Origin of the sequence: Pseudomonas sp. FW305-25, from assembly GCF_017351415.1 — a bacterium.
Taxonomy (GTDB): Bacteria; Pseudomonadota; Gammaproteobacteria; order Pseudomonadales; family Pseudomonadaceae; genus Aquipseudomonas; species Aquipseudomonas chlororaphis.
This window is the reverse complement of the sequence record NZ_JACNDE010000046.1, coordinates 1-46,715: the sequence shown is the minus strand read 5'-3', so window position 1 is coordinate 46,715 and position 46,715 is coordinate 1. Positions and strand designations below refer to the sequence as shown.

Sequence of the window (46,715 nt, the reverse complement as noted above, 5' to 3'; positions counted from 1 at the left end):
CACGCTATTGGCCGCAATCCTCCTGAGCGCCATCGCCCTGCCAAGCGTCGCCAGCCCGTGCCCCGACTGGGCACCTGCCCAGGCGCAAACCGAAACGGCCACCCTGCAACAGCAAATCAATCGCTGGGACGACAGCTACCACCGTGAAGGCCTGTCGCCGGTGACTGACGAGCTCTATGACCAGTCCCGCGCCCGGCTCGAACATTGGCAAAGCTGTTTCCCCACCGTCAGTGCAGACCGCGCCAACCCGCTACGCACCGCACGCGGTACTGTCCCGCACCCCATTCCCCATACCGGCGTGGAGAAACTGGCCGATGAAAGTGCCGTACGCCAGTGGCTCGCCGGGCGCGAGGAGGTCTGGGTACAGCCCAAGATCGACGGCGTGGCCGTGACCCTGATCTATCGCCAGGGACGCTTTCAGCAAGCCATCAGCCGCGGGGATGGCCTTCAGGGCCAGGACTGGACCGGGCCCGCGCAACTGATAAGCGCCATCCCCAAACGCCTGCCCGAACCGCGGGACCTGCTGCTACAGGGCGAGCTCTATTGGCGCCAGAACGATCACATACAGGCCAAGGCCGGCAGCCTGAATGCCCGCGGCCAGGTCGCCGGCCTATTGGCGCGCAACCAACTGGACCCTCAGCAAGCCAGCCGGATCGGCCTGTTCGTCTGGGACTGGCCCCAAGGCCCGAGCACCCTGGCGCAGCGCCTGGCCGGCCTCAAGGCCCTGGGGTTTACCCACAGCAGCGAATACAGCCAGCGCGTCAGTACGTTCGCCGAGGTCCGGCACTGGCGAGAGCACTGGTATCGCTCGGCCCTGCCCTTCGCCAGCGATGGCATCGTCCTGCGCCAGAGCCGACGTCCAGAGGCGCAACGCTGGCAGGCCAAGGCGCCCTACTGGATCGCCGCGTGGAAGTACCCGTTCGCCCAGGCCCTGGCCAGGGTGCGCAAGGTCGACTTCAAGATCGGCCGCACTGGCCGGATCACCCCGATGCTCGAACTGGAGCCGGTCCTGCTCGACGACCGGCAGATCAGGCGGGTCAGCGTCGGCTCGCTGCCGCGCTGGCAGAAACTGGATATCCGCCCTGGCGACCAGGTGTCGATCAGCCTCGCCGGCCTGACCATCCCGCGCCTGAACGCGGTGATACTGCGCACGCCCCAGCGTGTTCCGCTGCAGGTTCCGGATGCCTCGGCCTTCCATGCGCTCAGTTGCTGGCACCCCCTGCCCGGCTGTGAGAGCCAGTTCCTCGCACGCTTGACCTGGCTGAGCGGAAAATCCGGGCTGGACCTGCCCCATGTCGGCGCCGGCACCTGGGAGAAGCTGGTGGACGCCGGACTGATCAACGGCTTGGTCGATTGGTTGACCCTTGAACCTGCAGAGCTTGCTAACATTACCGGCCTTGGCGAACGCAGCATCGCGCGTTTGCTGAACAGCCTGCACAGCGCCCGCCGGCAGCCGTTTCATCGCTGGCTCAAAGCCCTTGGGCTGCCACCGACCGGCGACGCCAGGCTCGAAGATGGCTGGGCGGCGCTGGCGGCCAGAACCACCGAACAATGGCAGGCCCAAAGCGCTATCGGCCCGGGACGCGCCGCTCAGTTGAGCGCCTTTTTCCGCGATCCGCAGGTCCTGGCCTTGAGTGAAGAATTACGTGCCGCCGGAATCGAAGGCTTCTGAGGCTTTTACAGCCGGCGGCGTTGAACCCCGGGGACGCAGATGGCTCAAACAGCCCGTCGCCCCACTCCTGCTATTCATCTTTTCACATGGAGCCTTTATGAAATTTCTTGCACCGCTCACCCTCTTCGCCGCATTCGCCCTGACAACCCCAGCCCTGATGGCCGCCGAGCAGGCCCCGGAACTCACCGGCTGCGCCGCCAAGCGCCAGGCCATCAGCACCCAGCTCGAACAGGCCAAGGCCCACGGCAACAGCGAACAACAGGCCGGCCTGGAAAAGGCCCTGAGCGAAGCCACCGCGAACTGCACCGACGCCTCGCTGAAAAAGGAACGCGAAAACAAGGTGCTGGACGCCAAGCACGAAGTCAGCCGGCGCCAGACCGACCTGGACAAGGCCATGAAAAAAGGCGACGCCGAGAAGATCAACAAGCGCAAGGACAAGCTGGCCGAGTCCCGCAAGGAATTGCAGGAAGCCCTCGACGAACTGGACAAGTAAGTTCGAGCCGCTGCGGCAGATGTGCCCGCCGCAGACACCTCAGGCGACAGGATCAGTGATCGCGAAACTCTTTATGGCAGGCGCTGCAGGCATCTTCGACTTTCTGTACCGCCGGCCCCAGGTTGCTGGCCTTGTACGGCTGGACCTTGCTGGCGATGACCAGTTCACCGGTGGCCGCCTCGAGGGTACGGGCCAGTTCCTGGAAACGTGCCTGTTTCTGCCAGACATCGTCAGTCGCGCTGCTGTGCTCCTGTTCCTTGACCTGCGGGAAGTGCTTCCAGGGTTCGTGGGACAGGTTGTCCAGCTTGATCGCGCCTTCGGTAAAGCGCGGGCCGTCGAACGGGATACGCCCACGGAGCATGCCGCCCAGGTCTTCACCGGTCTTGAGCATCTGTTTGAAGATCGCCTTGCGCTGACCCAGCGGGGAGTTCGGATCGACACCGCCGCAGGCGGACAACGTCAGGCAGGCCAGCAATACAACAGAGAGTCTTTTAAGCGTCATGGTGGCTTCGGGTCACGGGAAACGGCCGCCAGTATCCTCGCCTGTCCGGCAAAGACCAATAGCCCTATTAACAATATGGATTGCCTGACGTTGCCATGCGCCCAGGCAAGCCACAAAGGAAGTACCCAATGAACACCCGTTTCAAGCTGTGGCGTCGACACCTGGCCTGGGCCTTGCCGACCGCGATCCTGCTGGCCGGATGCAATGGCGGCGAAGTCGGCAAGCCACCCCAGCCTCACGCTATCGCCACCTATACCAGCGCCAGTTGGGAAACCCTGCCCACTGTGTCCGACGACGACCTGCTGGCCGGCTTCGGTTCCTGGCGCAGCGCCTGCACCCGGCTGAAAGCCGACCCGGTGTGGGGCCCGACCTGCGCGACGGCGGCCAATGTGCCACTCACCGCCCTCGATGTCCGCAGCTTTCTCAAGCAGCACCTGGACGTCTACGGCCTGCGCTCGGCCAGTGGCAGCAGCAACGGCCTGATCACCGGATACTACGAGCCGGTCTATCCGGGCAGCCTGACCCAGACCCAGGCCGCGTCAGTACCGGTCTATGGCGTGCCGGAAGACATGATCATCGTCGCCCTCGACAGCATTTATCCCGAACTCAAGGGCAAGCGCCTGCGCGGCCGCCTCGAAGGCCGGGTGCTGAAACCCTACGACGATGCCGCGACCATCGAGACCAAGGGGGTCAAGGCGCCGGTGATCGCCTGGTTGACCGACCCGATGAACCTGCAATTCCTGCAGATCCAGGGCTCGGGCCGCATCCAGCTGGAAGACGGACGCCAGTTGCGCATCGGTTATGCCGACCAGAACGGCCACCCGTACCGCCCCATCGGCCGCTGGCTGGTGGATCAGGGCGAGCTGAAGAAAGAAGACGTGACCATGGGCACCATCGCGGCCTGGGCCAAGGCCAACCCCAATCGCATCCCGGAACTGCTGGGCAGCAACCCCAGCTACGTGTTCTTCAACCGCAACCCGGACAGCAACGAAGGCCCGCGCGGCTCGCTGAACGTACCGCTGACGTCCGGCTACAGCGTGGCGGTGGACCGCAAGGTGATCCCCCTGGGCAGCCTGTTGTGGCTTTCCACCACCCGGCCCGATGGCAGCAGCCTGATCCGCCCGGTAGCAGCACAGGACACCGGTGGCGCGATCGCCGGCGAAGTTCGCGCCGACCTGTTCTGGGGCACCGGCGACGCGGCCGGGCAACTGGCGGGAGACATGAAACAACAGGGCCAGATCTGGATGCTCTGGCCCAAGGGCGCCACGCTGCCGAAAGTGCCTGAAGTCACCGACAGCAAATAGCCCTGGCACCACTGCCGCCTCGTCGAGAGGCGGCGGCAGTGACGAAGGTCAGATCGAGACGAAAAAGAAGCTGGCAATCAGCGCGACACCAACGAACCACACCAGCGACCGCAGGATCGCCCAGTCCGCCAGGTAGCAGATGATGTACAGCAGGCGGCTGGTGATGAACAACACCGCCAGCACATCGATGGTCACCAGTTCGGCGACGTTGGCGATGTGGGCAATGATCACCCCCGCGGCAAAGGCCGGGGTCACTTCAAAACTGTTGAGCTGCGCCGCTTGCGCCCGCCGGGCGAAACCCTCGAGGGTCTCGAGGTAGGCCCGCGGGTCATGGTTCTGCCGCAGGCCAAAGTTGCCCCCGCTGAACTTGGCGATGCTGTTGCACAGGTACGGCAGGAAGATGGCGATCAATACACACCAGAAAGCGACGGTCATGGCAGAGTCCTTTTTAAAGTCATGAGGGGAGCGGGGTCAGAACTTCATCACCAGCATGCCGATCAGCACCAGCCCACAAGCTAAGAGCCGAGGTCGGCCGAAAGGTTCTTTCAGGTAACGCATACCGAACAACACCACCAGGATCACGCTGATTTCCCGCAGCGCCGCCGCCTCGGCGATCGATCCCAGCTGCATGGCCCACAGCACCAGAGCGTAGCTGAACAATACGCAGAACCCGACGCTCAACCCCAGCCTCCATTGTTCGCGCCAGAACAGGCTGAAGGCCGCACGCTTGCGCAACAGCGCCAGCAACGGAAAGGGCCAGGCGCTGAGCAGCGTCACCCACACCAGGTAATCCAGCGGATGGGACCAGCGGCGCAATGCCTGGCCGTCGATAAAGGTGTAGCAACCGATGCACAGGCCGATCAGCGCCACCACCGGCAACATCGACCATGGCAGGCGGTCGCCGCCACCGCCCTGCCATAGCAGGCACAGCATGCCGAAAGGGATCAACAGGATGCCGAGGATCTGCTGGGGGCTGAGCACCTCGCCCGCGAAGACCAGGGTCAGGGCCAGCACCACCAGGGGCGAAAGGCCACGCATCAATGGGTAGACCAGACCCAGGTCGCCGACCCGATAGGCCTGGATCAGCAGGTAGCGGTAGAGCAACTCGAAAACCGCCGACGCCAGGATCCACGGCCAGACCTGCAACGGCGGCCACTCGACGAACCCCAGCATCAATGCCACGAACAACAAGGCGACGCTGTCCATGCAGGCCACCACCAATAACCGTTCGCCACTGAATTTGATCAGGGTATTCCACGCCGCATGCAGCAGCGCCGCCACCAGAACCAGAGTTGTCGCCAGCACCTCACACTCCCTGTTTGCGATAAGAGAATCGATTCACCTAAGGGCCTCGGCTGTCTATACTGACGCCGACCACGCCGCACTCAGTTGCGCATATCCATTCCAATAATTCCTGCCGCCGCCCAATCCGCCGGACCTGATCCGATGGAGGAGCAAAGCTGGCATGCGTATGCCTGATCAGGGCGTCAAGACTACAGACAGAGAATCCTCGCATGCCACTCGCCTTGCTCGCACTGGCTGTTGCCGCCTTCGGCATCGGCACCACTGAATTCGTCATCATGGGCCTGCTGCCCGATGTCGCCCGCGACCTGTCCGTCAGCATTCCCCATGCCGGCCTGCTGATTACCGGTTACGCCCTGGGCGTGGTGTTCGGCGCGCCGATCCTCGCCGTCGGCACCGCCAACATGCCGCGTAAGGCCACGTTGCTGGGCATGACCCTGATGTTCATCCTCGGCAACGTGCTCTGCGCGCTGGCGCCGAACTACGCCACGCTGATGGCCGCGCGGGTGATCACCGCGCTGTGCCACGGTGCGTTTTTCGGCATCGGTTCGGTGGTCGCCGCCAGCCTGGTGGCGCCGAACAAACGCGCCCAGGCGATCGCCATGATGTTCACCGGCCTGACCCTGGCCAATGTGCTCGGCGTGCCGCTGGGCACGGCACTGGGGCAATACGCCGGCTGGCGCTCGACCTTCTGGGCGGTGTCGGTGATCGGGGTGCTCGCCGCCATTGCCCAGTGGTTCTGGCTGCCCCGGCACATCGCCATGGACAAGGCCAACCTGGCCAGCGAGTTCAAGGTCCTGGGCAAGACCAACGTGCTGCTGGCCCTGGGCATGAGCGTGCTGGCCTCCACCAGCCTGTTCAGCGTCTTCACCTATATCGCGCCGATCCTGCAGGACGTCACCGGCGTCAGCCCCCATGGCGTAACCATCATGTTGCTGCTGTTCGGCGTCGGCTTGACGGCCGGCAGCATGCTCGGCGGCCGCCTGGCCGACAGCCGCCTGCTGCCGTCGCTGGTGGCCATGGCGCTGGCCGTGGTGTTGGTGCTGGCCGCGTTCAGCCAGACCAGCCACCTGCTGATCCCGGCGGCGATCACGTTACTGCTGTGGGGGATTTTCGCCTTCGCCCTGTGCCCGATCCTGCAATTGCTGATCATCGACCAGGCCCACGAGGCTCCCAACCTGGGCTCGACCCTGAACCAGAGCGCCTTCAACCTGGGTAACGCCGCCGGCGCCTGGATCGGCGGGCTGGTCGTCGCCAGCGGCGCCGACCTGGCCGACCTGCCGTGGACCGGCGCACTCGTCGGCGGACTGACGGTGCTGACCGCACTGCTGTTCATTCACCTGCAACGTCGCCAGGCGGCCGCGATCAATGTATCCGGCTGAGCCCCGACGAGCGCGCGACTGACCCACGGTCGCCTGCAGAACCGTGCACTGTCCGACCGGCTCACCGACAGAAGAATCTGAACTTTCCTTGTCGGTGTGCCCCGGGCCGCCAGTGGCCCATCAAACCCTTGCCCGATGGCTTTCGGGCTTTCTTTTCACGTTTCTATCCAAGGGACTCCGGATGCTTGAACTCGTTGCCGCCTTCATCTGCCTGACCACCCTGCTCACCTACGTCAACTTCCGCTTCATCGGCCTGCCGCCGACCATCGGGGTAATGGTCACCGCCCTGCTGTTTTCCCTGCTGCTGCAAGGCTTGAGCTTCCTCGGCTATCCCGGCCTGGAAGAGCATGTGCAACAGCTGATCGGCCAGATCGACTTCGGCGACCTGCTGATGAACTGGATGCTGTCGTTCCTGCTGTTCGCCGGCGCCTTGCACGTCAACCTCAACGACCTGCGCAGCTATCGCTGGCCCATCGGCCTGTTGGCCACGGTCGGCGTGCTGATCGCCACGTTCGTCATCGGCAGCCTGGCCTACTGGATCTTCGGCCTGTTCGGCTGGCACGTGAGCTTCCTCTATTGCCTGCTGTTCGGCGCCCTGATCTCGCCGACCGACCCGATCGCGGTGCTCGGCGTGCTGCGTACAGCCAATGCCTCCAAGCCGCTGAAAACCACCATCGTCGGCGAGTCGCTGTTCAACGACGGCACCGCGGTGGTGGTGTTCACCGTGCTGTTGGGAATCGCCCAGCTCGGCGAAACCCCGACCGTCGGCGCCACTGCCCTGCTGTTTGCCCATGAAGCCATCGGCGGCGTGGTGTTCGGCGGGCTGATCGGCTACCTGGTGTACCTGATGATCAAGAGCATCGAGCAACACCAGATCGAGGTGATGTTGACCCTGGCCCTGGTGATCGGCGGCTCGGCGATGGCCAGCGAACTGCACGTCTCGGCACCGATCGCGATGGTGGTGGCGGGCCTGATCATCGGCAACCTGGGGCGCAACCTGGCGATGAACGACATGACCCGGCGTTACCTGGACGGTTTCTGGGAACTGCTCGACGACATGCTCAACGCCCTGCTGTTCGCCCTGATCGGCATGGAGCTGTTGCTGCTGCCGTTCAACTGGCTGCACCTGCTGGCCGCGAGCCTGCTGGCGGTGGCGATCGTGTTGTCGCGCCTGCTCACCGTGGCCCCGGCCATCGTCCTCCTACGCCGCTGGCGCAGCGTGCCGCGCGGCACTATCCGGGTACTGACCTGGGGCGGCCTGCGCGGCGGGGTTTCGGTGGCGCTGGCCCTGGCCCTGCCATTGGGCCCGGAGCGCGACCTGGTGCTGAGCATCACCTACATCGTGGTGCTGTCGTCGATCCTCCTGCAGGGCCTGACCATCGGCAAACTGGTGCGCCATGTCACCCAAGATGCACCGGCGCTCACCCAGGACGCTCACTGATCGTTTTTTGATCGATCGCGGACCCGCCCAGGGTCCGCAGTCGTTTTTGGCAGGCCACTTTCACTGCGCACCTGGGCATGGCTGATCAGGGCGAAGATGAAGCTGCCGCCGATGATGTTCCCCGCCAGCGTCGGCCCGGCGAACACCCACCAGAAATCCCGCCACGGCAACTCACCGGCGAACACCAGGTACGAGACCTCCACCGAACCGACCACGATATGAGTGAAGTCCCCCAGGGCCATCAGGTAAGTGATCAGGATGATGATCCACATCTTGGCGCTCTCCATGGACGGGATCATCCAGACCATGGTGGCGATCATCCAGCCGGAGACGATGCCCTTGGCGAACATCTGTCCGGCATCGTTCTCCATGACCTTGCGCCCGATATCGAGGAAGGCCAGGTCGGTCCTGGCGTCGAAAATCGGCAGGTGCAGCATCACGTAGGCCACCAGCAGCGTGCCGCACAGGTTGCCCACCAGGACCACGCCCCACAAGCGGCACAGGCGCGCGAAATTGCCCAGGGTGGGTTTGCTCATGATCGGCAGCACGGCCGTCAGGGTGTTTTCGGTGAACAGTTGCTGGCGCGCCAGGATCACCGCCAGGAACCCCGCGCAGTAACCGAAACTGGCAATCACCTTGAACCCTTCGCCGTCGGGCAGGCGCGAGTCGAGCAGGCCCATGCCCATCAGCGACAGGCCCATGGTCAGGCCGGCGGCCAGGGCTGACCACCAGAGCGCCGCGACGCTACGCTCCAGCTCCTTGTCGCCCTGGGTGCGGATGATCTCGTGCAAGACCGCCGCGCGGGGCGGCTGGTTCTTGTCTACGTCGTGCTGCTCTTCGGGAGAAAGGCCCGGGGTCTTGCCGTCTGTCTGCACGTTAATGGCTCCTGAACCTGTGAGTACCTTGTCAGGTACGACATCCGGGGTTCAGGGCTCGTTCAGTGCCCTCATGCAGGAGCCGGCAGACTCACACCCACAGCAGTCAGGCGATGGGCTCGTCGTCCTTGAACTGGTCTTTCACGTACCGGATCTCGGTACGACCGTGAGGAGCCGGCAAGCCGTCCTCGCCCAGGTTGACGAAGACCATCTTCTCGACAGTGAGGATGCTCTTGCGGGTGATCTTGTTGCGCACTTCACAGGTCAGGGTGATCGAGGTCCGGCCGAATTCGGTGGCGGTGATACCCAGCTCGATGATGTCGCCCTGGCGCGAGGCGCTGACGAAGTTGATTTCGGAAATGTACTTGGTGACCACGCGCTGGTTGCCCAGCTGGACGATGGCGTAGATCGCCGCTTCTTCGTCGATCCAGCGCAACAGGCTGCCGCCGAACAGCGTGCCGTTGGGGTTGAGGTCTTCGGGTTTTACCCATTTGCGGGTGTGGAAATTCATACTCACTCCTGACCGTCTTGCCGATTGATGCCGGCATCATGGCAGACCCCGGCGCAGAGCTCTATTGAGCTTCTACTATGGTCGCGATAACCGTTCGATCATCGTCCGACAGAAATCCTTGGGAAGTCGCTGGCAGACGGCTATAATCGCCTCCGTTTCAAAACGGTAACGATCACCTGATACCGTTTTCCCGCCACCTGTCCGAGGGGCGCTGCAGCAGGTTCGACCTGTCAGGCTCGGATGGGGCGTTGTCTGGCCGTGATGGTTCGGTCAGTCACTAAACGCACAACGGCGCCCATTCGCATACTTACGAATGGAGGCTCTTCATGAGCGCTGTCATCACGCCTGCAGATTTTACCGACTACAAAGTCGCCGACATGTCCCTGGCCGCCTGGGGCCGTCGCGAAACCATCATCGCCGAATCGGAGATGCCGGCCCTGATGGGTCTGCGTCGCAAGTACGCCGCTGAACAACCGCTCAAGGGCGCGAAGATTCTCGGCTGCATCCACATGACCATCCAGACTGCCGTGCTGATCGAAACCCTGGTTGCCCTGGGTGCCGAAGTACGCTGGTCGTCCTGCAACATTTTCTCGACCCAGGACCAGGCCGCTGCCTCCATCGCCGCCGCCGGTATCCCGGTATTCGCCTGGAAAGGCGAGACCGAGCAAGAGTACGAGTGGTGCCTGGAGCAGACCATCCTCAAGGATGGCAAGCCTTGGGACGCCAACATGATCCTCGACGACGGCGGCGACCTGACCGAGCTGCTGCACAAAAAGTACCCGCAGGTGCTGGATCGCGTCCACGGCGTGACCGAAGAAACCACCACCGGCGTGCACCGCCTGCTGGACATGCTGGCCAAGGGCGAGCTGAAGATCCCGGCCATCAACGTCAACGACTCGGTGACCAAGAGCAAGAACGACAACAAGTACGGCTGCCGTCACAGCCTGAACGATGCGATCAAGCGCGGTACCGACCACCTGCTGTCCGGCAAGCAAGCGCTGGTCATCGGCTACGGTGACGTGGGCAAGGGCTCGGCCCAGTCCCTGCGCCAGGAAGGCATGATCGTCAAGGTTTCCGAAGTCGACCCGATCTGCGCCATGCAGGCCTGCATGGACGGTTTCGAACTGGTTTCGCCGTTCATCGACGGCATCAACACCGGCACCGAAGCGAGCATCGACAAGGCCCTGCTGGGCAAGATCGACCTGATCGTGACCACCACCGGTAACGTCAATGTTTGCGACGCAAACATGCTCAAGGCCCTGAAGAAGCGCGCCGTTGTCTGCAACATCGGTCACTTCGACAACGAAATCGACACCGCTTTCATGCGCAAGAACTGGGCATGGGAAGAAGTGAAGCCGCAGGTGCACAAGGTTCACCGCACCGGCCCAGGCGCTTTCGACGCCCAGAACGACGACTACCTGATCCTGCTGGCCGAAGGCCGCCTGGTGAACCTGGGCAACGCCACCGGTCACCCAAGTCGCATCATGGACGGTTCGTTCGCCAACCAGGTTCTGGCGCAGATCTTCCTGTTCGGCCAGAAGTACGCCGACCTGTCGCCAGCCCAGAAAGCCGAGCGCCTGACCGTTGAAGTACTGCCCAAGAAACTCGACGAAGAAGTGGCCCTGGAAATGGTCCGCGGCTTCGGTGGCGTGGTCACCCAACTGACCAAGCAGCAGGCTGACTACATCGGCGTCACCGTCGAAGGCCCGTTCAAGCCGCACGCTTATCGGTACTAAGAGCAGTTGCAAGCCTTGAGCTTCAAGCGGCAAGCAAAGGCCACAAGCCGTGCTTACCGCTCGAAGCTTTCGGCTTCGTCCCTATTTGCTTAAACAGTTTCAAGCAGCCCGTTCCAGGCACAAGAGCTGAGCGCACCTCCGCTACTCTTGCAGCTTGTGGCTTGCAGCTTGTAGCTGGAGGTTCCCTCCATGTCCCAAGACCGTCGCTACAGCTTCGAGTTCTTCCCGACCAAGACCGATGCTGGGCATGAAAAACTGCTCGCCACTGCCCGCCAGCTGGCCAGTTACAACCCCGACTTCTTCTCCTGCACCTACGGTGCCGGTGGCTCGACCCGCGACCGCACGATGAACACCGTGCTGCAGCTCGAAAGCGAAGTGAAGATCCCCGCCGCACCGCACCTGTCTTGCGTGGGTGACAGCAAGGCCGACCTGCGTGGCCTGTTGACCCAGTACAAGGCCGCCGGCATCAACCGTATCGTCGCCCTGCGCGGCGACCTGCCTTCGGGCATGGGCATGGCCAGCGGCGAGTTGCGTCACGCCAACGACCTGGTGAGCTTCATTCGTGAAGAGACTGGCGACCACTTCCACATCGAAGTGGCGGCGTACCCGGAAATGCACCCACAGGCGCGCAATTTCGAAGACGACCTCAACAACTTCGTGCGCAAGGCCAACGCCGGCGCCAACAGTGCGATCACCCAGTATTTCTTCAACGCCGACAGTTATTTCTACTTCGTCGAACGCGTGCAACAAATGGGTGTGAACATCCCGATCGTGCCCGGCATCATGCCGATCACCAACTACAGCAAGCTGGCGCGTTTCTCCGACGCCTGCGGCGCGGAAATCCCGCGCTGGATCCGCAAGCAACTGGAAGCCTACGGCGACGACAGCCAAAGCATTCAGGCGTTCGGCGAACAGGTCATCACCGAAATGTGTGAGCGTTTGTTGCAAGGCGGTGCGCCAGGATTGCACTTCTATACTCTGAACCAAGCCGAGCCAAGCCTGGCCGTCTGGAACAACCTGAAGCTGCCGCGTTAACCGCCCGACAGCATCGGAAAAAGGCCTTGGCGAAATCCAGGGCCTTTTTTTTAACCCCCATACATCCGAAGGATCGCCGTAGATGTCCACAGGCAGCACCGCAGCACGCCCACAATTGATCTATCTGGTTTACGGCGCCGCGACCTATCACCAGGAAGCCGCGTTCAGTATTGCCAGCGCCCTGGCCGGGCTGCGCGAAACACCGGGCGAAGCCCTCGATATCCAGGTCTTCACCGACAATCCCGCGCCTTACCGCGACCTGCCTGTGCGCGTGCGCCCCTTGGACGAAAACACCCGCCAGGCCTGGATCGCCCCACACGGCTACCACTTTCGCGCCAAGCACGTGGTGATGCAGCAGGTGCTGCAAGAGTCCGAACTGGCGCTGCTGATCGACACCGATACCTTTTTCCACTGCTCGCCGCTGGAGCTGTTTCGTCGCATCCAGCCCGGCACCCTGCTGTGTAACGCATTCGGCATGTGCTACGGCGCCAACAAGGAGTCCGGCCTCTACCAGTGCCTGGCCGGCTTGCTGCGGGAACGCAAACTCGCCGACGACCAGATGCCATTGCTGAACTCCGGCGTGATCGGCCTGCACCACGCGGACGCCGACGTACTGGACCGCTCCATCGCCCTGATGGACGAGCTGTACCCGCTGGCCAACGGCGCCTACACCCTCGAAGAGTTCTGCCTGTCGGTGGCGGCTTATCGCACCAAGAAGGTCCGCGAATGCCCCGACCTGATCCACCACTACTGGAGCCGCAAGCAGCTGTTTCGCGCCAAGATCAAGGCCTGGCTGGACAAGCACGGCGCAGCGCCCACCCACACCGTCGCCCTGGACGAAACCCGCCTGGTCACCGCGACCCTGCCACGCCCGCCAGCGTTGCAACGCCTGGCCTACAAGATCGTGACCCTGGCCCTGCCCGGGCACCAGCGGCAGTTCATGCGCGAAATCCTCTACGGCTGCTACCGCCACACCAACGAATTCGACCAGGCCTGCGCCCCGGTCTGGTGGGAGAAAGCCCGGGAAAACGCCGAAGGCCGCCTGAAAAAACCGCTCAATAGCCATCAGCTCGAGCGCTGGTTCAACCACCCGGTGATTCGCCTGGTACTGGGCCAGCGGCGCAAGGCCATCTACCTGCATCTGATCGAGACAAAGGCTGACTGAGGCTTGAGCTAGACGGCCTCTAGCATTGGACGACCTCCCGTCGTAATCTCCAGTGATGCCCGTCATTGCCCAGCTGCTGACAGCCTTTATCTGCGCTTGCCTGAGCCTCGCCGCCCATGGCGAGAAGCTGCGCATTGTCACCGAGCCCTGGGCCCCTTATGTCTATGAGGAACAGGGCAAGGCCCAGGGCCTGGATTACGAAACCACGGCGATCGTCTTCCAGCGCCTGGGGATCGAAGTCGAATGGCAGTTCCTGCCCTGGAAACGTTGCCTGGCCATGCTCGAACAAGGCCAGGCCGACGGTGCCCTGGACATCTTTCACAGCAACGAACGCGAAAGCAGCCTGCTCTACCCCAGCGAGCCGCTGTCGGACGTCGAGTTCGTGATGTTCTATGCCAACGCCCGGCCCTTTCCGTTCCGTACCCTGGAAGACTTGCGCGGGCTGACCGTGGGTACCTCCCCCGGCTACCTGTACAGCCAGGACTTCAGGGAATCCACCCTGTTCAAGCACGAACCGGCGCCGACCCACGAAGCCAACTTCGGCAAGCTGCTGCGCGGCCGTATCGACCTGCTGATCACCGATCGGCGGGTCGGCCAGCATCTGCTCGACCAACTGAACATTCGCCAGCAGATCACCGAGAATCCGGTGGTCATCAGCCGCCAGAGCCAGTTTCTCGCGGTGCGGCGCAATGCCGGCATGGACTTGCTGGTGCAGCGTTTCGGCGCCGAACTCAAGCGCTTCAAGCGCGAGCCGGCCTACGCCGAACTGAGCGCCCGCTATGGCGCGGCGCCGGCCATCGCCGACTCAAGCGCAATGCCGCCCGGCACACCGCGCAAAACCGTTGAGCAGCAGGAAAGCAGCGCACGCTGATTGCTCTGTTATACTCCGGCCTTCCCGCCAGGCTCACGCCCGGACGCTCGATCCTGTTCAAGGCATCTCGATACCGCTACAGCGCAGCCACAAGGCCCGCGCGAGCCCTCGCCGATGAGCCTTCAGGAGCCAGCAGGACCGGACGGGATTGCGTCCTCTTAAACGCCATTCGCGCCAGGCAAGACTATCCCTCTGGGCCAAGCCCTCACTAAAACAGGATTACTCATGTCCTTTGCTTCCCTCGGTCTCTCCGAGGCTTTAGTCGGCGCCATCGAAGCCGCCGGCTACACCCAGCCTACTCCGGTGCAACAGCGGGCCATTCCCGCCGTGTTGCAAGGTCGCGACCTGATGGTCGCGGCACAGACAGGTACTGGTAAAACCGGCGGTTTCGCCCTTCCGATCCTGGAACGGTTGTTTCCCAACGGTCACCCGGACAAATCCCAGCGTCACGGCCCGCGCCAACCGCGCGTACTGGTCCTGACCCCGACCCGCGAACTGGCCGCGCAAGTGCACGAGAGCTTCAAGGTCTATGCCCGCGACCTGAAGTTCGTCAGTGCCTGCATCTTCGGCGGCGTCGGCATGAACCCACAGGTTCAGGCCATGGCCCGTGGCGTCGATGTACTGGTGGCCTGCCCCGGCCGCCTGCTCGACCTGGCCGGCCAAGGCAGCGTCGACCTGTCCCACGTGGAAATCCTCGTGCTCGACGAAGCCGACCGCATGCTCGACATGGGCTTTGTCCATGACGTGAAGAAAGTCCTCGCGCGCCTGCCCGCCAAGCGCCAGAACCTGCTGTTTTCCGCGACCTTCTCCAAGGACATCACGGACCTGGCCGGCAAACTGCTGCACAACCCGGAGCGCATCGAAGTCACGCCGCCGAACACCACGGTCGAGCGTATCGAGCAACGGGTGTTCCGCCTGGCCGCCAGCCACAAGCGTGCCTTGCTGGCCCACCTGATCACCGCCGGCGCCTGGGAACAGGTGCTGGTCTTCACCCGCACCAAGCACGGCGCCAACCGCCTGGCCGAGTACCTGGACAAGCACGGCCTGACCGCCGTCGCCATCCACGGCAACAAGAGCCAGAACGCCCGCACCAAGGCCCTGGCCGACTTCAAGGCCGGTGAAGTGCGGATCCTGGTCGCCACCGATATCGCCGCCCGTGGCCTGGACATCGACCAGCTGCCACACGTGGTCAACTTCGAGCTGCCGAACGTCGACGAAGACTACGTGCACCGTATCGGCCGTACCGGCCGTGCCGGTCGTTCGGGCGAAGCGATCTCGCTGGTCGCGCCGGACGAAGAGAAGCTGCTCAAGAGCATCGAGCGCATGACCAAGCAGAAGATCCCCGACGGCGATCTGATGGGCTTCGATGCCAGCGCCGTGGAAGCCGAGAAACCGGAAGTGCGCGAGCGTCCGGACGTGCGTAACCCACGCAATTCCCGTGGCCCGCGTGGCGACGGTCCGAATGGCGGCGGTGGCGGCGGCGGCCGTAAAGACAAAGGCAAGGACAAGGGCAAGGACAAACCGGCCGCTCGCGGCGACCGCCCGGCCCGTGAGCAGAAGCCTCGCGAAGGCACCCCGGCCCGCGAACAGCGCCAGCCGACGCCACGCGCCGACCGCGCCCCGGATGAGTTCCTGGACGACGACGTGGACAACTTCGGCAATCGCGCCGACTACGTCAGCCCGTACCAGAACAAGAACAACCAGGGCCGCGGCCGTCGTCCGGGCGCGCCAGCCCAGGGTGCAACCAGCAGCAACGCGCCACGCAGTGGCGGCCAGGGTCGCTCCGGCGGTCCGCGCACCAGCAACGGTGCCAGCACCGGCACCCCGCCTGCCAAGCGCAACGGCCCACGCAGCGGCGCTCCACGTGACGGCCAGGCCCGTCGCGAAGAGTCGCGCAATCGTCGTCCGGCCCGTGACGACCAGGCGCGTCAGGAGCCGGCGGTGCAGAACCCGCGCGGCAACCAGCCGAAGATCATGCACAAGGAGTCGAAAGCCGACCGCTTCCCGACACCCGAGCAGCTCGATCAACTGCCAAGCCGTCCACGTGGCGAGAAACCAGCCTTGCTGACCCGCAATCGCTGAAGTTTTCGCGACAATAAAAAACGCCCCTGATCTCGCGATCAGGGGCGTTTTTTTATGATCTCTGTAGCCGCTGCCGAGCCTGCGAGGCTGCGGCTACAGGCGAAGCATTACTTCGCTTTCACACCTTCGAAGGTGATGTACAACTGAACGGTGTCGGACTGCGGGCCAACATCCATCCCGTCCTTGTTGAACTCTTTACGGCTGATGCTGGTGGTGCCTTCAAAACCGGCACGGTAGCCGCCCCATGGATCCTTGCCTTCACCCAGGAAGGTGGCCTTGACCACGATAGGCTTGGTCACACCGTGGAAAGTCAGGTCGCCAGCCACATCGGCGGTCTGCTTGCCATCAGCATTCTTGCCGGTTGGCTTGACGCTGGTGGAAACGAACTTCGCGTCAGGGAATTTGCCCGACTCCAGGAAGTCCTTGCTGTTGACGTGCTTGTCACGCTCGGCGTGGTTGGTGAACACGCTGGCGGTGCGCACGTTGACTTCGATCTTGGCGTCTTCAGGCTTGGCCGCGTCGAAGCTGAACTTGCCGTCCAGATCCTTGAAGGTACCGGTGATGAAGCTGTAGCCCAGGTGGCTGATCTTGAAGTCGACGAAGGCGTGCTGGCCTTCCTTGTCGATCACATAGTCCGCGGCCATCGCCTGACCGGCAGACAACAGAGCAGAACCGATTGCCAGAGCGGCGAGAGTCTTTTTCAACATGCTTTCTATTCCTTTTGAGTCGAGGTTGAGCATCAGGCTTTTTTGCGCCCCAGCATACGAGCCAGGGTCGCGTCACGATCGATAAAGTGGTGTTTCAAGGCAGCCAGAGCATGCACTCCGGCGAAGATCACCAGGGCCCAGGCCAGGTACAGATGCACCTCGCCGGCCACATCTGCCTGGTCCGGCAGTCCGGAAACCAGGGCAGGAATTTCAAACAGGCCAAACACCGGAATCCCGACACCGTCTGCGGTGGAAATCAGGTAACCGGCAATCATCACAGCGAACAGACTGAGATAAAGGAAGGCATGGCCGAAGGTGGCGCCCAGGCGCGTCAGGCGACCGTGGTTGGCCGGTGCCGGCGGCGGCGGGCTGACAAAGCGCCACAGCACCCGCAGCAACATGATCGCGAACAACGTCAAACCAATGCTCTTGTGCAGGTCCGGCGCATCTTTGCGCCAGGCACTGTAGTAATCCAGGCCGACCATCCACAGGCCCAGGGCGAACAATCCAAAGACTGCCAGCGCCACGCTCCAGTGCAGAAAAATGCTTACCCAGCCGTAGCGGGAAGAAGAGTTACCTAGCTGCATCACTTGAATCCTGTAAGAACTGCTGCCCAAGACTATCGATTTAACTATCGAATTAAAGCGGAAATTTTCGCTTTGAAATATCGAGAAATACGATGTTGATCCTACGAACACTAAATTAACCAGGCATTAAGGTCTACGGGGGAAAAACGTGACAGACCGTCCTGCGACCGCGACCAATTCGCTCTTCCGGGCATGCAATGGGTTGTGACACGGCCTGGCATTGCATAGGCTTGCGCGATTGTTTGCTCGCGTACTTCGAGCCGCCTCCAGGAGACTGAACATGGGCCTCAACAACCAGTGGATGCAACGCGATCTCGCGGTGTTATGGCATCCCTGCACCCAGATGAAAGACCACGAGCAGCTGCCGCTGATCCCGATCAAGCGCGGCGAAGGCGTGTGGCTGGAGGACTTCGAAGGCAAGCGCTACCTCGACGCGGTCAGTTCCTGGTGGGTCAACGTGTTCGGCCACGCCAACCCGCGCATCAACCAGCGCATCAAGGATCAGGTCGATCAACTGGAGCACGTGATTCTCGCCGGCTTCAGCCATCAGCCGGTGATCGAGCTGTCCGAGCGCCTGGTGCAGATCACCCCGGAAGGCCTGACCCGCTGCTTCTATGCCGACAACGGTTCGTCGTGCATCGAAGTGGCGATGAAGATGAGCTTCCACTACTGGTTCAACCGCGGCCAGAAAGACAAGAAGCGCTTCGTCACCCTGACCAACAGCTACCACGGCGAAACCATCGCCGCGATGTCGGTGGGCGACGTGCCGCTGTTCACCGAGACCTATAAGGCCCTGCTGCTGGACACCCTCAAGGTGCCGAGCCCGGACTGCTACCTGCGCCCCGAAGGCATGAGCTGGGAAGAACACTCGCGCAACATGTTCGCGGCCATGGAGCAGACCCTGGCGGAACACCACGACAGCGTTGCCGCGGTGATAGTCGAGCCGCTGATCCAGGGCGCCGGTGGCATGCGCATGTACCACCCGGTGTACCTCAAGCTGCTGCGCGAGGCCTGCGACCGCTACGGCGTGCACCTGATCCATGATGAGATCGCCGTCGGCTTCGGCCGCACCGGCACGATGTTCGCCTGCGAACAGGCCGGCATCCGCCCGGACTTCCTCTGCCTGTCCAAGGCCCTGACCGGCGGCTACCTGCCGCTGGCCGCGTGCCTGACCACCGACGAAGTCTACAGCGCCTTCTACGACGACTACCCGACCCTGCGCGCCTTCCTCCACTCCCACAGCTACACCGGCAACCCGCTGGCCTGTGCGGCGGCGCTGGCGACCCTGGATATCTTCGAGCAGGACAACGTCATCGAGAACAACCAGGCGCTGGCCCAGCGCATGGCCAGCTCGACCGCGCACCTGGCGGACCACCCGCACGTTGCCGAAGTACGCCAGACCGGCATGGTGCTGGCCATCGAGATGGTCCAGGACAAGGCCAGCAAGACCGCCTACCCGTGGCAGGAACGCCGTGGCCTGAAAGTCTTCCAGCACGCCCTGGAGCGTGGCGCCCTGCTGCGTCCGCTGGGCAGCGTGGTGTATTTCCTGCCGCCCTACGTGATCACCCCGGAGCAGATCGACTTCCTCGCCATCGTTGCCAGCGAAGGCATCGACATTGCTACCAACGACAAGGTCAGCGTGGCGGTACCCAAGGACTTCCACCCAGGCTTCCGCGATCCGGGTTGAGCCCCTCGCCGGCAAGCCCGCCGTTTTGCAGAGACGGGCTTGACGCAAAGATCCATTGACCCACCTCGAACCGAATTTTCCCCAGAGAACCACCATGAGACTGTCCCGCTTCTTTATCGACGCCCCCCTGAGCCTCGGCGAGCACGAGCTGCCGGAAGCCCAGGCCCACTACATCGGGCGCGTACTGCGCATGGCCGAGGGCGACGCGCTGCAGCTGTTCGACGGTTCGGGCAACGAATTTCGCGGCACGCTGCTGGAAGTCGGCAAGAAACGCGTGGTGGTCCGGCTCGATGAAAGCTTCGCCGGGCAGGTCGAGTCGCCGCTGCAGATCCACCTCGGCCAGGGCCTGTCCCGGGGCGAGCGCATGGACTGGGCGATTCAGAAGGCCACCGAGCTGGGGGTGAATGAAATCACCCCGATCTTCAGCGAGCGCTGCGAGGTGCGGCTCAAGGACGAGCGCGCCGACAAGCGCCTGGCCCACTGGCGCCAGGTGGCCGTCAGCGCCTGCGAACAATGCGGGCGCTCGCGGGTGCCGGTGATTCATCCGCCGGTGCTGCTGGCCGACTGGATCAAGCAGACCCAGGCCGACCTCAAGCTGGTGCTGCACCCGGTGGCCGAGCCGCTGGTGAGCCACGCCAAGCCTGCGACCCTGGCGTTCCTGATCGGCCCGGAAGGCGGTTTGTCCGATGCCGAAGTGGACCAGGCCCAGGGGGCGGGCTTCCTGCCGGCGCGCCTCGGGCCGCGGGTGCTGCGCACCGAAACCGCGCCAGTAGTGGCGCTGGCCGTGGCGCAGCAACTGTGGGGTGACTTCTAACCCGCCCCCGCCTCTGGCCTCGGCCTCTGTAGGAGCGGCCGGTCGACGCTCGATTGCCCGCGAAGCGTTTCACCTGACACACCCTTCGCCGGCAAGCCTGGCTCCTACAGAAGCAAAAGCGGACCGGTGTTTACTCCACCGGATCGCTTACCGGTTTGGCGATGATCGCCTTCAGCTCGCTGGTCATCGGGAACTCCAGGTTCAGGCCCTTGGGCGGAATCGGCTGTTCGAACCAGCGCTGGTAGATGCCGTTGATTTCCCCTGAGCGGTACAGGTCCGCCAGGGTGGCGTTCACCAGTTCCAGGAACTGCGGGTCGTCCTTGCGCACCATGCAGCTGTAGATTTCCCGCGACTGCTCCTCGCCGACCACCACCCAGTTGTGTGGATCGCGGGCCTTGGCCCGTTCGCCGTAGAGCAGCGCGTCATCCATGTAGAACGCCGCGGCGCGACCCGATTGCAGCATCTGGAAGGCTTCGCCGTGGTCCTTGGCGCTGATCACGAACATGTCGATCTTGTGCTCGACGTTGTAGCTCTTGAGGAAGCGCTCGTTGGTGGTGCCGGCGGTGGTCACCACGTTCTTGCCGCGCAGGTCGGCAAAACTCTTGATCCCACTGTCCCTGGCCGTCAGCAACTGGCCTTTGACGTAGATGAAGCCGTAGGAAAACGCCACCTGCTTCTGCCGTTCGGCGGTCACCCCGGTGGAACCGCATTCCAGGTCCACGGTGCCGTTCTGCACCAGCGGAATGCGCGTCTGCGACGTCACCAGGTTGTACTTCACCGCCAGTTGCGGCAGCGCCAGCTTGTCGCGGATGCGTTCGACGACCTTGCTCGCCAGGTCCACCGAATAGCCCATGGGTTTGCCACTGTTGTCACCCACGTAGGAAAACGGCACCGAGGCATCGCGATAACCCAGGGTAATACTGCCGGCAGTGGCGATCTTGCCCAGGGTGCCGGTCAGCGGCGCCTCGCTGGCGTGCAGCGGGGAGCCGAGCAACAGGCCCAGGGTGCAGCCGAGCAACGTGATTTTTTGCATTGTTATTCTCCGTTGTGGGTGAAGGCGTTAGCGGCGAACCGCGATGACAGTGATTTCCACCAGGATGTCCGGGCGCGCCAGGGCGGCCTGCACGGTGGTGCGGCTTGGCGCCTGGCCCGGGGACAGCCAGGCCGACCAGACCTCGTTCATCGCGGCAAAGTCCTGCTGGATGTTTTTCAGGTAGAGGGTCGCACTGAGCAGATGATCCTTGTCGCTGCCGGCCTCGGCCAGCAAGGCGTCGATCTTTGCCAGCACTTCGCGGGTCTGGCCGGCGGCATCGGTGGCCTGGCCCGGCACCTGGCCGGACAGGAACAGCAGATCGGCAAAACCCACGACAGCGCTAAGGCGGTCATTGCTGTGGAGACGCTGGATGGTCATGGGACAGCTCCTTGTACGCGAAAGAAATCAGGCGGCATGGGGCGCGAGCCCCTGCATGTCGATGGAAGTGCGGCGCTGGCCGATCAGCTCGGCCAGCAGGCGCCCGCTGCCACAGGCCAGGGTGAAACCCAGGGCGCCGTGGCCGAGGTTGAGCCACAGGTTGCGGTAGCCGGTGGCGCCGATCAGCGGTACGCCGCTGGGGGTCGCCGGGCGCATGCCGGCCCACTCGATGGCGGCATCGTAGTCACCGGCATTGGCGAAGGTTTCCCGGGCCTGGCGCTGTATCAGGGCCAGGCGCTTGGGGTCCAGGGCCGGGTCGAAACCGACGATATCGACCATGGCCGCTACCCGCAGCTGCTGGCCGATCCGCGCGTAGACGATCTTGCGGTTGTAGTCGGTGATACTGATTTCCGGCGCCCGGTGCCCCGCGCCGATCGGCACGCTGAGGCTATAGCCCTTGAGCGGGTACAGCGGCAGCTTCAGCCCGGGCAACGCCAGTTCGCCACTGCGATGCCCGGCGGCGAGTATCAGTTGGTCCACCGCCAGCACCTCGTCGCCCAACTCGATGGCCTGCACCTGGCCGCCCGCCTGACGAATGCCGGTGACCGGGCGCCCGGTCAGCAGCTGGCAGCGGCCGGAAGCCTGTAGCCGCACCACCAGTTGCTGGCAGAAGGCGTGGCAGTCGGCCACTTCTTCGTCCGGGGTGAAGATGCCGCCGACAAAGGGTGCGCCACCAAGGGTCGGCTCCAGTTGCGTGCATTCACCAGCGGACAGCACCTGCTGCTGGCGCGGATCGGCCAGGCCGTGGCGGGCGTGCTCGAAGCTCGTGGTTTCACGAAAGGTCACCAGCTTGCCGTTGCGCCGCCAGTGAAAACCGTCGAGCCGGTCCTCCTCGCGCCAGCTCTGCAAGGTGGCCTGGCTCAGCAGCGCCAGGCGCAGCAGATGGGCACCGTTACGGCGGTTGACCGAGCCACGGCAGGCCGCCAGGAACCCGGCCATCCAGCGCCACTGCGCCGGGTCCAGGCGCAGGCGCAGCTTCAGCGGCGAGTCGCCACGCAGCATCCAGCCCAGGGCCTGCCAGGGCACGCCGGCATCGGCCAGCGGCGCCACGTAGCGGTACGACAGCTGGCCGCCGTTGGCGAAGCTGGTCTGGCTGGCGAAGGCGTCGCGCGCCTCCACCAGGCTGACGTCGAACCCCTCGCGAACCAGGGCGTAGGCGCTGGCCAGGCCAATGACCCCGCCGCCGATGATGCAAACCCGCTGTGCCATGTCAGTCCTTAAAGCCTTGTTGAGCGGGCTTCAGGTTAGGACCAGGTGACAGGCCCTGGACAATGAATAAAGATGGACCACCCATAAACAAAGGTTATGGACTCATCATGCGACTGCGCCATATCGAGATTTTCCAGGCCATCCGCCAGACCGGCTCGATCAGCGGCGCGGCGCAACTGCTGCACGTCTCCCAGCCGGCGGTGACCAAGGTCTTGCAGCACGCCGAGCAGCAGCTGGGCTTCCCGCTGTTCCTGCGGGTCAAGGGCAAGTTGCAGGCCACCCCGGAAGCCCTGGAACTGGAGCGCGAGGTCGACAAGGTCAGCGAAAGCCTGCAAGGGGTGCGGCGCCTGGCCCAGAGCCTGCGTCGCGAGCCGGGCCACAGCCTGCGGATCGGCGCCACGCCGGCGCTGGCCTTGTCCTTGCTGCCGCCGGCCATCAACCAGTGGACCCGGCGCTACCCGGACATCGTCTGCGAGCTGTCCAGCGCCCACAGCCGCGAGCTGGTGCAGAACCTGCTGATGCGCGAGATCGATGTGGCCCTGACCCTGCAACGCCCGGATCATCCGGGGCTGACCGCCCAGGCCCTGGCCAGCGGGGTGCTGGTGGCGCTGGCGCCGCTGGATTACTGGCCCCAGGCGGCCAGGGGCACGCCACTGCCGTTGATGGAGCTGGCGGGGGCACCCTTGATCGGCCTGTCCAGCGCCGACCCGCTGGCGGCGAAACTCGACGGTTACCTGAAAGCCGTGGAACCGGCGCCACGGGTCAGCATCGCTGTGCAGACCTACTCCCTGGCCCGGGCCATGGTCGAATCCGGGGCCGGGCTGGCAGTGATCGACCCCTTCACCGCCCTCGGCGCCTCGCCCGCCAGCACCGCGATTCGCCCGCTGACCCCGGCGCTGCCGATCACCCTGTATGCCGTGACCCGCGCGGCGGAGGCCCTGCCGCACACCTTGAGCAGCCTGCTGGAGATCTTCGGCGGCCGGGCGCAGGAGCAGTTGGATCGGTTGATGACCGGGGATTGAAGCGGCCCTGCCGGGCCTTAATCGCGAGCAAGCTTCGCTCCTACAGATACGGCGCAGATCCTGAAACTTCGCGTTCTTCTGTAGGAGCGAAGCTTGCTCGCGATGAACGATAACGCGCTCGCCGATCAGAGCACGTAGAACAAGATCGCCACGAAGTGCAGCAGGCTGCCGGCGATCACGAACAGGTGCCAGATCCCGTGGGCATGGCGCAAACGGCTGTCGAGGGCGAAGAAGATGATGCCCACGGTGTAGAGCACCCCGCCCGAGGCCAGCCAGGCGAAGCCGGCGGGGCCCAGGGCCGCCAGCAGCGGCTTGACCGCCACCAGCACGATCCAGCCCATCACCGCGTAGATCACAATGGACAGGATGCGCGCCTCGGAGCGCGGCTTGATCTCCTGCAGGATGCCGATCAGCGCCAGCCCCCAGACGATCCCGAACAGCGTCCAGCCCCAGGGCCCGCGCAGGGTCACCAGGCAGAACGGCGTATAGCTGCCGGCGATCAGCAGGTAGATGGAGAAGTGATCGACCTTCTGCATGATGCTTTTCGCCCGCCCGCGCACGCTGTGGTACAGGGTCGAGGCGCTGTACAGCACCAGCAAGGTGAAGCCGTAGATCGCCACGCTGACGATTTTCCAAGGGCTGCCGTCGAGGCTGGCCAACACCAGCAGCCAGATCCCCCCGACCAGTGCCGCAATCGCGCCCACCAGATGCGTCCAGGCGTTGAGTCTTTCCCCGTGATACATGTGCCACTCACCTCCCAAGGCGAAAATCTGCGCAAGGCTCAGGCCTGTAGCCTGAAAGCGCAATGTTTCCAAATAAAGCCATGGACGAAAAAACCTCCAGCCAAGTCATGACCCGGCAGGCACAATCGAAGCATTCGAATAAGAGCGCCCATCATGCTGATCGATGAAGAGTTGACCCTGAAAAAGCTCGAAGTGTTTCTGGCGTTCATGCGCACCGGCAATCTGGCACGCGCCGCCGCCGAGTTGCAGACCAGCAATGTCAGCGTGCACCGGGCCATTCACTCCCTGGAAAGCGCCCTGCGCTGCCCGCTGTTCAAGCATGAAGGACGTAACCTGACACCGCTGGAAAGCGCCTTCGTCCTCGAAGAACGGGCGCAGAAGCTGATCCAGGACGTGGTCGAAAGCGTGCGCCTGACCCGCGAAGCCGCCGGGTTCTCGGCGGAGCGCTTCAAGCTCGGCTCGTTGTATTCATTGACGGTGAAAACCGTGCCGCAGCTGATCATGGGCCTGAAGCTGCGCCGTAGCGAGCTGAATATCGACCTGATCCTGGGCTCCAACATCGACCTGTTGTACAAGCTGAAGAACATGGAGGTCGACGCGATCCTGGTGTCCCTGGACGACAGCGTCAGCGACCCGGACTGCGAGCAGATCCCGCTGTTTTCCGACGATATCTTCCTCGCCACGCCGGCCGACTCGCCGTTCGCCCGTCAGGCGGAAGTCGACCTCAGCGACGTGCGCGACGCGACCTTCATCACCCTGACCCAGGGCTTCGCCACCCATCAGGACGGGGTGCGGGTGTTCAAGCAGGCGGGGTTCGAGCCGAAGGTGGCGATGCAGGTCAACGACATCTTCACCCTGCTGAGCATGGTCAGTTCGGGGGTGGGCTATGCCCTGCTGCCGGGAAGGATTGCCGCGGTGTACGAAAACCGCGTGAAGTTGATTCCGCTGCAGGCGCGCTACCGGCTGCAACAGCATATCGGCGTGGTGTTCCTCAAGGCCAAGGAGCGCGACCCGAACCTGCTGGCGCTCTTGGCGGAGTGCCGGATGTATTCGCGGGGGTCATAAAGACGCTATCGCGGGCAAGCCTCGCTCCTACAGAGGTATGCAATCACCTGTAGGAGCGAGGCTTGCCCGCGATGAGGCCAGGAGGCCCTACCCCACCAACCCGCGCACGATGAAATACAGCAACGAAGGCCCGAGCAGGCAACCCAGCCCGGTATGGAAGGTCGCGGTCAGCGCACCGTAGGGCACCAGGCGCCGATCGGTCGCCGCCAGGCCCGCGGTCACCCCGCTGACGGTGCCGGCCAGGCCACCGAAGACCATCGCCGAACGCGGGTTGTCCAGGCCCATCCAGCGCGCCGCCATGGGCGTGCCGACCATCACCAGGATCGCCTTGATCAACCCCGTGGCGATGGACAGCGCCACCACATCGGAGCTGGCGCCGATCGCCGCCCCGGTCACCGGGCCGACAATGTAGGTCACCGCGCCGGCGCCGATGGTGGTCATGCTCACCGCATCGCGATAGCCGAAGGCCCAGGCAATGCTCGCCCCGACAATGAACGGCAGCACCGTGCCGAGAAACAGCGCGATGGCGCCGATCATCCCGGCCTTGCGCGCCTCGGTGGCCTGGACCTCGAAGGCCGTGGCGACAATCGCGAAGTCGCGCAGCATGGCGCCGCCCATCAGGCCGATGCCGGAGAACAGCGCCAGGTCCGCCAGGCCCTTTTGCCCACCGGTGACAGTGCCACCAACCCAGGCCAGTACCAGGCCGATGACGATGGCGATGGCCGAGCCGTGCACCCGGCCGAACGTCAGGCGCTTGGACAGCAGCACCGAGACCCACATGATCACGCCGACAAAGGCGAAGGCGGTGACCAGGCCGTTGTGTTCCAGGCCTTTCTCGATCAGATCCCACATATCAGCGTCCCCCTGCCGGAGCGGCACCAGGGGCGACAGCGTCCGGTTCGTCCGGCAACGGTTCGCCTTTGTTGGTGCGGCTGATCAAGGCAATGGTGCAACCACAGAGCAGCACCGAGCCGATGGCCGCCAGCACCGCCACCGGGCCGCCGTGCAGGGCGGTGACCACGTTCTGTTGCGCGGCCATGGCCACCACCACCGGGATGTACATGGCGCCCCAGAAGCCGACGCCCATCTCGCAGTCCTTGGTCATGCCGCCGTGCCTGTGCATCCACAGCCGCGCGCAAATCAGCAGGATCATGGCGATGCCCACCCCGCCGACGTTGGATTTCACTCCCAGCAGGACGCCGAGCATGTCACCGATAATCACCCCTGCCAGCGTACAGATCGCCAGCAGCGCCACACCGTAAATAATCATTGTTGTAGTCCTCAAAGTGCATCGTCGAAGTTGTTGTTCTTGTGCTTCGCCAGCTTGAGTCGGTGTCTAGGGTTGGCGGTTTCCCTCCTCACGCAACAGCGCTTGCAGGGTGTCGAGCCGGGCCCCGTCGCAGGCCATCACGGTGCCCTGCTCGAACACCCGGCGCGCCAGAGCGGTCAACACCGCGCCGGGCGGCAGTTCGATCTGCAGCCGCACGCCGCGCTCATAGGCGCTTTGCACGGTGCCGCGCCAATCCACCACCCGGCACATGTTGAACGCCAGGTCGTCGCGCAACTGCTCTGGCGTGCGCAGCGGCCGCGCGCGGCTGCCGCTCAGGTAACCCAGGCGCGGCGGTTGCAACGCCACCCTGGCGAACGCCTCGGCCAGGGCCTGGGCCGGCTGCTCCAGCAGCGGGCAATGGGACGGCACGCTGACCGCCAGACGCTTGGCCACGCCGACCCCACAGCCGCGGGCCAGCTCGGCGACCTGGGCCATGGCGGCATCGCTGCCGGCGATCACCACCTGGCTATCGGCATTGATATTGGCCAGGTACACCGGGTTGTCCGGGCTGTGCACCCGGACCAGCAAAGCCTCCACCGTCGCCAGTTGCAGGCCGACGATCGCGGTCATGCCATAACCCTGCGGATAGGCCTGCTGCATCAGCTCGCCGCGCAGGCTGACCAGGCGCAGCGCATCGCCGAAATCCAGGGCTCCGGCGACCACCGCGGCGGGGTAGGCGCCAATCGACAGGCCCGCCACGTAATCCGCGCCCGGCCCGTTTTCCAGCAACACCCGGGCATGGGCCACGCCGGCGATCAACAGGCACAGTTGTACCGCCCGGGTGCTCGCCAGGGCCTGGGGCGAATCCAGGGCCAGGGCATCCTCGCCCAGGACCTCGCTCGCCTGTTGCAGGCAGGCCTCGGCCAGGGCGCTGGGCGGCAGCCGATGCAACATCCCCGGCTGCTGCGCGCCCTGGCCCGGAAACACCAGCAGGCTGCTCACGCCACCTGCTCCAGGGCCTGCCACGGATCGCCGACCAACCGCGCGCCGCTGGCGCTTTTCAGCAGCACCCGCGCCGAAGTCCCGGCCCACTCGCGCAGGGCCACGGCGCCGTTGGGCGTCTGCAATTGCAGGTCCACCGGGCAGACGGCGGCGTCGAGCAGCGCCAGCAACGCCCGGGCTTCGGCCCGGTCCATGGGCTGCGCAGTGCGCAGGATCAGGTCCAGGTCGCTGTGTCGATGCAGTGCCGGCACACCACTGGCCAGTTCAAAACCGGCGCTGCCGCTGACACCCCAGGCCAGGCCGCGGGCATCCAAAGGTTCACGCAACCGAGCCAGTGCCTGGAGCGCTGGCCAGGCCCGATCCGACTCGACATGGCACAGCGCTTCCGGGCGCACCCGACGTTCGATGGCCGCCACCGCCATCAGCGTCCCGTAGCGCTGTTCCCGCAGCCGCCCACGCACGCCCACCGCCACCTGCCCGGGCGCGGTCAATGCACGGCGCACCACCACCGGTTGCCCGGCAGCCATGGCCGCCACCGCCCAGGCCGGGGCATCGGCGGGCAGTTGTTGCGGGGGCAGGCCCCACAGCAGGTCATGGGGCAGCAAGGCGCTGGTCATGGCGCTCACCATTGCTCGCGCAACAGCTGGCGGACCCGGCTGGAAGCGCCACGGTTGCTGGCCCCCAGGCGCCCCGACAGATCGCGGCCGTGGGTGCGCACATCGGTAATCGCCTGGCCCAGGCATTGCCGCACCAGGGTCAGGTCATCGGCGCTCGGCTGTTCGATCTGGCTGACCGACAAGGTCTCCCAGAGCAGGCCGAGGCTGGCATAGCTGTCGATGTCATAGGCCATGGGCGGCACGCTGGCGGCCAGGGCCTCCAGTTCCTCGACGCTGCGCAGGGTGACCCGCGCCGCCGAGACCTTGCCCATGGCGTGCACCATCACCCCCGGATCGCGCAGGGCGATCAGGCGGTTGGCCTGGTAACCGTGGGCCAGGAAGGCCCCGGACATGGCCTTGCCCACCAGCAGGCCGATCACCGGATGCCCGGCCAGCCGGGCCCAGGCATAGCTGTCGGCGGCCGCGGCCAGGGCCTGATGGATGCCCAGGGCCTCTTCGCGACGCCCATAGGCCTGGCTGGGCACGTCGACGATGGCGATCAGCGCGCGCTTGACGCTCTGCTCACGGTCGGCCTCGATCGCGTCGTCCACCGCCTTGGCCAGGCCCCAGCCTTCCAGCAGGCCGACCTCACCATTGCGCGCCCGCACAAAAGGGTTGGCCGGGTCGGCGACCACGGCGATAAACCGCACCGGTTGCTGCTCCAGCGTGGCGTCCGCCACCTTCAACGAGGCCGGCAAACCCGCTACCGGGGCGGCGCCCGCGCTCAGGGCCGTGAACCAATGCAGGCCCCGCAGGGAATAAGCACTCATGAGCGGTCTCCTCGATACAGCTGGCGAACCGTCGCCGGGTCGATCTGTGGATGGCTGTCCAGCCGGGCCAGGCGTTGCAGGTACAGCTCGGCCTGCCGGCTGCGTTGCGCGCTGGGCAGGCCCTGGGCCAACAGTTCGCCGACCTGTTGGCGGATCTGCGCCACATCGTCGGCCACATAGCGGTCCGCCAGGCCACTGGCGAAACGCTGCTCGCCGCCGGTCAGGCTCCAGATAAAGGGTCGGTCGCGGGAGTCGTATTCCTCGAGGCCGGCTTCCTGCTCGATCACCTGCGGACCGTTGAGGCCCAGGCGCGCCTCCTGGGTCACCAGCAGGTAGCTGCACAACCCGGCGGCAATCGACATGCCGCCAAAACAGCCGACGCTGCCGGCCACCACACCGATCACCGGCTGGTACTGGCGCAAGTCGACGATGGCTGCGTGAATGTCGGCAATCGCCGCCAGCCCGAGGTTGGCTTCCTGCAGGCGCACGCCGCCGGTTTCCAGCAGCAGTACGGCACGGGTAGCAATGCCCTTGCGGTTGTCTTCGGCCGCCAGCTCCAGGGCGCCGGCGATCTTCGCCCCACCGACCTCGCCGAGGCTGCCGCCCTGGAACGCGCCTTCGATGGCGGCGATCACCACCGGCAGGCCGTCGATGCGGCCCTTGGCGATCACTACCCCGTCATCGGCCTGGGGCACCACGCCCTGGCGCGCCAGCCACGGCGACATGACGCGCTGGAACGGGTCGAGCAACTCGCGAAAGCTGCCGGCGTCGAGCAGGGCCTTGGCCCGCTGCCGGGCACCGAGTTCGACGAAGCTGTGCTTATTGAGCAAACGGGCGCTGTCAGTCATGGCCGATCTCCTCGAAGCCCTGCTCCAGGCGCAGGCGCACCACGCCCGGGGTGGCGCCAAAATCATGGATATCGATGCTCAGGGCCGGCGGCGTCTGGCCGTCGAACATGCGCTCGAACAGATGCTGCCAGCGCGACGCGCTGCCGTTGACCGAGGTCTGCACCTGAATGCTCAGCTTGCCGGGCTGCCCGGGTTCAAGCAGCACCTCCAGGTCGCCCGAGCCGACACAGCCCACCAGCGCCCGGCCCCGGGCGGGTTGCCCGGCGGGAAATTCAAAAGACAAGGTTTCCATCACACAGCTCCCTGGATAAAGGCGGCGCCGGAGGCGATCCGGTCGATCAGCAGGCAGGCCGCGAGCAAGTCCGCGGCGCCACCGGGCGAGGCGTTCAAGGCCACCAGGCACTGGTCCAGCTCATGCAGGCGGCGACGCCCGGCCAGGCTGGCGCTGCCGCCGGCGTCGAGCACCGCCTGGGCGCCCTGTTGCATGGCCCGCAGGCCCGCCTCGCCGGCGCGATAGAGCACGCAGGTATCGGCCAGGCCGGTCATGATCGCCAACAGCGCATCGAGCCGGGCGTTCTGTTCGCCATGCCCCTGGGCACGGCTGCGCTCGAGTTGCGGCAGGCCCCGTTGCAGCACCGCCGGAAAGCCCAGCTGGGCTTCTTCGCGGGCACCGCGCACGCCATAGCGCAGCGCCACTTGCGCGCCGTGGCTGAGGGGTCGCGGCGCGTAACGGTCGTCCAGCAGCGCCAGGCGCGCGGCCCGCAGGCACAGGGCGTCTGCCGTATTGGCCTGAGGTTCCAGCGCGGCGGCGGCCACCAACAGGCCCAGGGCCCAGATCGCGCCACGATGAGTGTTCACCCCGTGAGTCGTAGCGAGCATCGCCGCCTCGCCTTCACGGCCGATGCGGCCCAGGGCTTCGCGCAGGGGCAGGCCAACCGCGCCGAACACGCTGGCGGCGTCGGCCATTTCCTTGAAGGCCGGCCACAGCGACAGCGCCGAGGCGTGCATCAGCCCCAGGTGCAGATCGCTATGGGCGCCGTTGCCGCGACGGTCGACCAGGGCCGGTTTCGGCGACAGGTCGGCTTCGTCGATCAGCGCGTCCACCGCCAGGTCCGCCAGGCGCTCGGCCAGGCTCAGGGGTTTGCTTTGCAGGTTGAAGGCGTGCATTTACCAGCTCCTGAACTTGGCGGGCGGGTTGTACAGGCCACCCGACCACTCCACCAGATCGGCGACGCTTTTCGCCGCCAGCAGCTCGCGGCTGGCGTCGGTGCGGCGGATACCGAGGTCTTCGGGCAAGGCGATCAGGCCTTCGCGGCGCATGCGCGCGGTGTCTTTCGGGTTGTGGCGCAGGCCGATGGCAGTCACCCCGGCCACCGCCGCGATCATCGCCTGGCGCTCTTCCAGGGAACGCGCCTTGTACAGGTAGGCGATGCCCTCCTCGGTCAGCAGGTGGGTGACGTCGTCGCCATAGATCATGATCGGCGCCAGGGGCATGCCGCTTTTCTTCGCTACTTCCACGGCGTCGAGGGTTTCGACGAAGGTGGGTTTGCCGCCTTCCTGGAAAGTCTCGACCATCTGCACCACCAGCTTCTTGCCTCGCTCCAGCATCGGTTGTTGCGCGTCGTCGTGGCGCATATCCAGCCAGGCCGGGGTGCCGTGGCGCCGGCCACGGGGGTCGTGGCCCATGTTCGGCGCACCGCCGAAGCCGGCCAGGCGGCCGCGGGTCACGGTGGAGGAATGGCCGTCGCCATCGACCTGCAGGGTCGCGCCGATAAACAGGTCCACCGCGTACTGCCCGGCCAGCTGGCAGAACATCCGGTTGGAACGCAACGAACCGTCGCGCCCGGTGAAGAACACATCCGGCCGCGCGGCGATGTAGTTTTCCATGCCCAGTTCGGTGCCGAAGCAATGCACGCTTTCCACCCAGCCACTTTCGATGGCCGGGATCAGGGTCGGGTGGGGGTTGAGGGTCCAGTTGCGGCAGATCTTGCCTTTCAGGCCCAGGGATTCGCCGTAGGTCGGCAGGATCAGCTCGATGGCCGCGGTGTTGAAGCCGATGCCGTGGTTGAGCGACTGGACCTTGTGTTTTTCATAGATGCCGCGGATCGCCATCATCGCCATCAGCACATGCACCGGCTTGATGTGGCGCGGGTCGCGGGTGAACAGCGGCTCGATATAGAACGGCTTGTCGGCCACCACCACGAAATCGACCCAGGACGCCGGGATATCCACCCGCGGCAACTCGCTGACGTCGTCCACCAGCTGGTTGACCTGGACGATGACGATGCCATCGCTGAACGCCGCCGGCTCGATCAGCGCCGGGGTGTCCTCGGTGCTCGGCCCGGTATAGATATTGCCCGCGCGGTCGGCCATGAACCCGGCCGAGAGCACCACGTTGGGGATCAGGTCCACCACCAGCCGCGCATAGAGCTCGATGTAGGTGTGGATGGCGCCGATTTCCAGCAGGCCGTCTTCCAGCAACTGGCTGATGCGCAGGCTCTGGGTGCCGGCGAAGGAGAAGTCGAGCTTGCGGGCGATGCCGCGTTCGAACAGGTCCAGGTGCTCCGAGCGGCCGACGCTGGGCATGATCATGTGCAGGTCGTGCAGGCGGCCCGGGTCGGCCTTGGCCAGGGAGCGCGACAGGAAGTCCGCCTGCTTCTGGTTGTTGCCCTCCAGCACCACGCGGTCGCCGGGCAGAATCAACGCCTCCAGCGCCGCGACTATCTTGTCGGTGGGCAACACCGCACCATCGGTGAGACCCCGCACCTGCTCGAGACGCCGCTGCTTTTCAGCGCGCCGCCGCGTCCAGCGCGAGTCGGGGGATATTGTTGTTGTCATGCTCACTCCACGGGTTCGCTGTCGTGGCCGCTACCTTAGGAGCGCAGGAGGCATGGCATCAATCAAGCAGAGTGATGGATCGTTACGGTGAGGGTAATGATCAAGGGCGTAGCCATTTCGCCTACGCCCGGAAACAACGCTGCGCTTAACCCACGATCCGCCACTGCAACGCATCCAGCGCATCGCAGCCATCCTGCAGCAGCAGATGGGCTGCATTGACGATGTGTTGCAAGTCCTGGTCGTGGACGCCTTTGAGGCTCAGGCAGTTGAGGCTGTGCATCAGGTCGCGGGTGGCCTTGAGGCGCTGGACGGCACAACCGTGCAGGTCGGATGCCGGGGCGTTGGGGTTGAGGTAGAGCACTGGGGTGGTGGTGAGATTGCTGTGTAGCGGGATGAAGTCCGTCATGGGTATTTCTCCGTGAATGCTGAAGAGTTACCACCCTATGCGGCTAAACAAAGAGGGTGGCAGCTGTACGCGGGTTAGCCGACCGGACCATTCACGGAAGTCCGGCACACCCGCAGGTGTCCCACGCACAGCCGCCATAGCAAATGCAGGCAGCAAAAAGCGCCAGCATTATAGGAGGGCGCTTGTGCGTCCGTGAACAGTTTCGACCGGCTAAGATCGGCCACCGATGCGTCGGCGGCAAACCCACTATGGCTATGCAAAAAACCAGCGACAACCCGCAATGTGTTGCCATTGCCTTCAGCAAAACCAGATCTGCCCCACTCCCCCCTGATGCCTCCCCAAACCTGTAGCCGCTGCCGCAGGCTGCGATAGGACCGCAGGTCCTCCAGCGGTTTCAAAATCCCTGCGCCCCCTGCGGGGTCGATCGCAGCCTCGCGGGCTCGGCAGCGGCTACAGGAGTTAGCGCCGACCGGTAGGTCGCGCATGGCGCAGCTTTTGATCTTGATCTACCCGCCCCATCGGGAGGCCGAGTGGAGGCGTTCATCAGGGGACAGGCGCGCAGCGCCCCTCGACGCAGTCGAGGACATCGTATGGAGGTCGAAGCGAAGCCGACCGGAGTCGATGCCCCCTGATGGACGCCGGAGCGAGGGAACCTGAGCGCAGCGAAGGCCGTACGCCAGGGGCGAGACCTTTTGGTTACTTTTGGCTGGGCCGGCATTCCGGGCGTTTGCCAAAAGTGACCCGCCGTAAGGGCGGAACCATAAGTAGCCGTGACCGCAGGAATGGATATGTACACCGTCCAACATCAGCAGCGAGGCCATCGCAGGCAATCGAACGTCAACCGGCCGCTCCTCCAGATCAGTGGCGCCCCATCAGTCCCAAAAAGGGACCGATCAAGCCGTTCGGCAGGATCTAGGACAACCCCGCCTTCACTAGCATCTCCTCCAACCCCAACAAATCCGGGATCTTCGCCACCTGCTCCCCCACCTGTACCGCGGCCTTCTCCAGCCGGCACAGCGGCACATCGACGTAGCTCAGCTGGCTGTCGAGCCGGCAAGAACGCGGGATGCCCTGGATCACCAGGGCGATGAACTTCAGGCGCTCGCGACCGCCCAGGGTATTGAGCACGACGATGCGCGCGCGCTCGCCGATGGCCAGGGGCTGGCCGCAAGCGGCTTCGAAGCTGATCAGCGGCAGCTGGCGGTCGCGCCAGGCAACAGAGCGCAGGTACCAGGGCGGCGCGTCGCTGGCCGGCTCGCCGCGCTGATAGTCGATCAATTCGGCCACCGCGACGTTGGGCAGGATCAGGGTGCGGTCGGCCAAGGGCAGCAGCAGTCCGGTGAGGAAGCTGGCGCGGTAGTCATGCATGGGGTCTGCTCCACTGGGCGATGCTCTCCAGCAGCACCGACTCCTGGTAAGGCTTGCCGAGGTAGTCGTTGACGCCGATGGCCATGGCCCGGTCGCGGTGTTTCTGGCCGGTGCGCGAAGTGATCATGATGATCGGCAGCTGGTGCAGGCGCGGGTCGGCGCGCACCTGCATCGCCACTTCGAAGCCGTCCATGCGCGGCATCTCGATGTCCAGCAGCATCAGGTCCGGGGTGTGTTCCTGCAACAGCGCCATGGCGTCGACCCCGTCCTTGGCGGTCAGCACGTTCATGCCGTGGCGTTCCAGCAGGCGGCTGGTGACCTTGCGCACCGTCACCGAATCGTCGACCACCAGCACCAGCCTCGGCCGCAGCGGTTCGACCTCGGCAATCACTTCGTCGCCGGCCGCCATGCGCGGCGCCGGCAAGCGCGTTTGCAGGGCGCGGATATGCGCCAGCAGATCGAGGATCAGCACCACCCGGCCATCGCCGAGGATGGTCGCGCCGGACAGGCCCTGCACCGCCGCGAACTGCGGTCCCAGGCTCTTGACCACAATCTCCCGGGTGCCGGCCATGGCATCCACCTGCACGGCGATCCGGTGTTCGTTGTAGTGCACCAGCAGCACCGGCAGCGGCAGGCTCTGCCCCAGCAGCTTCGGCCGGGCCACGGTGTGCAGCAGCTCGCCGAGGTAGCACAGCTCATAGCGCTGGCCGGCGTATACGTAATGGGGCGGGTCGAGCTGGTAATGGCTTTCCAGTTCGTTGGGCAGCACCCGCACGATGCCTTCGATGGTGTTCAGCGGGATCGCGTACTGCTCCTCCAGGCACTGCACCATCAGCGCGCGGTTGACCGACAGGGTGAACGGCAGGCGGATGCGGAAATGCACGCCCTGCCCCGGGATCGAGTCGATGGTCATCGAGCCGCCGAGCTGGCGCACCTCTTCATGGACCACGTCCATGCCCACCCCGCGCCCGGAAATCTGGGTGATTTTCTCCGCCGTGGAAAACCCCGGCTGCATGATGAATTGCAGCACGTCACGGTCGCTGATCTCGGCATTGGGGGCGAGCAGGCCACGCTTGATCGCCTTGCGCCGCACCGCCTCCAGCGGCACCCCGGCGCCGTCGTCGCGCATGTCGAAAACGATATCGCCGCCTTCGTGGGACAGGTCCAGGGTGATCCGCCCCTGCTCCGGCTTGCCCGAGGCACGGCGCACCTCGGCGGACTCCAGGCCATGGTCGACGGCGTTGCGCAGCATGTGCTCCAGGGGCGCAACCATGCGCTCCAGCACGTTGCGGTCCATCTCGCCCTCGGCGTTGCCGACGCTGAACGAGACATCCTTGCCCAACTCCTCCGCCACCTGGCGGACGATGCGCTTGAGGCGCGGCACCAGGCGCTCGAACGGCACCATGCGCGTGCGCATCAGGCCTTCCTGCAATTCGGTATTGACCCGCCCTTGCTGCTGCAACAGGTTTTCCGCGTCCTGGTTGCGCCGGTCCAGGGTTTCCTTGAGGTCGAGCAGGTCGGACGCCGACTCGAACAGGGCCCGCGACAGTTGCTGCAACTGCGAATGGCGGTCCATCTCCAGCGGGTCGAATTCCTCGTAGCCCAGGCGCTCGGCCTCGACCTGCTGGCGGCTGAGAATCCGCCCCTGGGTTTCGGTGTCCAGGCGGCGCAACTGGTCGCGGATACGCTCGATGGTGGTTTCCATTTCGCTCAGGGCCACCCGCGCATCGTTGACCTGTTGCTCGATGCGCCCACGGAAGATCGAGGTTTCCCCGGCCAGGTTGACCAGGTCGTCCAGCAGCTCGGCCGAGACCTTGACCATATCCCCGGCCACCGCCGCTTCCGCCTGCGCCACCGGCGGTTCGGGTTTGCTCGGCGGGCTAAGGTCGGGCAGCAACAGAGGCGGCGCTTCGGCCTGGGCCGGATGAGTAAAGCCGCGAATCGCCTCGATCAGGCTGTCGGCCGGCTTGATCGGTTGTTCGGCGCGGGCGGCGTCGAGCATCTGCGCCAGGCGGTCCTGGCTTTTCTGCAACAGGCCGAACAGCGCCGGGCTCGGTTGCAGTAGACCCGCGGACAGGCCCTCATAGAGAAACTCCAGTTCATGGGCCAGATCGCCGATCGGCACGATCTCCACCATGCGCGCGCCGCCCTTGAGGGTATGCAGGTCGCGCAACAGGGTTTCCACTTCCTGGCGGCTGGCCGGCTCGGCCTGCCAGCGCGTCAGCGCCGCTCCCGAACTGTCGAGGATGTCGAAGCCTTCTTCGAGGAAGATCTCCAGCAGCTCCGGATCGTGAGCCGCCGAATCGTCGGTCACCGCGGCCTCGGACACCTCGCTGGTGACCCCGCTGCGCTGGCGAAAACCGCGGATCGCTTCGATCAGCACCTTGGGGTCGCTCAGCGCTTGCTGTGCCTGCAATTGCTGCAACAGCAGCGCCAGTTGCGCATGGCTGCGTTGCAGCAGATCGACCAAGGCCTCGCCATGCTGGTAACGGCGATCCACCAGGCCTTCGTAGAGGTTCTCCAGTTCCTGGGCCAGGTCGCCCACCGGCCCGACTTCGGCCATGCGCGCGCCGCCCTTGAGGGTGTGCAAGTCGCGCTGCAGGGAAGACAGCGGCGCGCCGTTGTCCGGGTCGGCCAGCCAGCGCTGCAAGGCCTGGTCGGCGCTTTCGAGAATATCCATCGCCTCTTCGAGGAAGATCGCCACGATCTCGTCATCCGGCTCCTCCACCTCGATCTGCGCCCCCTGCTCCATCTCGGCGGTGACACTGGCCAGGTCGGTGATGCTCAGGGTGCGGCTGCCGTCGCTGCGGATCAGGCCCATGGCCGAGGGGTCGAGGCTTTCCTCGAGCAGTTCGCGCAAGGCCCGGACCATGGCCGGTTGCGGGCTGACTTCCTGGCCGGCGGCCAGTTCGTCGAGCATGTTGATCAGGGCTTCGTGGGCGTTTTCCGCCTCATGGAAAAACCGTTCGCCCACCGCCAGGCTGCTTTCTTCCACGGCGCCGTACAGGTCCAGCAGCGCTTCGCACAGCTCATCCATCGACTGCAGGTCCGCCAGGTGCGCGCCTTCGCCAAGGGTGGTCAACTCGTCCAGCAGTGCGCTGAGCTCCTGGCGCTCGCCGGGGTGCTGTTGCCAGCGGCGCAGCAGGTTTTCGGCATCCAGCAGGATGTCCATGCCCTGGGCCAGGAAGCTGCTGATCAATTGCGCATCGCGCTTGATCCGCAGCCCGGTATTGGGCGCGTTGAGCAGGGCTTCCAGGCGCTCGGCGGTCAGTGCCTTGACCCGTTCGATCAGGTCGGCGGCGCCTTCGATGGGCGCCAGCGGATCGCTGCCCAGCTGTTGCAGGCTGCGGCGAAACAGGCCTTCAGCCTCCAGCAGCAGCTCGACCTCGTCCAGGTCCAGGGCCATCAGATGCGCGCGATATTCCCGGGCCAGCAGGTCCAGCGGCGCCGCCAGCTCGGCGATCGGCAGCACGCCGGCCATGTAGGCGCTGCCCTTGAGGGTGTGCAAGGCGCGCTGCAATTCGTCGCTGGCCTGCAGCGGCAGGTGCTCGGCAGCCTGATCGAGAAAGCGCTTGATGCTCTCCAGATGGGTTTCGGCTTCGTTGCGGAAGATCTCCAGCAACTGCGGGTCGAGCTCGTCTGCCAAGCCGTCTGCCAAGCCGTCTAGCGACGCCGTGTCGCCCTTGGCCAGGGCATGCGCCCGGGCAGCCAGGCGGTCGACATCGTCGCGCTGGCGCTGGGCCTGGGCGGCGAACTCGGCGACCAGCTCCGGCAGCAACTGCACGACCTCTTCAAGCAATTGCCGCACCTGCGGCCCAGGCTCCACGCTGTGTTCCAGGACCCGGTTGAGCAGGTTCTCCACGGCCCAGGCCAGCTCGCCCAGCACCAGCGCGCGCACCATCCGCCCGCTGCCCTTGAGGGTGTGGAAGGCCCGGCGCAGTTCGCCCAGCGCCGCCTTGCCGTGGGGCTCGGCGACCCAGCGCGGCAGGTACTCGCGCAGCACGTCGAGCACTTCGTCGGTCTCTTCGAGGAAGACTTCGCGCAGTTCGTCGTCCACCGGCGCTTCATCGCCCGGCGGCGGCAACAGGCTGCCCGGCGTGTCCAGCGCTGGCGGGTTGAGCGCCGAGACCGGGCTGGCCAGTACATCGGCCAGAGACTGCGCCACTTCCGGGCTGTCCAGTTCCTGCAGGTCCTGCATCACCAGGGCTTCGTTGGGGCTGAGCACATCGCTGAGCAGCGGCACCTGTTCGTTCGGCAGCCACTCGTCCGGCGCCCGCTTTTGTGGCGCATAGCCCAGCGCGGCCAGGCCCTGCTCGGCCACGTCGAGAATCTTTTCCCCCGGCGCCTGGGGATCGTCGCTCAGGCGCTCCAGGTAATACTCGATGCTGGTGATCACGTCGGCCAGATTGTCCAGCTGCTGCCAGCCGGGCTGGCGCGGGTCCAGCAGCAGGTGTTCGCGCACGAAGCCGATGCAGGCTTGCAGCAGGCCCGCCGCACGGCCCAGGGGAATCATCGCCAGGGCGCCGCGCACCTGGGTCAGCAGCTCCGGCAGCGCCTGCAAGTGTTCGCGGTCCCAACCGGCATCGATGTAGTCGACGATCAGGTCCTTGGCCTGTTGCAGGCAGATCCGCGCCTCCTTGATCACCAGTTGGTGGATCTGGGTCAGGTCGGTGGTCGGCAGGCGGCTTTCTTCGCGGCTCTCGGGTTCGGCCGGGCCGACCATGCCGGCCAGGGTCGCCTCGACATACAGCAGGGCCCCGGCCACATCCATCAGCACCGCGTCATTCGGTTCGCGCTGGCCCTGGGCCAGGCTCAGCACCACCGCCAGCTGGTCGATGATGACCTTGCGTGGCTGGCCGAAACCCAGCACCGCCAGGGTATCGGCGATCTGCCGCAGGGGCGCCAGCAGGCTGTCTAGGTCCGACGCGTGCTGGCGGTCGCTGCGCACGAACAAGTCCAGGCGTTCCTTGACCCGCACCAGCTCTTCGCACAGGGCCGCCAGCACCGAGCGCATGGCGTCGCGGTCGGGACCGGCCATGCGCGCCCGCTCCTGGTCGACCAGCGCATTGTCGGGCAAAGCGTCATCGAGTCCGTAGGTGTCTTTCATGGTCTGCATCTGCGCGGTGGGGTAACGGGCCTTGGCGATGTAAAACAGCAGGCTTTTCAGCAGTTCGTCGGGGGCCGCCTGGTTGACCCCGGCGATGCCTTGTTCATAGAGGCGCTTGAGTTCGCGGTCGGCATCCTTGAGCAGGCTGCGCACCGCCGGGCTGTTGGCGATCGCCCCGCTGCCCATGCCTTCCACCAGGGCCAGGGCGATCTGCCACAAGGGCCCCAGCGGGGCGTTCTGGCACAACACCTGGAGGCGCTCGAAGACCTTGGCCATATAGCCCAGGCTGTTTTTCACATCCTGTTCGCGCAGCAGGTCGACCAACGCGGTTTGCAGCATGTGCCGCAACTTGCGCAGCAGGATGGTCAGGTCGGGGGGCGCCAGGCGGTTCAGTGCCGCCTGGTCCAGCGCCGGCAGGTCCGGCAGCTGCGGGCTGAACAGGCTGGTTTCGCTCAGCAGGCCTTCGCCCCGGGCGCTGCGCAGGTCGTTGAGCAGCGGCAACACCACCAGCGGCAGGTCGCGACGCGCGCTTTGCACCCGGTCGAGGTACTGCGGCAACTGGCTGATGGCTTGGCGCAGCAGATAGATCGCCTCGTCCCGCTGGGCCACGCGGTGCTCGCGCAGGGCCAGGGTCAGGGCTTCCATTTCTTCGGCGAGCAGCGCCGCCCCATAGAACTCGACCATCTGCAGGCTGCCGTGGACCTGATGGATGCAGTCCAGGCACTGCTCGAGCGCTTCCACCGCCTGCGGCTCGTCGACCAGATGATCGAGCGCCTGGTGGGCCTGCTTCAGCGTTTCGGCAATTTCGCCCTTGACCCATTCCAGGGCCACATAGTCGTGCCGATCACCCATTACCATTCCCATCAAAGTCGTGCTCCGGCCTCAGCGGTTGTCCCGCGGCGTCTGCTCGCGACTGGCCGGCAAGGTGAAACCGGACACCGAGCGCCGCAGCTGGCTGGCCATTTTCGCCAGGTTGCCGATGCTCTCGGCCGTCGCGGTCGAGCCGGACGAAGTCTGTGAAGTGATCTGCTGGATCACGTTCATGGTCAAGGATATCTGTCCGGCCGACGACGTCTGCTGCTGGGCGGCGTTGGAGATGCTCTGGATCAGCGCCGCCAGGGTCTTGGAGACGCCTTCGATTTCTTCCAGGGCCACCCCGGCATCCTGCGCCAGCCGGGCGCCGCGCACCACTTCCGAGGTGGTCTGCTCCATGGAGATCACCGCCTCGTTGGTGTCGGTCTGGATCGCCCGCACCAGGGTCTCGATCTGCCGGGTCGCCGCCGAAGAACGTTCCGCCAGGCGCTGCACCTCATCGGCCACCACCGCGAAGCCGCGCCCGGCATCCCCGGCCATGGAGGCCTGGATCGCCGCGTTGAGGGCGAGGATATTGGTCTGGTCGGCAATGTCATCGATCAGGCTGACAATGTCGCCAATTTCCTGGGACGACTCGCCCAGGCGCTTGATGCGCTTGGCGGTGTCCTGGATCTGCTCGCGGATGTTGTCCATGCCGTGGATGGTGTTGTGCACCACCTCGTTGCCCTTGTTGGCGATCTCCACCGAACGCTCGGCCACCGCCGAGGACTCGGCGGCGTTGGCCGACACCTGATCGATCGACTGGGCCATTTCGTTGATCGCGGTGGAGGCCTCGGAAATCTGCTGGGCCTGATGCTCCGAGGCTTCGGCCAGTTGCATCGCGGTGGCCTGGGTTTCCTGCACCGCGCCGGCGACCTGGCCGGCGGTGAGGTTGATGGTCGCCACCAGGTCGCGCAGCTGGTCCACGGAATAGTTGATCGAGTCGGCGATGGTGCCGGTGAAGTCCTCGGTCACCGAGGCGGTCACGGTGAGGTCGCCGTCGGCCAGGTCTTCGATCTCGTCCAGCAAACGCATGATCGCGTTCTGGTTGCGCTCGTTCTTCTCCGCGGTCTCGTGCAATTGGCGATTGGTTTCGCGGACCATCACCAGGCCAATGAGGATGATCGAGGCCAGCGCCGCCAGGCCCAGGACATAACCGCCGATGGTATCCAGCGAACGGCCGCCGGCCAGGTTCTCGAAGCCGATGGCCAGGTGCGAGGCCTCGTCGAGCAGGGTCTGCGACAGGCTGAAGATATTGCTCGCCGACTCGCGGACCTGGAACAGCTCGGGGGAGGTTTCGAGGATTTCGTCCACTGAGCCGGAGACGAACTGGAACAGCTCGCTGATCTCGGTCAGGCGCGCCCGCGCATCGCGGTCCTCGACCTGGCTGATCTTCAGGGTCGGATTGCCCTGGAGCATGCCGCTGAGCACCTGGCCGAAGCGCGCCGCGTCACGGCCGAAGACATCCGCGGCCTGCACCGCGTTTTCGTCGCCGGCCAGCACAGTATTCACCGCACCGAGAATGCGCTCGGCGAGCAACGACTGGCGTTGCGCCATGGCCACCTGGGCGGCCGGAGCGCCGCGTTGCAGGAGGATCTCCACGACCTTTTCATACTCGACCTGCAACTGCGGCACGGTTTCCGCCAGGGTCGCGGCCACCTGATGCAGGGACAATACGGTCTGTTCGCTGGTCAGGATCGCGTCGGCGTTGTGCAGCAGCTTGTCCCAGTCCTGCTGCACCGCGCGCATTTCCTGACGCACCGCCACCGGCGCGGCGGGCAGCCCGGTGGCCGGGTCGCCTTTTTTCAGGTAGCCCCAGCGCTGGGCGAAATCGTTGCGCGCATCGCCCAGCAGCTTGAATGCCGCGGCCTTGCCCGCCGCGGCTTCCGTGGCGTTCTTGGCGATGCGCTGGGACAGCACCCGCAACTCGCCGGCGTGGCCGATGTACTGCTTGTCGTACGTGGCCTGGGTGTTGAGGTAAGCGAAGTTGGCGAACAGCAGCATGATGAACACGATCAGGGCGATGAACAGCACGATGATCTGCGAGCGGCTGCGCGATCCTTCCATTGGCTTGCCTGGGTTGGCTTTTAGCATCTGCACACCTGAATTCCGGTTGTTCTGTTGCCCGCGATGAGCATCATGCGGTGAACCTGCAAAACCGCGTCATCCGTTTCGCGGGCAAGGGCTAGGCGCCCCCCCTGCCCCTACAGCGCCACATCCAGGAACCCCGGCGACTGCGCCAGGGCGAAGGGACTGAATACCCACCAGACCTGCTCGCACGGGAAATACCCCCGCAGATACGGCGTGATGGCGCCCTGTTCGCTAGCGCTGGCCGCGGTTTCCAGGCTGCTCTGCTCGAAGTGCTGCATGCCGGCCACCTCGTCCACCATCAAGCCGGCGAACACCTCTTTGTGCTCGACCACCAGCACCCGCCGCTGCTTGCGCAGGGCCGACAGCTCATGGCCGAAGAACCCGCACAGGTCCATGATCGGCAGCAGCCGTCCGCGCAGGTTGGCCACGCCTTTCACCCAGGGCTTGACCCCGGGCAGCAAGGTGTAACGGGGCTCGTGCAGGACTTCGCTGACTTCGCCCATCGGCGCCACATACCAATGCTCGCCGATGCGAAAGCCGATACCGCTCCAGCCGTGCTGGCGGGTTTCCTGGGAAGGCAGGTCGGCTGCCAGCAGGCGGCAGCGCTGGTCGATCTCGAGCAGCAGTTCGAAGGCGGTTTGCGACTCGGCCATGGCGCGGGCGGTCAGCCGGCCAGGACGCTGTTCAGGGTCTTGATCAGGGTGTCTTCGTCGACCGGCTTGGTCAGGTAATCCTTGGCGCCCTGGCGAGTACCCCAGACCTTGTCGGTTTCCTGATCCTTGGTGGTGATGATGATCACCGGGATATGGCTGGTTTCCGCGTCCTTGGTCAACTGACGGGTAGCCTGGAAACCATTGAGGCCGGGCATGACGATGTCCATCAGGACCGCGTCGGGCTTTTCCTGGCGCGCCAGGGCCACGCCGTCGGCGCCGTTTTCGGCCTTCAGGACTTCATGGCCGTGCTTTTCCAGCATGCCGGTCAGTTTGTACATTTCAGTCGGCGAGTCATCGACGATCAGAATACGAGCCATGGTCTTCCCCATACGAATAGGCGTGCGGCCCGCTGGCCGAACCTCAATGTGCTTGTTCTACTGCGGCGAACCCCGGCACATGGGCCTTGATCGCGCTCAGCAGCTCTTCCTTGCTGAAAGGCTTGGTCAAAAACTGGTCAGAACCGACGATGCGGCCCTTGGCCTTGTCGAACAGGCCGTCCTTGGAGGACAGCATAATCACCGGCGTGGACTTGAACGCGCTGTTGTTCTTGATCAACGCGCAGGTCTGATAGCCATCGAGCCGCGGCATCATGATGTCGACGAAAATGATGCCCGGGTGGTTGTCGGCGATCTTGGCCAGGGCCTCGAAACCGTCGACCGCGGTGATGACTTCACAGCCCACATTCTTCAGCAGCGTTTCGGCCGTGCGGCGAATCGTCTTCGAATCATCGATCACCATCACCTTGAGGGCGCTGGATTGCTGTTCCATATCTGCTCTACCATCGCCACAGCGAATCGATTTTCTGCCCGTACTGGTGGCCAATGCCTCAAGCCCTTGATGTTCAAGGCCTGAGCACGGCATGCGAGCCTTTTTAGCATACTCTCCCCATGCAATCTATCGGCCGACCGGCGCGGTGGTTTTTCCTTGACCGGGAACCGCCCGGACGCCACTCTGACGCCAATTTTGCAAGCCATTGCGCCCACTAATTTTCGAGGAAACCGCCCATGAGCGTTCGCGTCGGGATTGTCATGGACCCTATCGCCAGCATCTCCTATAAGAAGGACAGCTCGCTGGCCATGCTGCTGGCCGCCCAGGAGCGCGGCTGGACCCTGTTCTATATGGAACAGCGCGACCTGTACCAGGCGACCGGTGGCGTGGCCCGGGCGCGGATGCGTCCGCTGAAGGTGTTCGCCGACCCGCACAAGTGGTTCGAGCTGGAAGCCGAGACCGACAGCGCCCTGAGCGAGCTGGACGTGATCCTGATGCGCAAGGACCCACCGTTCGACATGGAGTTCGTCTACTCCACCTACCTGCTGGAGCAGGCCGAGCGCGACGGCGTGCTGGTGGTCAACAAGCCGCAGAGCCTGCGTGACTGCAATGAAAAGCTGTTCGCCACCCTGTTCCCGCAGTGCACGCCGCCGACCATCGTCAGCCGTCGTCCGGACGTGTTGCGCGAATTCGCCGACCATCACGGCGACGTGATCCTCAAGCCGCTGGACGGCATGGGCGGCTCGTCGATCTTCCGTCACACCGCCGGCCACCCGAACCTCTCGGTGATCCTCGAAACCCTGACCCAGCACGGCAAGCAGCAGATCATGATCCAGGAGTACCTGCCGGCCATCGTCGATGGCGACAAACGCATCCTGATGATCGACGGCGAACCTGTGGATTACTGCCTGGCGCGGATTCCCGCCCAGGGTGAAACCCGTGGCAACCTCGCTGCCGGGGGCCGTGGCGAAGCCCGGCCGCTGACCGAGAAAGATCGCTGGATCGCCGCACAGGTCGGCCCGACCCTGCGCGAGAAAGGCCTGCTGTTCGTGGGGCTCGACGTGATCGGCGAGCACCTGACCGAAATCAACGTCACCAGCCCGACCTGCATCCGCGAGATCGACAACGCCTTTGGCACCAACATCGGCGCAATGCTGATGGATGCCATCGAGAAGAAGCTGCAAGCCGCGAGCCGCAAGCCACAAGCTTGATCGGCGTCACATGCAGCTTGTCGCTTGAAGCTTGAGGCTTACGGCTTGAAACCAACATTGCGCTATCATGCGCCGCCTGTGAAACGCGCGATGTTGGTCTTGTGATGCTTTTTGTGATGTTGAACCACTGATGACTTTTGTGAACCGCTGATGACTTTTGTAAACCGCTGATGGCTCTCCCTTCCGATCTGCCCCCCGAGCTGGCTCACAGCGGCGTGCGCCCGGCCGATCGCCTGGGGTTTACCCTGTTCCTGGCCGCCCTGCTGCATATCGCGCTGATCCTCGGCCTGGGCTTCTCCTTCGCCGAACCCAAGCAGATCAGCAAGACCCTGGAAATCACCCTGGCCACCTTCAAGAGCGAGACCAAGCCGAAGAAGGCCGATTTTCTCGCCCAGGAAAACCAGCAAGGCAGCGGCACCCTGGACAAGAAAGCGATCCCGAAGACCACCGAAGTGGCGCCGTTCCAGGAAAACAAGGTGAACAAGGTCACCCCGCCGCCTCCGGCCAAGACCGAGGTCAAGGAAGCCGCGCCCAAGGCCGCGGTCGCCACCACCGCGCCGAAGCCGAAAAAGACCGTCACCAAGCGTGAAGAGGTCAAGACCGAGGCCAAACCCAAGGTTCCCGTGCCGACGTTCGACAGCGAGCAGCTGTCCAGCGACATCGCCAGCCTGGAGGCCGAACTGGCCCAGGAGCAGCAGCTGTACGCCAAGCGCCCGCGCATCCACCGCCTGAGCGCGGCCTCGACCATGCGCGACAAGGGCGCCTGGTACAAGGACGAGTGGCGCAAGAAGGTCGAGCGCATCGGCAACCTCAACTACCCGGAAGAAGCCCGGCGCAAGCAGATCTACGGCAACCTGCGGCTGATGGTCTCGATCAACCGCGACGGTTCGCTGTACGAGGTGCTGGTACTGGAGTCCTCCGGCCAGCCGCTGCTGGACCAGGCGGCGCAACGCATCGTGCGCCTGGCGGCACCGTTCGCGCCCTTTACCGGCGATCTGTCGGATATCGATCGCCTGGAGATCATCCGCACCTGGAAGTTCGCCCGCGGCGACCGGCTGTCCAGCAACTGATTCCAGGGCGAAACCGTCCGCCTGGCCTTATCGCGAGCAAGCTCGCTCCTACAGGTCCTGCGCCATCCC

Annotated in this window: 43 protein-coding genes and 1 riboswitch; of the genes, 16 read left to right on the top strand and 27 right to left on the bottom strand. The window is 64.8% G+C overall.

The genetic code is table 11. The annotated features are described in order from the left end of the window. The first annotated feature begins 7 nt into the window (after nt 1-7). Together ligB and J4E58_RS28565 are read left to right on the top strand one after the other, a co-directional pair. Complete coding sequence (gene ligB, locus J4E58_RS28570) at nt 8-1,672, top strand: NAD-dependent DNA ligase LigB (protein ID WP_207255345.1); 1,665 nt, start codon at nt 8-10, stop codon at nt 1,670-1,672. Nucleotides 1,673-1,769: 97 nt separating this feature from the next. Continuing rightward, on the top strand, nt 1,770-2,165 hold the full coding sequence (locus J4E58_RS28565; protein ID WP_062824362.1) for a DUF1090 domain-containing protein: 396 nt from the start codon (nt 1,770-1,772) through the stop codon (nt 2,163-2,165). A gap of 52 nt (nt 2,166-2,217) precedes the next feature. On the opposite strand, the gene J4E58_RS28560 is transcribed toward J4E58_RS28565, so the two are convergent. Beyond that, nucleotides 2,218-2,667: a cytochrome c gene (locus tag J4E58_RS28560; protein WP_007922344.1), complete on the bottom strand. Its 450-nt coding sequence runs from the start codon at nt 2,665-2,667 to the stop codon at nt 2,218-2,220. A 128-nt stretch (nt 2,668-2,795) separates the two neighbouring features. Between J4E58_RS28560 and J4E58_RS28555 the strand changes: the two genes are divergently transcribed. Next, nucleotides 2,796-3,971: a murein transglycosylase A gene (locus J4E58_RS28555; protein WP_009045987.1), complete on the top strand. Its 1,176-nt coding sequence runs from the start codon at nt 2,796-2,798 to the stop codon at nt 3,969-3,971. A gap of 48 nt (nt 3,972-4,019) precedes the next feature. On the opposite strand, the gene J4E58_RS28550 is transcribed toward J4E58_RS28555, so the two are convergent. Continuing rightward, entirely contained in the window at nt 4,020-4,406 is a 387-nt protein-coding gene (locus J4E58_RS28550; protein WP_087089521.1) for an MAPEG family protein, read from the bottom strand. A gap of 36 nt (nt 4,407-4,442) precedes the next feature. Next, on the bottom strand, nt 4,443-5,276 hold the full coding sequence (locus J4E58_RS28545) for an EamA family transporter (protein ID WP_087089523.1): 834 nt from the start codon (nt 5,274-5,276) through the stop codon (nt 4,443-4,445). A gap of 209 nt (nt 5,277-5,485) precedes the next feature. Between J4E58_RS28545 and J4E58_RS28540 the strand changes: the two genes are divergently transcribed. Together J4E58_RS28540 and J4E58_RS28535 are read left to right on the top strand one after the other, a co-directional pair. Continuing rightward, entirely contained in the window at nt 5,486-6,655 is a 1,170-nt protein-coding gene (locus J4E58_RS28540; protein WP_009045990.1) for an MFS transporter, read from the top strand. A gap of 181 nt (nt 6,656-6,836) precedes the next feature. Next, nucleotides 6,837-8,096, top strand: coding sequence for a sodium:proton antiporter (locus J4E58_RS28535; protein WP_087089525.1), 1,260 nt, complete (start codon nt 6,837-6,839; stop codon nt 8,094-8,096). Here the strand turns inward: J4E58_RS28535 and J4E58_RS28530 are convergent. Both J4E58_RS28530 and J4E58_RS28525 read right to left on the bottom strand, forming a co-directional pair. Beyond that, nucleotides 8,090-8,977: a formate/nitrite transporter family protein gene (locus tag J4E58_RS28530; protein ID WP_037036221.1), complete on the bottom strand. Its 888-nt coding sequence runs from the start codon at nt 8,975-8,977 to the stop codon at nt 8,090-8,092. The two genes, J4E58_RS28535 and J4E58_RS28530, sit on opposite strands and share 7 nt — an antisense overlap. 100 nt (nt 8,978-9,077) lie before the next feature. Then, nucleotides 9,078-9,482: an acyl-CoA thioesterase gene (locus J4E58_RS28525; RefSeq protein ID WP_007932525.1), complete on the bottom strand. Its 405-nt coding sequence runs from the start codon at nt 9,480-9,482 to the stop codon at nt 9,078-9,080. A gap of 197 nt (nt 9,483-9,679) precedes the next feature. Beyond that, a riboswitch (S-adenosyl-L-homocysteine riboswitch) is annotated at nt 9,680-9,786 on the top strand. Nucleotides 9,787-9,808: 22 nt separating this feature from the next. On the opposite strand from J4E58_RS28525, the gene ahcY reads away from it, so the two are divergent. From ahcY to J4E58_RS28500, 5 genes are all read left to right on the top strand, one after another. Beyond that, nucleotides 9,809-11,218, top strand: a complete 1,410-nt coding sequence (gene ahcY, locus J4E58_RS28520) for an adenosylhomocysteinase (protein ID WP_009045993.1) — start codon at nt 9,809-9,811, stop codon at nt 11,216-11,218. A 189-nt stretch (nt 11,219-11,407) separates the two neighbouring features. After that, the gene (gene metF, locus J4E58_RS28515) at nt 11,408-12,253 is read left to right on the top strand and encodes a methylenetetrahydrofolate reductase [NAD(P)H] (protein ID WP_007932530.1); all 846 of its coding nucleotides are present in this window, start codon (nt 11,408-11,410) and stop codon (nt 12,251-12,253) included. 82 nt (nt 12,254-12,335) lie between these two features. Next, nucleotides 12,336-13,418 (top strand): hypothetical protein, encoded by a 1,083-nt coding sequence (locus tag J4E58_RS28510; RefSeq protein WP_087089527.1) that lies wholly within the window; start codon nt 12,336-12,338, stop codon nt 13,416-13,418. A gap of 55 nt (nt 13,419-13,473) precedes the next feature. Further along, nucleotides 13,474-14,289 (top strand): ABC transporter substrate-binding protein, encoded by an 816-nt coding sequence (locus J4E58_RS28505; RefSeq protein WP_087089529.1) that lies wholly within the window; start codon nt 13,474-13,476, stop codon nt 14,287-14,289. A gap of 225 nt (nt 14,290-14,514) precedes the next feature. Beyond that, nucleotides 14,515-16,371: a DEAD/DEAH box helicase gene (locus J4E58_RS28500; RefSeq protein WP_007932533.1), complete on the top strand. Its 1,857-nt coding sequence runs from the start codon at nt 14,515-14,517 to the stop codon at nt 16,369-16,371. 107 nt (nt 16,372-16,478) lie between these two features. Here the strand turns inward: J4E58_RS28500 and J4E58_RS28495 are convergent, their stop codons facing one another. Together J4E58_RS28495 and J4E58_RS28490 are read right to left on the bottom strand one after the other, a co-directional pair. After that, the gene (locus tag J4E58_RS28495; protein WP_007932534.1) at nt 16,479-17,078 is read right to left on the bottom strand and encodes a YceI family protein; all 600 of its coding nucleotides are present in this window, start codon (nt 17,076-17,078) and stop codon (nt 16,479-16,481) included. Nucleotides 17,079-17,110: 32 nt separating this feature from the next. Continuing rightward, nucleotides 17,111-17,665 carry a cytochrome b gene (locus J4E58_RS28490; protein WP_053262962.1) on the bottom strand — a complete coding sequence of 185 codons (555 nt, stop codon included), beginning with the start codon at nt 17,663-17,665 and terminating at the stop codon, nt 17,111-17,113. Between the two features lie 280 nt (nt 17,666-17,945). On the opposite strand from J4E58_RS28490, the gene J4E58_RS28485 reads away from it, so the two are divergent. After that, nucleotides 17,946-19,352, top strand: a complete 1,407-nt coding sequence (locus J4E58_RS28485) for an adenosylmethionine--8-amino-7-oxononanoate transaminase (protein ID WP_087089531.1) — start codon at nt 17,946-17,948, stop codon at nt 19,350-19,352. A gap of 94 nt (nt 19,353-19,446) precedes the next feature. After that, a complete protein-coding gene (locus J4E58_RS28480) occupies nt 19,447-20,166 on the top strand; it encodes a 16S rRNA (uracil(1498)-N(3))-methyltransferase (protein WP_007932537.1) in 720 nt (239 codons plus the stop codon). Between the two features lie 130 nt (nt 20,167-20,296). Here J4E58_RS28480 and J4E58_RS28475 read toward each other — a convergent pair whose 3' ends face one another. The 3 genes from J4E58_RS28475 to J4E58_RS28465 are packed head-to-tail and all read right to left on the bottom strand — an operon-like array spanning nt 20,297 to nt 22,846. Continuing rightward, the gene (locus J4E58_RS28475; protein WP_087089533.1) at nt 20,297-21,199 is read right to left on the bottom strand and encodes a transporter substrate-binding domain-containing protein; all 903 of its coding nucleotides are present in this window, start codon (nt 21,197-21,199) and stop codon (nt 20,297-20,299) included. Between the two features lie 27 nt (nt 21,200-21,226). After that, the gene (locus J4E58_RS28470; RefSeq protein ID WP_007932539.1) at nt 21,227-21,577 is read right to left on the bottom strand and encodes a RidA family protein; all 351 of its coding nucleotides are present in this window, start codon (nt 21,575-21,577) and stop codon (nt 21,227-21,229) included. 27 nt (nt 21,578-21,604) lie between these two features. Beyond that, nucleotides 21,605-22,846: a D-amino acid dehydrogenase gene (locus J4E58_RS28465; RefSeq protein ID WP_087089535.1), complete on the bottom strand. Its 1,242-nt coding sequence runs from the start codon at nt 22,844-22,846 to the stop codon at nt 21,605-21,607. A 107-nt stretch (nt 22,847-22,953) separates the two neighbouring features. Between J4E58_RS28465 and J4E58_RS28460 the strand changes: the two genes are divergently transcribed. Then, nucleotides 22,954-23,868 carry a LysR family transcriptional regulator gene (locus J4E58_RS28460; protein ID WP_009051293.1) on the top strand — a complete coding sequence of 305 codons (915 nt, stop codon included), beginning with the start codon at nt 22,954-22,956 and terminating at the stop codon, nt 23,866-23,868. Nucleotides 23,869-23,993: 125 nt separating this feature from the next. Here the strand turns inward: J4E58_RS28460 and J4E58_RS28455 are convergent, their stop codons facing one another. After that, entirely contained in the window at nt 23,994-24,611 is a 618-nt protein-coding gene (locus J4E58_RS28455) for a hemolysin III family protein (protein ID WP_007932543.1), read from the bottom strand. A gap of 153 nt (nt 24,612-24,764) precedes the next feature. Between J4E58_RS28455 and J4E58_RS28450 the strand changes: the two genes are divergently transcribed. Beyond that, complete coding sequence (locus tag J4E58_RS28450) at nt 24,765-25,676, top strand: LysR substrate-binding domain-containing protein (RefSeq protein ID WP_087089537.1); 912 nt, start codon at nt 24,765-24,767, stop codon at nt 25,674-25,676. Between the two features lie 87 nt (nt 25,677-25,763). Here J4E58_RS28450 and madM read toward each other — a convergent pair whose 3' ends face one another. From madM to pilG, 16 genes are all read right to left on the bottom strand, one after another. Beyond that, the gene (gene madM / locus J4E58_RS28445) at nt 25,764-26,528 is read right to left on the bottom strand and encodes a malonate transporter subunit MadM (RefSeq protein WP_007932567.1); all 765 of its coding nucleotides are present in this window, start codon (nt 26,526-26,528) and stop codon (nt 25,764-25,766) included. A 1-nt stretch (nt 26,529) separates the two neighbouring features. Beyond that, nucleotides 26,530-26,946 carry a malonate transporter subunit MadL gene (madL, locus tag J4E58_RS28440; protein WP_037005044.1) on the bottom strand — a complete coding sequence of 139 codons (417 nt, stop codon included), beginning with the start codon at nt 26,944-26,946 and terminating at the stop codon, nt 26,530-26,532. Between the two features lie 66 nt (nt 26,947-27,012). Next, entirely contained in the window at nt 27,013-27,948 is a 936-nt protein-coding gene (gene mdcH, locus J4E58_RS28435; RefSeq protein ID WP_087089539.1) for a malonate decarboxylase subunit epsilon, read from the bottom strand. Beyond that, nucleotides 27,945-28,565: a malonate decarboxylase holo-ACP synthase gene (locus J4E58_RS28430; protein WP_087090442.1), complete on the bottom strand. Its 621-nt coding sequence runs from the start codon at nt 28,563-28,565 to the stop codon at nt 27,945-27,947. The genes mdcH and J4E58_RS28430 overlap by 4 nt, the downstream gene beginning before the upstream one ends. A gap of 5 nt (nt 28,566-28,570) precedes the next feature. After that, a complete protein-coding gene (mdcE, locus tag J4E58_RS28425) occupies nt 28,571-29,374 on the bottom strand; it encodes a biotin-independent malonate decarboxylase subunit gamma (protein WP_087089541.1) in 804 nt (267 codons plus the stop codon). After that, a complete protein-coding gene (locus J4E58_RS28420; RefSeq protein WP_007932572.1) occupies nt 29,371-30,222 on the bottom strand; it encodes a biotin-independent malonate decarboxylase subunit beta in 852 nt (283 codons plus the stop codon). Before J4E58_RS28420 ends, mdcE begins: the two co-directional genes overlap by 4 nt. After that, the gene (locus J4E58_RS28415; protein ID WP_007932573.1) at nt 30,215-30,514 is read right to left on the bottom strand and encodes a malonate decarboxylase subunit delta; all 300 of its coding nucleotides are present in this window, start codon (nt 30,512-30,514) and stop codon (nt 30,215-30,217) included. Before J4E58_RS28415 ends, J4E58_RS28420 begins: the two co-directional genes overlap by 8 nt. Continuing rightward, entirely contained in the window at nt 30,514-31,389 is an 876-nt protein-coding gene (locus tag J4E58_RS28410) for a triphosphoribosyl-dephospho-CoA synthase (RefSeq protein WP_087089543.1), read from the bottom strand. The genes J4E58_RS28415 and J4E58_RS28410 overlap by 1 nt, the downstream gene beginning before the upstream one ends. Further along, complete coding sequence (gene mdcA, locus J4E58_RS28405; protein ID WP_087089545.1) at nt 31,390-33,060, bottom strand: malonate decarboxylase subunit alpha; 1,671 nt, start codon at nt 33,058-33,060, stop codon at nt 31,390-31,392. Nucleotides 33,061-33,205: 145 nt separating this feature from the next. Then, on the bottom strand, nt 33,206-33,466 hold the full coding sequence (locus J4E58_RS28400) for a hypothetical protein (protein WP_087089547.1): 261 nt from the start codon (nt 33,464-33,466) through the stop codon (nt 33,206-33,208). Between the two features lie 912 nt (nt 33,467-34,378). Beyond that, nucleotides 34,379-34,834, bottom strand: coding sequence for a chemotaxis protein CheW (locus J4E58_RS28395; RefSeq protein ID WP_009046013.1), 456 nt, complete (start codon nt 34,832-34,834; stop codon nt 34,379-34,381). Beyond that, on the bottom strand, nt 34,827-40,793 hold the full coding sequence (locus tag J4E58_RS28390; protein WP_087089550.1) for an Hpt domain-containing protein: 5,967 nt from the start codon (nt 40,791-40,793) through the stop codon (nt 34,827-34,829). Before J4E58_RS28390 ends, J4E58_RS28395 begins: the two co-directional genes overlap by 8 nt. A gap of 30 nt (nt 40,794-40,823) precedes the next feature. Then, nucleotides 40,824-42,887: a methyl-accepting chemotaxis protein gene (locus J4E58_RS28385; protein WP_087090444.1), complete on the bottom strand. Its 2,064-nt coding sequence runs from the start codon at nt 42,885-42,887 to the stop codon at nt 40,824-40,826. Nucleotides 42,888-42,997: 110 nt separating this feature from the next. After that, nucleotides 42,998-43,537, bottom strand: coding sequence for a chemotaxis protein CheW (locus J4E58_RS28380; protein WP_087089552.1), 540 nt, complete (start codon nt 43,535-43,537; stop codon nt 42,998-43,000). 11 nt (nt 43,538-43,548) lie between these two features. Further along, complete coding sequence (gene pilH / locus J4E58_RS28375; RefSeq protein ID WP_007929961.1) at nt 43,549-43,914, bottom strand: twitching motility response regulator PilH; 366 nt, start codon at nt 43,912-43,914, stop codon at nt 43,549-43,551. Nucleotides 43,915-43,957: 43 nt separating this feature from the next. Beyond that, entirely contained in the window at nt 43,958-44,365 is a 408-nt protein-coding gene (gene pilG, locus J4E58_RS28370; RefSeq protein ID WP_007929962.1) for a twitching motility response regulator PilG, read from the bottom strand. 236 nt (nt 44,366-44,601) lie between these two features. On the opposite strand from pilG, the gene gshB reads away from it, so the two are divergent. Together gshB and J4E58_RS28360 are read left to right on the top strand one after the other, a co-directional pair. Further along, nucleotides 44,602-45,576, top strand: coding sequence for a glutathione synthase (gene gshB, locus J4E58_RS28365; protein WP_007929968.1), 975 nt, complete (start codon nt 44,602-44,604; stop codon nt 45,574-45,576). Nucleotides 45,577-45,746: 170 nt separating this feature from the next. After that, on the top strand, nt 45,747-46,646 hold the full coding sequence (locus tag J4E58_RS28360) for an energy transducer TonB (protein WP_007929970.1): 900 nt from the start codon (nt 45,747-45,749) through the stop codon (nt 46,644-46,646). The last annotated feature ends 69 nt before the right edge of the window (nt 46,647-46,715 follow it).

Excerpts from the sequence above, each read along its gene's own strand:
- mdcE (WP_087089541.1), bottom strand. The coding sequence starts at position 29,374 with ATGAGTGCTTATTCCCTGCGGGGCCTGCATTGGTTCACGGCCCTGAGC.
- J4E58_RS28385 (WP_087090444.1), bottom strand. The coding sequence starts at position 42,887 with ATGCTAAAAGCCAACCCAGGCAAGCCAATGGAAGGATCGCGCAGCCGC.
- pilH (WP_007929961.1), bottom strand. The coding sequence starts at position 43,914 with ATGGCTCGTATTCTGATCGTCGATGACTCGCCGACTGAAATGTACAAA.
- ahcY (WP_009045993.1), top strand. The coding sequence starts at position 9,809 with ATGAGCGCTGTCATCACGCCTGCAGATTTTACCGACTACAAAGTCGCC.
- J4E58_RS28475 (WP_087089533.1), bottom strand. The coding sequence starts at position 21,199 with ATGCAAAAAATCACGTTGCTCGGCTGCACCCTGGGCCTGTTGCTCGGC.
- J4E58_RS28465 (WP_087089535.1), bottom strand. The coding sequence starts at position 22,846 with ATGGCACAGCGGGTTTGCATCATCGGCGGCGGGGTCATTGGCCTGGCC.
- J4E58_RS28525 (WP_007932525.1), bottom strand. The coding sequence starts at position 9,482 with ATGAATTTCCACACCCGCAAATGGGTAAAACCCGAAGACCTCAACCCC.
- J4E58_RS28460 (WP_009051293.1), top strand. The coding sequence starts at position 22,954 with ATGCGACTGCGCCATATCGAGATTTTCCAGGCCATCCGCCAGACCGGC.
- J4E58_RS28470 (WP_007932539.1), bottom strand. The coding sequence starts at position 21,577 with ATGACCATCCAGCGTCTCCACAGCAATGACCGCCTTAGCGCTGTCGTG.
- madL (WP_037005044.1), bottom strand. The coding sequence starts at position 26,946 with ATGATTATTTACGGTGTGGCGCTGCTGGCGATCTGTACGCTGGCAGGG.
- J4E58_RS28555 (WP_009045987.1), top strand. The coding sequence starts at position 2,796 with ATGAACACCCGTTTCAAGCTGTGGCGTCGACACCTGGCCTGGGCCTTG.
- J4E58_RS28410 (WP_087089543.1), bottom strand. The coding sequence starts at position 31,389 with ATGCACGCCTTCAACCTGCAAAGCAAACCCCTGAGCCTGGCCGAGCGC.
- J4E58_RS28560 (WP_007922344.1), bottom strand. The coding sequence starts at position 2,667 with ATGACGCTTAAAAGACTCTCTGTTGTATTGCTGGCCTGCCTGACGTTG.
- J4E58_RS28430 (WP_087090442.1), bottom strand. The coding sequence starts at position 28,565 with ATGACCAGCGCCTTGCTGCCCCATGACCTGCTGTGGGGCCTGCCCCCG.
- J4E58_RS28535 (WP_087089525.1), top strand. The coding sequence starts at position 6,837 with ATGCTTGAACTCGTTGCCGCCTTCATCTGCCTGACCACCCTGCTCACC.
- J4E58_RS28450 (WP_087089537.1), top strand. The coding sequence starts at position 24,765 with ATGCTGATCGATGAAGAGTTGACCCTGAAAAAGCTCGAAGTGTTTCTG.
- J4E58_RS28480 (WP_007932537.1), top strand. The coding sequence starts at position 19,447 with ATGAGACTGTCCCGCTTCTTTATCGACGCCCCCCTGAGCCTCGGCGAG.
- J4E58_RS28415 (WP_007932573.1), bottom strand. The coding sequence starts at position 30,514 with ATGGAAACCTTGTCTTTTGAATTTCCCGCCGGGCAACCCGCCCGGGGC.
- J4E58_RS28390 (WP_087089550.1), bottom strand. The coding sequence starts at position 40,793 with ATGGGTGATCGGCACGACTATGTGGCCCTGGAATGGGTCAAGGGCGAA.
- pilG (WP_007929962.1), bottom strand. The coding sequence starts at position 44,365 with ATGGAACAGCAATCCAGCGCCCTCAAGGTGATGGTGATCGATGATTCG.
- metF (WP_007932530.1), top strand. The coding sequence starts at position 11,408 with ATGTCCCAAGACCGTCGCTACAGCTTCGAGTTCTTCCCGACCAAGACC.
- J4E58_RS28420 (WP_007932572.1), bottom strand. The coding sequence starts at position 30,222 with ATGACTGACAGCGCCCGTTTGCTCAATAAGCACAGCTTCGTCGAACTC.
- J4E58_RS28380 (WP_087089552.1), bottom strand. The coding sequence starts at position 43,537 with ATGGCCGAGTCGCAAACCGCCTTCGAACTGCTGCTCGAGATCGACCAG.
- J4E58_RS28400 (WP_087089547.1), bottom strand. The coding sequence starts at position 33,466 with ATGACGGACTTCATCCCGCTACACAGCAATCTCACCACCACCCCAGTG.
- J4E58_RS28395 (WP_009046013.1), bottom strand. The coding sequence starts at position 34,834 with ATGCATGACTACCGCGCCAGCTTCCTCACCGGACTGCTGCTGCCCTTG.
- gshB (WP_007929968.1), top strand. The coding sequence starts at position 44,602 with ATGAGCGTTCGCGTCGGGATTGTCATGGACCCTATCGCCAGCATCTCC.
- J4E58_RS28455 (WP_007932543.1), bottom strand. The coding sequence starts at position 24,611 with ATGTATCACGGGGAAAGACTCAACGCCTGGACGCATCTGGTGGGCGCG.
- J4E58_RS28550 (WP_087089521.1), bottom strand. The coding sequence starts at position 4,406 with ATGACCGTCGCTTTCTGGTGTGTATTGATCGCCATCTTCCTGCCGTAC.
- J4E58_RS28540 (WP_009045990.1), top strand. The coding sequence starts at position 5,486 with ATGCCACTCGCCTTGCTCGCACTGGCTGTTGCCGCCTTCGGCATCGGC.
- J4E58_RS28360 (WP_007929970.1), top strand. The coding sequence starts at position 45,747 with ATGGCTCTCCCTTCCGATCTGCCCCCCGAGCTGGCTCACAGCGGCGTG.
- J4E58_RS28495 (WP_007932534.1), bottom strand. The coding sequence starts at position 17,078 with ATGTTGAAAAAGACTCTCGCCGCTCTGGCAATCGGTTCTGCTCTGTTG.
- J4E58_RS28565 (WP_062824362.1), top strand. The coding sequence starts at position 1,770 with ATGAAATTTCTTGCACCGCTCACCCTCTTCGCCGCATTCGCCCTGACA.
- mdcA (WP_087089545.1), bottom strand. The coding sequence starts at position 33,060 with ATGACAACAACAATATCCCCCGACTCGCGCTGGACGCGGCGGCGCGCT.
- J4E58_RS28510 (WP_087089527.1), top strand. The coding sequence starts at position 12,336 with ATGTCCACAGGCAGCACCGCAGCACGCCCACAATTGATCTATCTGGTT.
- J4E58_RS28485 (WP_087089531.1), top strand. The coding sequence starts at position 17,946 with ATGGGCCTCAACAACCAGTGGATGCAACGCGATCTCGCGGTGTTATGG.
- madM (WP_007932567.1), bottom strand. The coding sequence starts at position 26,528 with ATGTGGGATCTGATCGAGAAAGGCCTGGAACACAACGGCCTGGTCACC.
- J4E58_RS28500 (WP_007932533.1), top strand. The coding sequence starts at position 14,515 with ATGTCCTTTGCTTCCCTCGGTCTCTCCGAGGCTTTAGTCGGCGCCATC.
- J4E58_RS28505 (WP_087089529.1), top strand. The coding sequence starts at position 13,474 with ATGCCCGTCATTGCCCAGCTGCTGACAGCCTTTATCTGCGCTTGCCTG.
- J4E58_RS28490 (WP_053262962.1), bottom strand. The coding sequence starts at position 17,665 with ATGCAGCTAGGTAACTCTTCTTCCCGCTACGGCTGGGTAAGCATTTTT.